We start from the raw sequence: 57671 nt of genomic DNA, 5'->3' as shown, positions 1-57671 counted from the left end.
GAGAGCCACACCAAAAACAGGTAGTTCAATTCTGCAGCAATGTATATCCCAAATACCGGGATTTCGAGGATGCTGAAGAAAACCATCAGCAACAATGATACGGCCATATTGACAAGTATCATGAAAAACAGCAATTCGGAAGAGTATACCTTTGTAAGGCCTGCGGATTCCCAAAAATCCTCAGCAGAAAACACGGATCGCGAACGCAGCAGCACGGCGAAGACCGATGGATATACGGTCCGTAATAAGGCCACTAAAAAAAGAATCAGCAATATCGCCAGAAAAAAAAATTCCTTCATCATATCCTTTTCCCTTCTGCTCTGGTCTTCCATTTCCGTGGTTGCATTTTCTCTTCCGGCCTCAGCAAATATACCCTTGCTTATAGAAACCTCATTTTTCCGGATTCTTTTTTTGAAGATAGATAACTCAAGTTGGTTGTTGCCATGGGAAAAATGAGCAACCAAATCCTTCATATTTATATACAGCACGGTATCCCGGGGGCTCACCCCCCATAATTCCCCGCCAAAAAATAGTGCTGCGTCGGCGGGCATCGATATCCTGAGGTCCGCTTGGGGGAATTTGACCAGGTCAATTGTCACATCTAACCTATCGGCTCTTTCAAAAAATTTCGCGTTTTGAGAAACCGCAATGTGGGGATCATAATTTTCCAGGACTTGCCCATATAAAAGGCAGTCAAAACCAGAAGCCCCAAAGCAAATAAACAGGGCAAATATCAACCTGATAAACTTTATCATCAAAAACGGCCAGTATAGCCAAAATGAATCCTTGAATAATTAATACCAATCGGCTGGGTATTGGATTGCCCCACAGCGTAAATAAAGTTGAACAGACCGCTGCCGGTTTCCAGACTAAAACCTCCGCCGAAAGCGACCGGCATGTCCCTGCCGGCATTGATTACATGATTTTCCAATAGACCGCCATCGGCAAAAATCAAAAAATAAGAATTGTTATCAAAATAATACCTGGGTTCAATATTCAAATAAAAATACCTTTGCGCATAAAAGTAGTTCTCGTTAAATCCCCGGATGGTTCTGAGCCCGCCCAACCGGAACAGGTCATTCAACAATAGGTTGGGATTATCCATCTCTCCCGCCCGTAGCCTAAACAACGTGCCCAACGATTTTCTCCAGTCCGCATAATAAGAAAGCTCGGTTTGAAAATAATATTGAAAGGTATTCATTTTAAGGTCCTGATAGAGGCGTTGGGGCAACCCTGTATTCTCAAGCAGTCTTTTGTTGCCCAACCCTATCATCGTTTCAGAAAACCAACCCTTCCGCGGTGAGAACACATCATCGAGCTTGCTGAAAGTGAAACTTAAACCGTAATTGTTATATCTGAAATCCGCCACATCGGGCAAATGCTCCGCCTCCGAATACCTTGAAACCGCCAGCAGGTCTCCAGCCTGCCTTCTGTTAAAAAAACTCAAATAAGTCTGAGGACCAATGCGATACCCAACATCCATTCTAAAGTCTCTGTTCAAAAAGGTGGTGTCTTCTTTAAGCAAATAAAAGGAAGCTTTTAAATCTATCTTGGAACCCAGTACAAAAGGTTCAACAGCGTTTAAACGCAGGTTTTGCGTATATTGGGTCAGCCGCTGCCAGTGAATGCCGTAATCACGGCCTTTGCCCGAAACATTGTATAATTCCAATTCGAACTGGCCCGTGACAAGCCATTTGTTTTCTTCTATTTCATTGGGCAAAACACCGATGATCCCATCCAGCGTATTCATTCTTCTATCTTCCACAGGTAGATACAAGGTGGCTTCCTCATTTTGAAAGCTCAGTTGTGGCTCGCCTGAAAGTTTGATGTAAGGGATGTTGTTGATCGCTCTGATAGACCGGTCAATTTTTTTTTGTGAAAACGGATCACCAGGCACCACCTGCAGTCGCCTTGCCAAAAAAACAGGGTTGGTTTTCGATCCACCGGTTATTTCCAGTGTATCAAATGAAATAAACGGTCCCTTGTTCAGATTGATGGCGGCTTCAAATTGTCCCTCCTGCTCCCGGATACTGTCCAGCCTGACACTGGCAAACGGAAATCCATTATTTTGGCTTACCTCCAGTAATCCCGTGAAAATATCCTGCACCTCATGGTATTTGAAAGGACGTTTTTGAAAATCGCTCAGATTAACTCTCCCTTCAAGAAAAATCCAGTCTTCCAAATTACCCCTGTTCAATGACAGCCAGGTAAACCTTTTGCCTGACTGTATCCTGGCCTGCATCCGGTGGCCCTCATGGAAAGTGTCCTCCACCCAGGCGCTGAGGTACCCCTCGGCATGTAATTCCCCCAACAATTCCTGGACATACTGAAATCTGGAAAGCGAATCCTCGAATGATAGACTACCCTGCCTGTCGACTTCCCCGAGAATGCCATATTCCAAAGTGAACCCCTCCTGGGCAAAAGCTTTACCCCCACTAGCCAGGACAAACAAAAAAAACAGGCCAAATTTGAATCTTACCAAACTCCCCTAACCTTCATTTGCAGTGTATACACAGCATCCATGGCTGTAATAAAGAGCGTCTTGCGGTCTCCCCCCCCGAAACAAACATTGGCTGTCCATTTGGCATCAATGGGAATATGACCGATTTTGTCTCCTTTGCTGTTAAAAATGGTAACGCCATCCCCGGTAAGATAAACATTGCCACGATTATCGATGGTCATGCCATCAGAACCCATTTCCACAAACAATTGCCGGTTCGAAAGATAACCATCTTCCTCAATATCATAAACATACGTCTTGTTGTCACCAATATCGGCCACATAGAGTTTTTTGCCGTCAGGGGTACCTACCAGCCCATTAGGTTTTACCAGGTTTTCGTCCACCCTAAAAAACTGCAGGCCATCTGCGCTCAAGTAATAAAGATGCTCTCCATCCTGCTGCATTTCCGGATCCCGCTCCCAATAATTTCTTTTATATAGCGGATCCGTCAGGTATATCCCTCCTCTTGGATTTATCCACAGGTCATTGGGACCATTGAGCTTTTTCCCTTTAAAATTTTCTATCAGCACCGTATGGTTTCCGTCTGCATCAAAAGACCAAAGCTGGTTTTCCATATCGGCGCAGGCAATAAGATCCCCTTCCCTGTTGAAGTACAATCCGTTAGAGCGTCCTGAATCGTCGGAAAATACACTCAGTTCGCCTGTAGAAAAAGTCCATTTTATGATTTGATTGTTAGGCTGGTCGGTAAAATACACGTTGCCAGGCCGGTCCACAGCGGGCCCCTCCGTAAAAGAGTAGCCATCTCCCGCTTTCACCACTTCGGCATTTTTTGCCACCAGGCTTTTCTTCACATCCATCTGTGCCTTCGCCGAAAATGGAATAATCGCAATAATTAAAAGTACGAACAGGTAATGATTAAGTGATTTCATGTTGATATGAATATTTTTAGCTATCCTGATTTTATCCCCAAACCGGGGCTGGTAGTCTGATTTTACAGACAAATGCTGCTGATTGCCGATGGTAAGGAGGCTATTTCCCTATACAATATTATTTTTGAAAATGTCACCCCGAAATTTATTTTTCCAAAATTAATCCAATAAACCATAAAAACTAAATCATGGAACCAATAAAATCCGCCAGCCAGTCATAGGTGTGATCTACAGATGACTTTTGCCAAACACCATATTCTTTAGGCCGGAAGGTAGTTTGCTCCAGTCTTTCTGTGTTTATTTGCATAAAATTTCCTCGAAATGGCCGGTATATACATCCATATCCCATTCTGTAAAAAAGCCTGTCACTATTGCGATTTCCATTTTAGCACCAACCGAAAAAATTTACCTGAGATGGTGGAAATGATAAAAAAAGAAATCGTGCTGAGGAAAAACTACCTGAACTCGGACCAAAGCATCGAAACCATCTATTTCGGAGGCGGCACCCCGTCCATTCTTCCCATACCTGCACTTGAGGGAATCCTGGAAACCGTCCATAAATATTATAGCTTAGATTTAAAAGAGTTGACCGTCGAAGCCAACCCGGATGACCTGGATGGGGGCACCGTAAAAAAATATGTGGATATCGGGATCGACAGACTCAGCATAGGTGTGCAAAGCTTCCACAATGACATTCTGAAATTTTATAACAGAAGCCACAACGCCGAGCAGTCCCTGAATGTCATTGACCTGGTCAAAGACGGGGGTATCAAAAAACTTTCCATCGATTTGATATTTGGTTTTCCCTATAAAGACCACAGCCTGTGGGAAAGGGACCTGGAATTGGCCATTGAAAAGGATCCCGGGCACATCAGCAGCTATGGCCTTACCATAGAATCTAAAACAGCTTTGGGCAACTGGACAGAAAAGGGCTCTTTCAGTCCCGCCTCAGAGGATTTTATGGCAGAGGAATTTGAAATGCTGCAGAAATCCATGAAGAATTCGGGATATATACAATATGAAATCTCAAATTTTGGCAAGGAAGGGATGTTCGGTTTGCACAACCGCAATTATTGGAGGGGCATTCCTTATCTTGGAATAGGCCCCGGGGCGCATTCTTTTGATGGTAAAAACCGGGGGCATAACGTGGCCCATAACCCTAAATATATCCATGCCCTGTCGAAAAACGAACTGGCTTTTCATAAAGACTTCCTCTCGCCCACCGACCGGATCAATGAATACCTGCTGACTGCCTTAAGAACCATCTGGGGTATAGATATAGACCATTTAAGAGCACTTTATCAGCTGGATATCATGACGTTGAAACAAAAGGAAATCGCCCAATTGGCAGAGGGGGGAATGATTTCCTGTAGTTCAAAAGCGATTGTGCTTACTGAAAAAGGAAAGCTTCTGGCAGATTATATTGCCTCCAGAATTTTTGTCTGAAAATTTGGTGTTATCTTTAAATCATGAAGAACCTGCCAAAAGACGCTTACAGGAAAAACCAAGCTTCTCCCCTCAAGGAGGTTTTTGAGGAATTGCTGCAGACCTACCGGCTTAAGGAAAGGTTTTCAGAAAAAACCCTTATTCACCACTGGGGAGACCTTATGGGCAAAACAGTGTTAGACAGAACCACTCATTTGTACATAAAGGAAAAGGTGCTGTATGCCAGGATCAGTTCCGGTCCTTTAAAAAAGGAACTTATGCTACACAAATCCAAGGTATTGTGCCTCATTGACGAGAGGTTTGGCGAAGGGATTATCCATGACATTGTATTTTTGTAACCCGCTTTCAGTCCTGTGCTGCAAATACCCTTCTCATTATCGCTGTGGTCCGCTCTGCCGGATTTTCTCTGATTTTCAGCTCCTCAAGCGCTATCAGTTTAAAAAGGCCATCTATTGCCATTTCTGTCACATAGCTATTCAGGTCCGGATCGATCTTCCTGGTGGTAGGGATGGCATTGTAAGCATTCACCAAATCAGAATAGTGTTTGGTAGCACCCACCTGGTTAAGGGATTGTTGGATTCTGGGCTGAAACAATTCCGTGAGCTGATGGGATGTGGTTCTTTTCAAGAACTGTGTAGCGGCGTCACTTTCACCCCTGAGAATGGAAAAGGCATCCTGTATCGTTAATTGCCTAATGGCATTGATAAAAATGGGCTTGGCCTCTTGTGCGGCATGCTCTGCGCCCCGGTTGATGGTCAGCAATACCCTGTCCACCTCCGCTCCGAGCCCGAACTGTCTCATTGTCGCTTCCAACTTTCTGATGTCTTCGGGAAGGGCGATTCTGATTAAGTCATTCCTGAAAAAGCCATCTTCTTTTGAGGCCAGATCAGCGCCGACCGAAATCCCCTGCGCCAAGGCATCCTTCAACCCATTTCCTACATCTTCGTTGGTAAGGGTAGCCTGCGAGGCCCCCTTGATAAATCTATTGACGTCGGTGCTGGTACAGGATTGTAGGCATATTATTAAAAAAGCGATCCAAATTCTCCGAAGATTTTTCATTTTCTTAAATTTTACAACAGTTTTATTAACGGTTCAATGTATTTTGATTTACAATTTTTAATATTGTATAGTTTTCTATGGTGAAAATCCCAAACATACGGATTAGTAAAATCAACCTGCTGTTGGCCACCCTTACCTGGCTTGCCCTGCTGTTTGTGAATCTTATCCATATTTTCGGAGAGATCAACCAAATGAGTACAGGTATCGCGCCGGAAGTAACATGGATTCTCGAAATTATATTTTTTATCTTGGTTTATCTTTATTTTAACGATGCAATTAATAAAAGTGAGAACAACAATTTTCTGGATCTGATCTGGAGAGCCGCCTCCACAGGTTTGATAGCCTCCGGCGTGTCCCTACTGATCATGGTATTTTATAATATTCTGGAAGGCGGCCGCCTTTATGCCGATCCGCTATTGAGGAATTTTTTCTACCATGTAAACTTCGCGCTGACCACCGTGTTCCTGATTTCTTCGACCCTGTTGTGGAAGCATCTAATTTTGTACCAAAAAAGCAAATCTGTTGTACAACAATGGCAGGCATATGAAATCATCCTGTTAATCAGCATGTTTTTTGTGCTGATCAATCAAAACAGTTTTAACTATGGTTTTATTTTCGGTCTTCTTTTTTTAATCATATACAGTGTTATACTCGCAGCAAACCTAAAATGGATCCCCTATTTGACTTTCAAGGAAAAGTGGAAATCCATACTTTTCCTGGCGATTATTATTGTCTGTACCGGATATTTGCTGCTGCAGCTATTATCCTATAGCGAGAACCACACCAGTTATATCAACCTTACGGAAAACTTGTTTTTACTGGGACTCTTTGCCTTTGTGCTGATTTACTCGGTCTTCAGTTTATTGGTGACTTTATTTAATCTCCCCACCTCTTCGGTATTTGAGCAAAAACTCACCGAAGCTGTCAATTTCCAGAGATTAAGCCAGTCTATCAAACCCGGCGAAAACGAAGAACAGGTGCTGGATATTCTTATGGACAGCTGTATGAGCGCCGCCTATGTGGATGCAGCCTGGCTGGAAATCCAACCTACAGAAGGTGAGACCAAAAAAATCGTCCATCAAAAATTCATCAGCAACCAGGAAAGGCAGCAGGTCATGGATGTGCTGGCCACGACCAAACATTTTGCTGATTATCTTAAAAAGGACAGTGATGTTAACATGGAATACCTGTATGGAAAAATCACCCATGAAGCCTACCTTTCCATCCTTATTGTTCCCATCAGGGTCAACAAAAAACTGCTGGGCAACATCTTTCTGCTCAAGGAGGTAAAGGACGGGTTTAACAAAGAAATGATCAACATCATTTGCACCTTTGTGGGACAGGCCTCTATTTCGGTAGAAAATTACCGTCTTTTGAATGAGGCCATCAAAAATGAACGGTATAAAGAGGAGTTGGAAATCGCGCAAAGGGTACAACGGAGCCTGCTTCCTTCCTCCCTTCATCACAACAGCTGTTTTGAAATTGAGGGATTTTCCGCTGCCGCAGACGAGGTGGGAGGCGATTATTATGAGTCCTACCGTTTTGATCAGGACAATTTCGCATTGATCATAGGGGACGTATCAGGGAAGGGCACCTCGGCGGCATTTAATATGTCACAGATGAAAGGGGTGTTTCACAGCCTGGTGCAGTTGAACCTTCCCCCGGTTGAGTTTATGGTGAAGGCCAACAATGCCCTAAGTGACTGCCTGGAAAAGAACCATTTTATCACCACCACCTATTATAGCGTAAATACCGCTGAAAAGGATATCCGTTTTGCCAGGGCAGGACATTGTCCCACGTTGTATTATGATGCCATAAAAGACAAAAGCAGCTATTTGGATGTCAATGGGATGGGTTTAGGAATTGTTAGAAACGAACGGTTTGTACAATATCTGGAAGAGGGGCACCTCCGTTACCATCCGGGAGACATCATGGTGATGTATACCGACGGCATTATTGAAGCCAAAAACGAAAAGGGTGAAGAATTCGGCTTTGAGGCATTAAGATCAGTTTTGCATGAAACCAAAGACCTGTGTGCCAGCCAGATAAAAGAAGAGATCATTCAACGCGTTCATCATTTTATAGGAAAAAACGCACTGCCTGACGATGATTATTCATTGATGGTGGTAAAATTCACTGCGTGAACATAAACCATTTTATAGCGTATAACTCAGTATGTTGGAAATAAATAAGACAACCGATCAGGATCATATTGTGATCAGACTGAAAGGAGAGGTAGATGCCAGCAATTCAGTAGAATTGGACGTGACGATACAGAATGCCATACATGACAATGCCAAAAAGATTCTTGTAGACGGTTCCTCTCTTGAATACATTTCTTCCGCGGGTCTGGGTGTGTTCATGTCTTATATTGAAGATTTTCAGGAGGGCGGGATAAGGTTTGTGATCTACGGCCTTAATGACAAAGTGCACAATGTGTTCCATATCCTGGGACTGGATCAGTTAATTGAGATTAAGGAAAACCAAAATGAAGCTTTAAAAGCATTATATGAAGCATGAGCTGAAACTATATTGTGAAAAAGGCAGGTTATCCGAACTCCGGTCGTTTCTTACCAAAATCCTGAATAAAACCAATCTGTCAGAAGTTGTTCAGAACCAGCTTATCCTGGCGGTGGAGGAGGTATGCGCCAACCTTATCATCCACTCCCATGCCTGCAATCCCCAGGATTCGATTATTTTAAAGGTAAGGTTTGAATCCAATAAGATCATCTTTGAAATCAAGGATTCGGGAGAGGCCTTCAATATCCTTGAATACAAATCGCCTGAACTCTCAGATGTCATTAAGGAGAAAAGAAAGGGGGGACTCGGCATATTGTTGGTCAGAAAGATCATGGATAAAATAGAATTCGAATCATCCAACAGTTACAACACCTGTAGACTTGTCAAAAAGCTGAATTCCAAATAAATGTTAAATCACAGGATATATCCCATGATTTGCGGTTTTTTATTCCCTAAAATTTGTAACATTGCAGTGAAATTTCCGGAAACTGTCCTATGAATTCTAAGCACTTATTTTTCCTTATCTGGGGAATTTTATCTGCCTGTGCTACAAAAATGCCTGTCGGAACACCTGAAGTGTCCGACGCAGCCCCGCCTTCTGAGACATTCTTGATCAAAATTGACCAAGATCCTGTCTTCCCGGATGAATTCTTGTACGTTATTTCCAAAAACAGGGATTTAAGGAAGGTGCCGGATAAAATTGACGAAAAAGAATTTGAAGAAAGCTTCAATCTGTTTGTTAACTACCGGCTGAAAGTAAAACACGCTGAAGAATTGGGCCTGGACCGCTCTGAAGAATTTGTCACCGAGTTTGAGACATTCAAAAAAGACATCAAAAAACCTTATCTTCTTGAAAACAGTCTGGAAGAAGGCGAAATAAAAAAGGCATATTCGAGAATGCAGGAAGTCATTAAAGCCAGTCATATATTGATTCAGTTTCCTGAAAACGCCAATAAAGAAGACTCTATAGCCGTTTCCTCCATGATAGAAAAAATCAGATCCGATGTGGAAAAGGGGGAGGATTTTAATGAATTGGCCTATAAATATTCAGACGACCCTTCCGCGGAATCCAACAAAGGGGATTTAGGTTATTTTACTGCCCTTCAAATGGTATCCCCCTTTGAGGATGCGGCTTATGGGTTGGAAATAGGGGAAATCTCTGATCCCGTTTTGACAGATTTTGGTTACCATCTCATCAAATTGGAAAGCAGAAAACCCAATCCGGGGGAAGTCAGGGTGTCCCATATCCTGGTAAGGACGGATCCCGAAGACCCTTCGTCAGAGGACCGCGCCAAGCGAAAAATCGCCGGTATATATGATGAACTGCAAAAAGAAGAAAGTCGCTGGGAAGATGTAGTCTCCATGTTTTCGGAAGACCAGGGTAGCAAATCGAATGGGGGGCTGATTCCATGGTTTGGAGTCGGGGCAATTGTTCCGGAGTTTGAAAATGCAGCTTTTTCTTTAACAGAAATAGGTGAAATCTCCAATCCGGTAAAAACACCTTTTGGCTTCCATATCATCCGGCTTGAAGACCGCAGACCCATTCCTCCCTATGAGGAAATGGAAGCAATGATCAAATCCAAAATCCTCAGAGACAGCCGGTCTTCACTGATCAGATCACAGGTGATGGCCATGCAAAGAGCCAAATACCAGCTTTGGGAAAACGACATCCTATACCAGAAGATAAAAACCATAGCCAGAGAAAACGGCGGGGCAGCGCCCTCTCCGGATAACTTTAAACAAAAGGTAAAAGAGGCGGGGCTTTTGGATGTTCTTCTGATAAAGACCAGTGAAGAAAGCTTCGCGGTTAAGGATTTGCTTGACTTTATCGATACTCAGAAAAAAAACATCAAACCGGATCCCGGCAATTTTTTTCAAGCCTGGTATGACAAATTCCTGGAAACCGTACTCGATGAAGCGGAAGAAAAAGATCTCTACCAAAACAACGATGAATTCAGACAATTGATCCGGGAATACAGAAACGGCATCCTGCTGTTCAACCTGATGAATGATTTGGTTTGGCAGAAAGCCCTTGAAGATAGCCTTGGGCAAATAGAATACTATGAACGTCACCGTGACCGTTATCAGTGGACAGAAAGGGTACCTGCCCTGGTGGTTAAAATGAACCAGGAAAAACAGCTTGATAAAATCAGACGGTTTCTTTCCAAAACCCGGTTCAGTGACGGGATTAAAGAAAAAATAGAAGAAGAGTTTTTACAGGACAGTCCTTTACTCTTTAGTGCAGAAAGTAATGTATATGAAATCAGCAAACACGACATTTTGAAACGACTGGATTTATCCAATAGTTTCCACGAGATTCAGCTGGAGGGACAGACCGTCTTTATCCTTTCCGGCGGGCTGATTGCTGCCGGCCCCAAAAGTTTGGAAGAAACCAAGGGAAAATTAATCCAGGACTACCAGCAGTTCCTGGAGAATGAATTAATTGCTTCACTAAAAGAAAGATACCCCGTTGAAATCAATGAGGAGGAAAAAAACAGGATCTATCAAATTGTGGTGGAATAGGATATTGGTGGGAAGCATTTGCATAGCAATCCTTTCTTCATGCGATCTGTTCAAAATAAAAACGGAAGAGGACCCGGAGGATGCCATCGTGGCATCTGTGGGTAAAATCAACCTGCATGCATCTGATATCGATTTTATCAAAAAAGACAATCAATCGGAGTTGGACAGCGCTGAACTGGTAAACCGGTATATACAAAGCTGGATCAAAAAGCAGTTGATGATCAAGGAGGCCAGCAAAAACATGACTTTGGATGAGGCCGAAATCAACCGGAAGCTTCTCGATTATAGATATGCTTTAATCGTCTACGAGTTTGAAAAAGCCCATGTGGAAAAAGTCCTCGACCGGAACGTCTCATTGGACGAGATTGAGGGTTATTATAACAAACACAAAGAAAATTTTGCCTTAAAGGAGATTATAGTCAGGACGAATTTTCTGAAACTGGAAAAAGCACTGCCGCAAAAAAGGCAAATCGAGCGGCTTCTGAACAGTAACAGGGAAAATGATCAAATGGAATTAAAAGATCTTGCCATACGTTATGCCAATAACTACTTTATCGAGGATTCTACCTGGATCAAATTTGATGACATCATATTGAATACGCCGCTGGTCCAAAACACCAATCATGTCCAATTACTCAAAAATAACAGGATAATCAATGTAGATGATGACACCTACTCCTATTATTTCAAAATACTGGAATACCGCTTACAGGACCAGGTTCCTCCCCTTGAATTCGTAAGAGATGAAATCTCAAAAATCATCGTTAATAAAAGAAGGGTGGAACATGCAGAAAAATTACAACGAGAAGTTTACAACAAAGCACTGGAAAACAATGAGTTCAGAATATATGACTAATACTTTCAGGATTTTTGCCGTCACGGCTGTCATGCTGCTTATCAGCCAGGCGGTTTTCGCGCAGGATTCAGATACCGTGGCCACGGTCGAAGCCAACCCAAAAACTCCCGATGTCAAACCCAGCGGGCAGATATTGGACAAGATCATTGCCAAAGTGGATAACCACATCATACTGGAATCTGATTTACAAAAGGCTTACTTGGAGGCAGTGTCCCAGTCCCAACAAGGGTTTGAGACACCCAGCAGATGCGAAATATTTGAATCCCTACTCATCAATAAAATGATGGTGGCCAAATCAGAAATCGACTCCGTACTGGTTTCAGATGCAGAGGTAATCATTCAAACTGACCAGCGGTTCAACATGGTGCTGCAACAGTTTGGAGGTGATGAGGAGACCCTTATCGAAGCTTATGGTAAAACCGGTGATCAGCTCAAAAGCGAAATCCAGGATGCGATAAAAGAACAGATGATCGTGAACAAAATGCAGCGGACCATCACAGAGGACCTGGCAGTCTCCCCCAACGACGTCCGAAAATTCTTCAACAATATCCCTAAAGACTCACTCCCCTTTTTCTCTGCAGAAGTGACCGTTGGGCAGATCGTGAAGAAACCCGAAGTCAACCAGGCAGAGAAAAATAAAATTGTGGAAAAACTGAAAGCCATCAAACAGCGTATTTTGGATGGTGATGCTGATTTTGCCACCATGGCCAGAGAACATTCAGAAGACCCCGGCTCAGCGGCTCAGGGAGGGGATCTGGGCTTTTTCCGAAGGGGGGAACTGGCCCCGCAATATGAAGCCACTGTCTTTTCCCTAAAACCCGGGGAAATCAGCGATCCCGTGGAGACGATGTTCGGGTTCCACATGATCCAACTGCTGGAAAGAAGGGGGAATACTTTTAATTCAAGGCACATTCTTATAAGGCCTGTGCCCTCCGAAGATGACATCAAAAAAGCAGAAAAATACCTGGACAGTCTCCGTACGTTAATCGTGGAAGAAAAAATCACCTTTGCCAAAGCAGCTAAAGATTATTCGGATGACAGGGAAACTTCGGATAATGGTGGCTTTTTCACCGATCCCGTAAATGGTTCTAACCGACTCACCCTGCGGACCCTTGAAGACCCTGTTTTATACTTCACTTTGGACAGCATGAAAGTGGGCACAATCACCCAGTCCATGCGGTACGATGATGTGGACCCGCGATCCGGTAGATCCGAACCTGCAGTAAGACTGCTCTATTATAAAGAAAGATTCCCGGCACATCGGGCCAATCTCACGGATGACTATGAAAAGCTCAAAGCCGCTACCCGCAGAAAAAAAGAGGAAGAAATACTCTCAAAATGGTTCATCGTAGCCAAAGAAGAAGTATTTATAGATATTGATCCGGACTATGACCGGTGTGAGGCCTTAAAAGACCGCTGACGCCCTTAGAGAGATATAAGAAAAACAGAAAAGGCCCGTGATGGGCCTTTTCTGTTTTTCTAATGGAGAGTTTTAATAATTGTTCCGGCTAATCTGCAGTCCCTGTTATCAAAGAAGAATGCAGCCACCTTCTGGTACGGGTATCATAGGCATTCACCGCATCCGGAAATTCTATGTATTCCTCCGTTCCGGAGTGCTGGGGGTAATAGGGCCGTAGATCCTGTCCTTGTACCATTCTGTCAAATAGCATCATGGATTTTATCTGCAGCTCCGGCTCCCGCATCTTCCAAGTTCTGAATACCTCCTTATAGTATACGATGTTCTCAGCCTCGTCCCGTTCCATAACAATACCCGTGGCCACATATTTTTCGAAGAGGCTGGGAGCTTCCCTGGAGATCAAAAAATACTCCCTTTCATTGCAGTCCTTATGATAAGCCAGAAGATTATGTTCGAGGGCATGCTTGCGATAGTGGGCGTCGAAACGGCCTTCAAACTTGTTTTCATGGCTGGCGAATTTTTTTGGGAGCCGCCCATAGTACCTTACCATAGCATACATCACCTCTTCCTTTTCCTTATCGTCCAATTGATCGGGACTGTAATTTTTTTCCTGGCAGGCGAAGCCTACCGCAAGGAAAGTCAAAAACATCAACAACTTATTCATAACTTCCTCCGCATTATTGTTGAAAAAGCAGGCCGGAGGTCATCCCGGCCCGCGTTATTTTATCTTTTGTATGCTTTAATACTCCCTGTCAACAGGGTTAAATTCTGCCCATCCGTCCGTCCAGTCAGTTCCGCCGAACGCACCGATGAATTCAACACTGGTATCAAAAAAAGCCGCTCTATTGGCCTCTTCAAATTTTGGAAGGTCAAAGCTGGCACCCGAGGCAATCATCCCTTCGCCAACCGTATAGTTGGGGTTGGCAGGGTATTGGTTTGTCAATTTGGTTCCAAAAAACCAATCCTGTTTTAATCCCAAAGCTTCATGACCGTCTTGAGAGGCGGGTTCATTGATAACCGTGTTATGTGCTTCTATGTATGCAGCGATGTTATCTACCTCCACGCCGGTTCCCGCTCTGAATTTTTCATTTGGGGCATGGAAAATATTATTAGCAATGTAACCATTTTCATTCACCGCGTATTGCTGGTAAACCGAGGGCTGGTTCATTCTCAAAGCCCTGGGGAAGCCGGTAAACACCGAGTTGGTAATGGTCACCGCCGTCCTTCTCCGCAAATCCACCGCATAGGCGAAGTTGTTGTTGCCGGGACTGGTTCCTTCATGTATGGGGCCGATAACGGTAAAATTTGAGAATGTACCTGTGGTGTACGGCTGCACATCATTGTCATTGGGGCCATTGTCACATTCGAAGGCATTGGATTCAGATTGGTCTGCATACCCTCTGTATCTCACTGCCAAACCAAACTGCACATTTCCCGAATAACCAAAATCCACGTCATAATCGTCATCCCACATCGCGAAGGAAATCAGGTTTTTTCCATCGACGGTTCCGCCAAACCATTCAAAACCATCATCGCCGCCAAAAGAAACCATGCAGTTTTCCATTTTGGTTCCTCTGCCCACGCCTCCCATGGTAATGGAGTTGGTCTCGTTGTTGGGAGAAAGCTCTATTCCTGCAAATTCCACCCTTAAATATTCGTAGATACCGGAATCATCATCATTATGGCTGTCATCATTGCTGCCAAAGGTGACCGGAGGATCTATTCCTTCAATATTGGGATTTGTCTGGTTGGTCTGGGCATTGCCGATGATTACCAAACCTCCCCAATCCCCCCTATCCCTTTCGCCAGGAAGTTGGTTGGAAGTCATCACAATAGGCTCTTCCCGTGTGCCCTGGGCAATCATTTTACCCCCTCTGTCAACAATAAGGGTTCCCCGGGTTCTTTTGTCACCAAACACCACCGTTCCGGGTTCAATGGTGAGCACTTCGCCCGATCTGATGAAGGTCTGGCCCACAATGAGATATCTTTTATCTTTGGTAAGTGTCTGCGTTTCAATATCTCCGCTCAATTCAACATATTCAGAATTGGGGCCGGGGTTAACAGGACCATCATCATCTGAACAGGAAGCCAAAAAGACCGTGGTGGCCATCCCGATGGCTATCGGAACAAGTTGGAATAATCGTTTCATGTAATTAGACATTTAAGTTTAGTTAGAATATATAGCTTATTGACGTGGTAAACAGTGTTCCTCTCCTGAACTGGAATATCGGGTTGTCCTGTTCGACGTTGATTTTGGTAGAACCGTTCAAAAAGGTGGAGTTCTCAAAAAACCGGTACTGCGCGTTGAAAACATCTTGTACACCCGCTTTCCAGGTGAATTTATCAGTGATGCTTTTACTGACTGTCAGGTCCAGGGCATGTCTGGGCAGTTCAAATATGGTGGGGAACAGATAGTTGCCTACCGCATAGATTCTCTGGCCGAAAATGTTGTATGCAGCGCCTATCTGGAAGCCCTTAGCCGCGTCATCGTAGACTAAACCTGCGTTGATGATATAGGGAGACTGCCCCTGAAGCGGTCTTTTTTGATCCTGTGAAAGATCCTCTCCCGGTCCGAAATCAACCTCGGAACGAATGACGGAGGCATTGAGATTTACCTGAAAACGGTTTAGAAATGAGGAAGCAAAAACATCCTGAAACGATTTTCTGATTTCTATTTCAGCACCATAATTAAATGCGCTCTCGGCATTGCCGTACTCAAATCCGGGCGATTCCGTCTGTACCGCAATTTTCGCTTCTATAGGATTGAGGAAATATTTATAAAAAACCCCAAAACTTATGGTTTCTCCCGGCCTGGGGTAGGTCTCTATTCTCAGGTCTACGTTATGAATATCAGCCACCTGCAACTCCGGATTACCGGTCACTGTGGCCTCCAACCTGAAATCATAATATTGAAACGGGGCTATTTCCCTGAATTCCGGGCGGTTCACCGTCTTTCCATAACCCAACCGGAACAACGTGTTTTCCGTAACGCTATAATCAAGGTTCAGAAAGCCCAGGGGTGAAAATACGGGATTCCTGATGTCCAGAGGCCCCAGGTCGTTGGCCGCATCTACCTGCTGCAGGTTATACTCCATCCTGGCTCCCCCTGAGACATTGAAAGGCCCTACCGGGTAGACCAGGGATAAATATCCCGCGGTCAAAAGATTAAAAGCGGTGTAGCTGTCGACGGGCCGGGTGCCTTCTTCTATTACCAGACCGTTCGTTCTCCTGATGTTTTCCGGGGAAAATATCCGGTCCAACGGTTGTTTTCTGATTTGTTCCCCGATTGCCGGATCGTTTCCGCCCCCCGGGTACAAATAATTGATATAACGGGCGTCAAAAGTCCTGTTCCTGTATTCCGCCAGGTACCCGGCTTTTATCTGACGTGGTTTTTCCTCCGTGCCGCCAATATCTTTGACAAAATTGATGCCGTTGGACAGGCCATATTCCCGAAGGTCTCCCCAATACCTCCCTGTTTCAAAAAGGTTGGAACTGGGCGGCAATATCATGGAAAAACCACCCTCTGATGATGCCTCATCTTCAAAACGTACCGTCCTGAACCTGCGCAAATCGGGTTCCTTTTCCGCAAGGTAGTTTACACCGGTGACCCAATTCAGTGAAGAACCGGAAGCAGGAAACTGGTGGGTGCCCTCCAACTGGCCGGAATATATCGTCCTGCTTCTGTACTGAAGCATATAATTTCTCCGCAAATTGCCTGCAAATTGCTGGTTATCATAACCTTCCCTCACCATAGTGGTGTTTTCACCGATCTGGTTAAAAAGATTTTTGAACTCTATCCGGTTGAATGCATTGATGCGGTAATTCCAATTGGTAATGATACCCACGCGGTTATCTTTTTCGTACGTGTCATCGATAAATTCAAACCGCTTCAAAATCGGGGCAGATTGATCCTCCCATGTGAAATACCTGTAAAAATCCCGGTTATATTGCTGAAAACTCTGTGATATATTGAAAGAGGTGACGGTACTCAGGCTGGCAGGGCCTCCCAAATCAAAATTTTTACCGAAACTGAATCCGGCACTCAAATCCGGGATGGCCATGCTTTCTGCCGGTAGAAAATCATTCCTAAGCAGTTTACCAGCGTCCTCCCTGCTTTGCGAAAAACGGCTGCTGTTCTGTAACACCTCTCTGTCGGGAAAACCCGATGGAATGCGGCGAAGACCATCGTCAAAACCAAGTACATCTGTTCGGGAACCCGTGGCTTGCATGTAGTTATTGAAAGTGGTCCCCATTCTGAACCCCATCCCAAAGTTCACTGAGGTAAAATCTTCTGTAAATGCATTTTTTGTATAGAGCTTGATCAGGCCTCCGGAGAAATCCCCGGGATTTTCTGGAGAACCTGACTTATAGACAAGCATCCTGTCCAAGGTGTTGGAAGGCACCAGATCAAAGGAGAAAGTCCTCCGGTCAACCTCCGTGCTGGGTGCAATGGCATTGTTGATCATCACCTGGTTGTACCTTTCAGGAACACCCCTGACCATCACAAACCGGTTATTGGTGATCGTGACTCCGGGCACCCTGCTCATCGCCTGAGCAGCGTCTTTATCCTGGGAAAGCCTCATTTGTTCGGATGAGATCCCGCTGACTACGTTCAGCGATTTCTTGATTTCGGAAATTACAGCCATTTGGGTGCTGGTTTCCCTGGCGGCTGTTACCACTACCTCTCCCAGCTCGTCTGCATCCTCCTCCAGAGAAAGATTTATGGCAGTAACCATGTCTTCCTGGACATGAACGTCTTCCAACTTTACGGTCTTATAGGATATAAAAGAAACCAGTAAGGTATATTTACCCGGTTGCACCTGACGTATTTCAAAAGAACCGTCAAGATCGGTGGCATCCCCCTGCGTGGTGCCTTCTATCAGCACATTGGCACCGATGATGGTTTCATGGGTATGTGCATCCGTAATTACTCCTTTAATCGCTCCGGTTTGTGCAATGGCTTGAGAAGAAAAAAGTAGTAAAACAATGAATAAATTAAGGTTTTTGATCATGACATTTAGTAGATTACAACAACACCACAAATGTCAACATCCAATATGAATTGGGCGGGTAGTAAAAATTAACAAATCATTAACAAAAACCGGTCGTCGGTTTCCAGGGTTACAATAACTTAATATGCTTTCCGGCCAGAAAAAAGCTGTCATCCATCTATTGTCGTGGTAGATGCCCAAGAATTTTGGAATAAAACCTGTAAATTTGTGTCTTGCTATTATTTTCAACAATATCCCCTCTCATACGGACTTACAAAGCCATGAGCATCGCTGTAAGCACTTTATATATGCCGCGTTATTTAATAGGTTGTCTGGTCTTATGTTGCTTCCTGTTAAACAGTGCCGCCTCCTTGGCGCAGGATTACCGGATCAGTTTGATTACCTGTGATCCCGGTGATGAGCTTTATTCCACCTTTGGCCACAGTGCTGTGAGGGTAGTGGAAAACGCTACAGGGAGGGATCTGGTTTTCAATTATGGCACATTTGATTTTAACACCCCCTATTTTTATCTGAAATTTGCCAGGAGAACGCTGGATTACCAACTGTCTGTCACCACCTTTGAGAATTTTCTGTTTGAATATGAATACTTCCAAAGAAATGTAAGGGAACAGGTATTGGACCTGTCACCGGGGCAACAGCAGCAAATAGTTTCCTTTTTGCACACCAACTATTTGCCGGAGAACAGAAAATACAGGTACGATTTTTTTTATGACAACTGTGCCACCCGGATAAGGGATATGATGGAAACGGTGCTGGGAAGCAACCTTGCCTGGAACCCAGACCCAGATCCGGATGAGAAGACTTTCCGCAATCTCATTGACGAATATGTGTACCCATTGCCCTGGTCGGACTTAGGCATAGATTTGGCTCTGGGGGCGGTCATTGACCAAAATGCCACAGAATGGGAAAAACAGTTTCTGCCCGATTATATGGAAGCTGCTTTTAGCAGGGCCACGATTATCGGTGATGGGCCTGAACGGCCATTGGTGAAAGAAAATCATATAATCTATGACTTTCCCGATCGGACGAGAGGGTCCGGTTCCCTTCTGAACCCTTATTTAGTCTTTTGGCTTTTGGCGATCATTGTGGGGGGATTTACTTATTTGGGCTTCAAAAGGCGAAAACTGTATATTGGGATGGATATCGGTTTGTTTGGCGCTTTCGGGATATTGGGCTTGGTAATTGTTTTCCTTTGGTTTTTCACAGAACATTCCCAGACCAAATACAATTGGAATATGTTATGGGCCTTTCCCTTTCATTTGGTTTTGGCCTATCATCTTGCATTTCATAAATCCCGCAACTGGATAAGACACTACTTGTTGGCCGCCATGATTTTGGCGGATCTGGCCTTGGTTATATGGATTTTAGGATTCCAGTCCTTTTATCCGGCTATACTTCCTTTGCTTTTGGTCATCATATTACGCACCAATTTCCTTTATTATAACCTGTACACTTTCAGTAATTTACCAAAAAGGCAGGTTAAAGGCAAAACTATTTCCGGATAGGCTGACGTTGTTTAAAGTAACAGAAAAAATTATGGGATTTGAAATCATTTCGGATTATGAGCCTACCGGCGACCAGCCAGAAGCCATTAGACAACTGTCAGAAGGGATTTTGGATAATGAACCAGCCCAGGTGCTGTTGGGGGTTACGGGTTCAGGGAAGACTTTTACCATTGCCAATGTTATCCAAAAAGTACAGAAACCAACCTTGGTATTGAGTCACAATAAAACCCTCGCCGCCCAGCTTTATGGGGAGTTCAAGCAGTTTTTTCCGGATAATGCCGTGGAATATTTTATTTCCTATTACGATTATTACCAGCCTGAGGCCTTCATACCTACCAGCGGCACTTATATAGAAAAAGACCTTTCCATTAACGAAGAAATCGAAAAACTGAGACTTTCCGCCACTTCCGCCTTGCTTTCCGGAAGAAGGGATGTTATCGTGGTGGCGTCGGTGTCATGCATTTATGGTATAGGCAACCCTGAAGAATTTGGCAAAAATGTGATCAAACTACAGGAAGGGGATAGAATTCCCAGAAACCAGCTTTTGTTCAAGCTCGTGGAAGTACTTTACAGCCGTTCTAACGGTGAACTCACCCGAGGGACTTTTAGGGTAAAGGGTGACACCGTGGACATTTTTGTGGCATATGCTGATTTTGCGTACAGAATTTACTTTTGGGGCGATGAGGTTGAAGCTATCCAAAGGGTGGATCCTGCTACGGGAAAGAAAATTTCGGACGAAAGGATCATTACCATTTTTCCCGCCAACCTGTTCGTGACCGGCCGGGATGTCATTGATATAGCCATCAGAGAAATTCAGGATGATCTTATGGCCCAGGTGGGCTTCTTCGAGAGGGACATGAAGTTGATGGAAGCCAAACGGCTGAAGGAAAGAACGGAGTTTGATTTGGAAATGATCCGGGAATTGGGTTATTGCTCCGGTGTGGAAAATTATTCCCGTTATTTTGACAGACGGCAGCCCGGGATGAGGCCTTTCTGTTTGTTGGATTATTTTCCGGAGGACTATCTGATGGTCATCGATGAGAGCCATGTCACGGTACCCCAGATCAGAGCGATGTGGGGAGGGGACCGCTCCAGAAAAGTCAACTTGGTGGAATATGGCTTCCGGCTTCCATCCGCGCTTGACAACCGCCCCTTAAAATTTGATGAATTTGAAGATCTTGCCAGCCAGGTGATCTATGTAAGCGCCACGCCGGGGGACTATGAGCTGACCAAATCCGAAGGAGTGGTTATCGAGCAGATTATAAGGCCAACAGGCCTTTTGGACCCGCTTATTGAAGTACGGCCCAGCGCCAATCAGATCGACGATCTTTTGGAGGAAACAGACCAGACGATCAAAAACGGATTCAGGGTACTGGTCACAACACTCACCAAAAGAATGGCCGAGGAGCTGGACAAATTCCTTACCAAAGCCGGGGTGAAATCCCGTTACATCCATTCAGAGGTAAAGCCTTTGGACAGGGTTGAAATTTTACGTGAACTCAGACTTGGGGTTTTTGATGTGCTTGTAGGGGTAAATCTTCTCCGGGAAGGTCTGGATCTGCCTGAGGTGGCCCTTGTGGCCATATTGGATGCTGACAAAGAGGGTTTTTTACGGAATGAAAGAAGTCTGGTCCAAACCATCGGCAGGGCTGCCAGGAACGAATTCGGCCGGGTAATCATGTATGCGGACAGGGTGACGGAGAGCATGAGGGTAGCCATAGAAGAAACCAACAGAAGGAGATCCAAGCAGCAGGCTTACAATGAGGAACACGGGATTGTCCCCAAATCTGTGGTGAAATCCCGGGACAGGATCCTGGGCCAAACCAAAGTGGCAGACAGCAAGAAAAACGCAAAAGTATATATTGAAAGGGAGGTCGGTGAAGCCGATGTGGCTGCGGATCCGGTAATCCAATACCTTAGCCGGGAAAAACTGGAAAAATTGGTCCAGCAGACCCAAAGAAGGATGGAAAGTGCCGCCAAGGAACTTAACTTCATGGAAGCTGCGAGGCTAAGGGATGAATGGCTGGGACTCAAAAAAAGATTGGAAGAACTAAACCGGGGACTAGGATGAAAAAGACGGTAGGTATAATTTTTTTAATGATGGGAATCTCTGCAATGGCCAAGGCCCAACAGGCAGAAGGCAGTTATTTGTTGTCCGGTGCCGGCGACTTGGTACGGACGGATTTTCCGGGGGTAATCACGAGGTACCAGCTGGCAGGAGAGCTCAACTATTTCCACCTCTATAACCTCTCTTTCTCGGCGGGTTATGAATACAATCACCACAGACCCAACCAGGTTTCAGTAGGTTTGCGGTTTTATCCGTTAGAACCTGTTTTTCTTAGAGCAAGAGGACTGATAGGTTCGGATTCAGATCTTGCCTTCGGGGTAGGCTATACCCATAATCTCACGTATAGGCTTCGACTTGAGGGCATGGTGGATTATTATGCCATTACCCATGTGGCAGGTCTTAGGGCTGGTATAGGAATATTGATAAACTGAGAAAAATGACACTTCAGGAAGTTGGCAAAATGGCCCGGGAAGGTGAAGGCCTGCACGTAGAATTCAAAAAAAAAGCCACCTATCCGGAAAAAATAGTAAAGGAGATTGTGGCTTTAGCTAATACAGATGGTGGTTATCTCCTGATCGGCGTAGATGATGATGGCACGGTAAGTGGTCAAAGATTTATCGATGAGGAAGTTTATGTCATGGACAAGGCCATTGAAGAACTTATTTTCCCGCCGCTAAAATTAGACAAGGAAATTTTTACCCTGAATCCTAAAAAAGGAGTGGCTGTTTATAAAATCCATAAAAGTGACAGGCGTCCCCATTTCATATATGAGGACAAAAAGAAAAAGGCTTTCATACGGGTTAGGGACAGAAGCATTCAAGCCAGCAAAGAAATGTGGGAAATCCTAAAAAGGCAAAAACGGGAGGAAAACATCATTTTTAAATATGGAAGAAAAGAAGAGATACTGATGAAAGCGTTGGAGTCCAGGACCTACATTACCCTGAAGGAATTTATGCAATTGGCCAAACTGCCTGTCTACATCGCTTCCAGGACATTGGTCCGTTTGGTACTCGCCAATGTTTTGGATGTAATACCCCAGGAATCAGAAGACAAATTTGTAGCTAAGACCCACCAGAAACTGCATCCACCGCTTCTTTGATCAGATCCACTTCAAAACCTCTGAACATCAAGAAACGGTTTACTTTCGCCTTCTTTTTCAGCAGATTGGGCTCCTTGGTCAAGGACCATTTCCGCTTGGCCAGATAATTTAAAGTATCGAGGTATTCATCATCCCCGATCAGGTCCAATGCCGTCGCGATATAATGATTCGGAATATCCCTCATTTTCAATTCCTGCCTGATGCGGAGCTTGCCCCATTTCTTGATGGTGAAACGTCCCCTCACAAAAGATTCGGCAAATCGCTGCTCATTGATAAAATCCTCATCCGCCAGTTGGGTGATGATCTTGTCGGCCTGTAGAGAGGTTATTCCATAATCCTCCAATTTATTTCTGACTTCAGACAAACAACGTTCCTGGTACGCACAGTAAGAAGCGATACGCTGTTTGGCCCGTATGACGGACATTTTCTTTTTTGACACTTGTCCGGGGTTTTCTTTTTCTGGAATGGACATTTTCTTAATTTTAGCCTTCCGTAAAACAACGGTTATCCAAACCAAATATATAAATCTTAAAGCGAATATCATGCGAAAAAAAATTGTTGCAGGTAATTGGAAAATGAACTGTGATCTTGATGAGGGCCAGAAGTTGACCTCTGAGATTGTAAATATGCTAAAAGATGAAAAAATAAACGATGTGAATGTGGTGTTAAACCCACCGTTTCCACATCTCCACCTTGTCAATAAATTAATTCAGGGGGTTTCAAGGGTCTTTTTGGGAGCACAGAATTGTTCGGATAAAAACTCGGGGGCATATACAGGAGAAATCTCTGCTTCCATGCTCAAATCCTTTGCAGCTTCCTATGTGATTTTGGGCCATAGTGAAAGAAGGGAATATTTTGGAGAAACCAACGCGTTGCTGACCGAAAAAGTGAAACGGGCGCTTGAAAACGGTCTGAAACCCATTTTCTGCTGTGGAGAGCCGTTAGAAATAAGAGAATCGGGGGATCACGAATCTTACGTCACCCAACAGCTTACAGAGAGTCTTTTTGGTTTTTCAGAAGAAGAAATCAAGAACATTGTCATTGCCTACGAACCCATTTGGGCTATAGGAACAGGAAAAACCGCTTCTTCGGACCAGGCTCAGGAGATGCATGCATCGATACGAAAACACATCGCCTCCAAATTCGGCCGGGAAGTGGCCGAAGGGATTTCCATCCTCTATGGAGGAAGCTGCAAACCCGATAATGCCAAAGAGATATTCTCTAAGCAGGATGTAGACGGAGGACTGATAGGGGGAGCTTCCCTAAAGTCACGGGATTTCGTAGAGATTATAAAATCATTTTAAACATTATTAAGAAAGATCACCGTGTCTTCCCATCAATGCCTGGCCGGACCCTTTCTTGCCAGGCATTTTAAATTTCAAATCCCATGGAGTACCTCGAATTTAAAATACGTTGCTTGGAGCCTTACAGGGAGATCCTCATGGCAGAAATGTCGGAGATAGGGTTTGATGCATTTTTGGAAACCGAAACCGGGTTTGATGCATACATAGAGACCGCTTCGCTGAATCGGACCGAATTGGAAATCATTTTCCAAAAATACAGCCGTGAGGCTTCTTTGAGTGTTCGGGAGGGGCTTTTGCCTAAAGTCAACTGGAACGAGGAGTGGGAGAAACATTATGAACCCATCATAGTGGAAAACAAGGTGTATGTGAGGGCGGCTTTCCATCCCCCCCAACCGGGATTTGAGTATGAAATCATCATCAATCCCAAGATGTCTTTTGGGACAGGCCATCATGCCACTACCTATTTGATGTTACAGGTACAGCTGGAATTGGATCATAAAGGAAAAAAAGTCATGGACGCCGGTTCCGGCACAGGTATCCTTGCCATCATGGCAGGTAAATTGGGAGCCACCGAAATACTGGCTTTTGATATTGATGCCTGGAGTGTGGAAAACGGCAATGAAAATTTCCAGATCAACGGATTTGAAGATATAACCATGCATACGGGCACCATCCGGCAAATTAAGCCCCATGCATGCTTTGATATTATCCTTGCCAATATCAACAAGAATGTTTTATTGGATGAAATGGAGGTATATGGCTCCTCTCTGGCCGATAACGGGCATTTATTGTTAAGCGGCTTCTATGAAACAGACATCCCGGACTTAAGCAAAAAAGCCACTGAACATGGACTGGTCCCCATCAAACATTGTACAAGGGACAACTGGGCTGCACTTGTATTCAAAAAAGGCATGAAGGACTTTCATCAAGATTGGTAGCCACCCAAAACGATGGGATGGCAGTCTTACCTCAAAGGGATATTGCTAAGCAAATATCAACGTACCTTGGTATAATAAATTTTTAACTTGAAACCGTCCTTTGGAGCGACGTATTCACGCATGGACCTCTTAAAAGCATCGGATCCCACCGGTGCGCTTTGCGTACTTGGGGTATTGGGATATAACAACAGATCTGTTTTAACCAAACCGGAACGGTACAGGGCATTGACGTAGGAGGTTATCTGATTCTGAAAGATCCTGCTTTCACCATTAAAAACGAGCGAAGTCTGATTACCCGCAGAAGGCACTGTATTTCCCTGTTGATCAATACCCGTCTGGCTTTGTCTCTCCCCTTGTACGGCTACAGCCGCACCGTCTGACCGGGTATAGATGCGGTTGTTTTCATCCGAAAAATACATCACGATGTTTTGTATAGGTCTTTTATATTCAGGGAATGTCTGCACTGGTCCTGCTTCCATCGTGATCTGGTTAAAAGTTATGTTACTCAGGGTATCCAGAAAATCATGTAAGGGCTCCATATCCAGTTTTATCATCAGCCCCAGGTTCGCCTTACTTCCCACCCGGTCGCCCGGTATGTCAAATGCCCTGCCTCTCTCCGTAATCACTTCTGTCGGGGTACCACTGCGGTCACTCCTTACATGGTTAAAGTGACGGGATTGGATCGTGTTGATAGGATAAGTCCGGGAAACAGTATCTTCATCATAGTGATAATACAAGGTTATCCCCGTGCCTCCGCCCGTAGCCGCTGCCACGGTCACATCCTCTTCGGGGTTTCCGGTGATGGCAATTCCGGGAAAGTATTCTCTAAATGAAAAAATATTGGCAAAAACCCCGTCATTGGAGGTTAACCGATCAAACAGATCCATGGCAAGATCGGGATTCAGGTCCATGACCAGTGTGTTGACAGTATCCGGTTGCAGGATAAAAGAACCGGAAGCAATCGTTGCTTCTTCAAAGGGAAGAAAACTGTTATTGTAGTAGGAAGTGTCCTGAATTTGTTCAAGCAACTTATGTACTTTAAAGGACTTCACTTGGTCAAACTCCGTGCCTGCAAGGTCCACCACATTGATACTGAATTTTGCAGAATCAAAAATAGCTTCCTGGTTTGGCTTGGTGCCGCCGGGATTAAAAGAAAGCCTGCTGATTCCTATGGATTCCGTGGTTCCGAAAAACGGGCTGATGTCACCACCGACCACCAATCTGCCCTGGTTGGTGGTATTAAAGGAATCATAAAGCACCATAGAAGCAGAAAGGGGTATTTCTGTATAGAAAACCCCTATCTGGTTGGAATCCGGGTCCAGCACCAACCCTATTTCTGAAGGGTCGGTACAAGAGCCTACAAATGCTAAGATCAGAAATAAAGCACCTGCCAGCTTAGCCGGCAAGGTCTGTATAAATATTGTAATAACTTTCAAATAGCTGTTCTTCTTCTTCACTGTTGATTTCAAGCTGTTTTTCTTTAGAGGTTTCTTTGATCAGATTGTTTAGATTTTCGGAAATATCCTCCCCTTTTATTACTACATCGGAGTATTCCATCCCAATTTTAAGAAAACCCTCATAATCCTTGGATTTCAATGGCGCCAACAACTGATCGTCAATATCCACCATTTTGATTTTCTCAAACAAATCGTCCCCAAATTTATGACTAAATCCGTTATTATATATAGCGAACACGGATTTTGTTTCCTTAAACAGGGGCTCGTTTTTATAAGTGGTTTTCAAATATAATGGGATCAGGCTGGTCATCCAATCATTACAGTGCACCACATCAGGAGCCCACCCCAATTTTTTTACGGTTTCGATAACGCCTTTGCAGAAGAAAATGGCCCTTTCGTCATTGTCTTCATAAAATTTATCCTGTTTGTCAAAGAAAACACTTTTTCTTTGGAAATAGTCTTCATTGTCTATAAAATAGACCTGTAGCTTCGCGTTGGGAATGGAGGCCACCTTGATGATCAAAGGTTTTTCCTCTTCACCCACTGAAATGTTTATTCCAGAAAGCCTCACCACCTCATGCAACCTGTTCTTTCTTTCATTGATCAAACCAAATCTTGGAACAAGAATACGGATTTCCATCCCCTTTTCCTGCATGGCCTGGGGCAATGCCCTTACAAAATTGGCGACTTCAGAAGTTTGAAGGAATGGATTGATTTCACTTGCAACGTAAAGGATACGAAGTTTAGACATATCTTGTGTGTTTTGTTAAGGGATATAACGGGACTACAAATTTACAAAAAAAACCAGAAAATCCCATTGTTTTTCTCCAGAATGATATACTTTTGCACCTATTTTGCTGTACCAACGCCTTAGTAGTCTTGGAAATTCTGCATACCATATCAGCTGTTAGATCTGCTTTAAAGCCCCTTAAGGCTACCCATAAAACAATAGGTTTAGTACCCACAATGGGCGCATTGCACGAAGGTCATTTGGAACTGGTTAAAAAATCAAAACTTTATTCCGAATTTACCGTGGTGACTATTTTTGTGAATCCCATACAGTTCAACAATTCCGAGGACCTGGAAAAGTACCCCCGGCAGCTTGAAAAAGATTTAGAAAAACTGCGTGCGATAAGTGTGGATTTTGTTTTTATACCTGAAATAAGTGAGATTTATCCTCATCCCGTAGGACTGACTTTCCAGTTCGGTGATCTTGAGAATCTACTTGAGGGCTCCTTTAGACCTGGCCATTTCAATGGCGTAGCCATCATCGTATCCAAACTGTTCCATATTATACAACCCGATAGCGCTTTTTTTGGACAGAAAGACCTTCAACAGGTGGCTGTTATTAAAAGGCTGGTGAGGGACCTTTCCTTTGACCTGGAGATCAAAGTCGTTCCTACCATGAGGGAGCCTGATGGTCTTGCCTTATCTTCAAGAAATCTCAGGCTCAGCAGCGAAGGAAGAAAAAACGCCAAAGTACTCTTTGAGGTGATCACTGAGTGCAGGGATGAACTTTTGAAGGGTGAAAATTGGTTTCAAATCAGGGAAAAGGCAAAACTAAAACTGGATGCCACCCCCTCTGTAAAACTGGAATACCTGGAAATGGTGCTGACGGATGAATTTAAGCCTGTGGATGTTTTAGTTCCCGGAGAAAGCCATTCTATATGTATAGCCGCTTTTGTGGAAAATATCAGACTGATAGACAACATTAATTTCAGTCCGGAAAATAATATAAATTAAACCATGCATATCCAGCTCTTAAAATCAAAGATCCATAGGGTCAGAATCACCCAGGCTGAACTACATTATGTGGGAAGTATTACCATAGATGAAGATTTGATGGATGCTGCCAATATCATTGAAAATGAAAAGGTACAGATAGTCAATATCAATAATGGAGAACGTCTGGAGACTTATGTGATCAAAGGAGAAAGAGGCAGCGGCGAAGTCTGTCTCAATGGACCCGCAGCCAGGAAGGCTCAGGTCGGGGATATTGTAATCATCATTTCTTACGCCTCCATGGATTTTGAAGAGGCGAAAAAATACAAGCCCACAGTGATATTTCCGGATGATCAAAATCGTTTGATTTGAGAAACAGGGCAAAAAAAACCCTCCAAGTGGCTTTGTCTCTGGCAATTGCCCTGACCATTTTTTACTATTTATATAAGGACATCCACTTTGAACAGGTCAACACAGTTCTCAAAGAGACCGTCTTCCTCTGGATCATTGTTTCAGTCCTGATTTCAATAGCAGGTTATTTTCTCCGCGCCTGGAGATGGAAATTGCTGATCGAAGCAAGCGAGACCAAAACCATCAGTACATTAAAGGCTTTTTGGGCGCTTATGTTTGGGTACCTCGTCAACCTCCTGGTCCCTAGGGCGGGAGAGCTGGCAAGATGTGCCGCATTAAAAAAAACAGACCGGATGGATATGGGAAGGCTCCTTGGCACCGTCATTTTAGAAAGGTCTGTGGATCTGATCTTTATGATGGTGGTGGTTCTTTTGGCTTTTATGTTGGAAAGCGAACACTTTATAAAACTTTTTGCCGAGCTGGTCTCTTCCGAAACCCTCTTGCGGTTTACACAGGATTATGGCTTGTTCCTGGTCATTTCCGTATTGCTTGTGGCGGCTTGTCTTTTTGTCCTTGTCAGGATTTTCCACCAAAGCAGATGGATCAGGAAAATTAGGCAGTTTATAAGACAGTTTGTCAGTGGGCTGACTGCCATTGCCAAAGTTAAAACCCAGGGAGGATTTTGGTTGTCTTCAGGGATTATCTGGGTAATCTATTACCTGATGATGTATTTTCTCGCCCAAGCAATGCCCTCCACGGCATCACTGGAGGCCTCTTCTGTGCTGATGGTGATGGTAATGGGCAGCATAGGCATGATCGCACCCGTTCAGGGGGGCATTGGGACCTTTCATGCCTTGGTAGCCTTTATACTCCTTTTTTACGGCATTGCGGAGGAGCAGGGCAAGATTTTTGCAATGGTCGTCCATGCCTCCCAGATGCTCACCATACTCTTACTGGGTGCAGCAGCTATGGGGGTTTTGTTAAAATATCAAACCAAAGTAACCTTATAAGAATTAGTATCGTTTAGAAATCAAAAAAATACATAACGAATATGGGAATTATATTAATTGTAGTGGTATTTGGCGTCTTGGGATATGTGGTAAGCAGCAAGCTGAAGAGCAAGTTCAGGCAATACTCCCAAACAGCTTTGGCAGCAAATCTTTCAGGAAAGGAAATTGCCGAGCTGATGCTTGCCGACCATAATATCCATGATGTAAGGGTAAATTGCGTTGAAGGACAGTTGACGGACCATTATAATCCTTTGGACAGAACCGTCAACCTGAGCCCTGACGTGTACTATGGAAGAAATGCCGCCGCTACAGCTGTAGCCTCTCACGAATGCGGACATGCGGTGCAGCATGCCACAGCCTACAGTTGGTTAAAGCTGAGGTCAGCCCTGGTCCCCATCCAAAACGCCAGCGGCAAAATTCTGAACATCGTTTTGATTGCTTCCCTTTTTGGGGGAATTGCCTTATTTAATCTGCCCTATGAGGCAATAGGAGCCATTATCGTAGGTTCTTATGGCGTATTGACTTTATTTACCTTGGTTACTCTCCCCGTGGAGTTTGATGCCAGCAATCGGGCCCTCGCTTGGGTACAAAACAGGGGTATTGTGACTTCCCAGGAATATGGAATGTCCAAAGATGCCTTAAAATGGGCCGCTATGACTTATGTGGTAGCTGCATTGGCTTCTCTGGCGACATTGGCCTATTATTTCTTTATTTTCTTTGGGAACAGGGATTAAGCCGTCGGTTAATCTTATCGATTTAAAGAGGGGCTATCATTGCCCCTTTTTCTTTTTTGGCGTATATTAAAAAAAACAATAACAAAATCAGATATGAACTTCCAATTATCTGAAGAACAAACAGCAGCAAGAGATGCCGCCAGGGATTTTGCCAGAAACCATCTGCTCCCCGGCGTGATAGAAAGGGATGATAAAGCCTCCTTCCCGAAAGAGCAGGTAAAGCTCATGGGGGAAATGGGCTTTATGGGCATGATGGTGGACCCTTACTACAACGGAGGAGGTATGGATACCGTTTCTTATGTGCTGGCAATGGAGGAGATTTCCAAGATTGACGCCTCCTGTTCGGTGATCATGTCTGTGAACAATTCGCTGGTGTGCTGGGGTCTGGAAAAATACGGAAGTGAGGCCCAAAAAGAAAAATATTTGCGGCGTTTGGCCACCGGTGAACTCTTAGGTGCTTTTTGTCTCTCAGAACCCGAAGCCGGGTCAGATGCCACATCCCAAAAAACCACTGCAGAAGACGGGGGAGACCACTATCTTTTGAACGGGACAAAAAATTGGATTACCAATGGCGGTTCCGCGGATATTTACTTGGTAATGGCCCAGACCGATGCTGCCAAAGGCCACAAAGGGATCTCTGCCTTCATTGTTGAAAAGGCCTCAGATGGATTTGTGGTGGGAAAAAAAGAGGACAAAATGGGCATCAGAGCTTCTGACACACATTCACTGATGTTTACAGATGTTCAGATCCCCAAAGAAAACAGGATAGGGGAAGAAGGCTTCGGTTTCCGTTTTGCCATGGAGACGCTGAACGGAGGGAGAATCGGTATCGCGGCTCAGGCATTGGGCATTGCGGCCGGCGCCTATGAACTTGCGCTGGGTTACTCGAAAGAGCGAAAGACATTTGGAAAGCCGATCTGCGAGCACCAGGCCATACAGTTCAAACTGGCGGACATGGCAACCGAAATAGAGGCGGCCCGTTTATTGTGTTTAAAAGCGGCCTACCTGAAGGATTCGGGGTTGGATTATTCTCAGTTCAGCGCGATGGCCAAATTGTATTCTTCAAAGGTGGCTATGGAAACGGCAACCGAAGCTATTCAAATCCACGGTGGGTACGGCTATGTGAAAGAATATCACGTGGAAAGACTCTTCCGGGATGCAAAAATCACCCAAATCTATGAGGGCACATCGGAGATTCAAAAAATAGTTATATCAAGAGGCCTTTTGAAATAATTGGATATGGAGCGGATTTTTAAAAATATATAGTAATTTTCATATCGAAATTTAGTTTATTTTAATTTTTTCTTTAATATTGTCATAAGAAATTAGAAAAATAATATACTTTTACAAAAATAAATCTAAAGGCACTTATCATGGAATATTACAATAAGGTAATAGAGTCTGTTGGGGTCAGGTATATTAGGGGAAATAACTTTAAAATTGAGCGGCCTGTCACGATCACGGACTATACTGACGTGGAAAACACCGCGATCCTTCTTCACAGGGGCTCCCTAAACTTCGGTGATGATCAGGAATCAGTTAGTGAAGGGGAAATACTTTTTATACCGGCAAGTAGACCTACCCGTGTTTCATTCGGCACGGTGACGAAAAGAAATGAAACGACTAACGAGAACTTCTTGGAAAACAAGAAAAAATACCTTCAAACTGTGAGTTTCAAGGAAATCAAAAATCTGGAGGATGACTGCATTACTTCAGTGACCTTTGAAGCAAAGGTTTTTGATGTGGTCAACTTTTTCAATTCATTGGGGATTCCGGCATTTGTTATCCGGTTCAATGACAGGGTTGCCTCTATCATTGAGGATATTGTCAAGGAATCCGAACAAAATACCCCGGGTAAGGAGCGTGTAATGAAAATTTACACGGAACTCCTGGTTGTAGAGTTGGTACGGCATATTCTCAAAAACAGGCTCTTCGTGGAGGAGCTATCTACCAACAGTACTTATTTCAAAGACCCCAGACTTATCGATATGTTCAACTATATCAAGAAGAACATAGGCGGGGATCTTTCCAACAAAGTTTTGGCCAAAGTGGCGAATGTCTCTGAAGATTACGTAGGCCAGTATTTCAAAATGCTGACCGGAATCAATCCTCAGGATTACATCGAATATCAAAGAATGGAAGCTGCCGTGGAACTGCTCCGCACCACCAAGAAAAGCATCAGAGACATCGGTAAGGAAGTAGGATACAAGGACACCGCATACTTCTGCCGAAGATTCAAGATGATGTATGGCTTGCCGGCGGGAAAAATGAGGCGAAGAGAATCGCTAATTAACGTTCAGTGATGCATTAGACATTTTAGCATATTGTACAACCTCGGTAAGGATACCGGGGTTTTTTTCTGCCCCGTTGCCAATGACTACCACGTCCGCTCCCGCATCCCATGCATCTTTGGCCTTTTTCGGGCAATTGATCCCCCCTCCTACAATCAAAGGACTTGCCGTATCCCTGCTCACGGCTGCGATCAAATCCTTTGAAACAGGATTTAATGCACCACTGCCAGCATCCAAATAGAATAGCTTTAGCCCAAGATACTTCCCGGCAAGTGCTGTAGCTGAAGCCAGGTCCGGCTTGTCATTGGGAAGAGGAAGCGTCTGGCTCACGTATTGCACGCTGGTCATGCTTCCCCCATCGACCAATATATAACCTGTCGGGAGAATCTCCAACCCGCTTTTGGCCAGGGCAGGGGCGGCCATCACATGCTGGCCGATCAAAAGGTCAGCATTTCTGCCTGAAATCAGGGAGATAAACAAAACGGCATCTGCTTCGGGAGAAAAATGCGTGGCATTACCGGGGAAAATAATTATGGGGATATGCATGACATGCCTTCGGATGTATTGAACGGTTTTGCTTACATCCGCAGGGTCTGTCAAACTCCCCCCTACAAACAGGTAGTCCACATCCGCTTCAAGGGCTTTGTCTAAAATAGGGCGTAAAGAAAAGATTTTCCCCGGATCTATCAATAGCGCAGTCGCTTTTCTCCCTGTTCTTCTCAAGGCGAAAAAGCCCTCTAAAATGATATTATCTTTCTTTGCCACCTGTAGCTTGGCTTTTTGCGATCAACTTTTCCAATAATTTGTCCTTTCCGTAATCAAGTAAGGTCCAAAGTAGCCTTTTCCTCAGATTTCCGAAAAAAGAATATCTTTTTTTCCTTCTCTTTTTTCCCTTTTTCCCCCTGCACCCTCTCCTTTCCAAAAATTCATCGCGGGAGGCTTTGGGCTTCCGTGGAGATAAAAGCCTGAACATCCCTACCGATACCAATCCTGTCAGCAAGGCCACGCCGGCCACTTTTACATAAATTTCAGAATCCTTCTTAAGCTGACCCAATTGCATCTGGAGGGTTTGTTCCAGTTCTTCAGATTTCCTTTTCAGTTCCTCACTCATAGGTTACCTTCTTTTCTTGAACAAAAATACAAAACTGGCCAGGGAATTTTTAAGATTAACCTGAAGAACCGAGGAATTACGGATAATATAAAGAATCAACAAAATCAACAAATAAATGGCCGCAACCATCAGAAAACCTAAATAAGGGCTGGCATACAGCTCGCCAAGGTAGAAGGCGAGAGATATACTGCAAAAAAGCAAAATAAAAAGGGAAGCTAAAACCATGGATACCAGTACAACTACGCGGGCGACAATTATACCCAATTCATCCTGGATCTCATTTTTCAAAATTTCAAACCTGATTTCTATGAGCTTCTTGATAGTGGTCACGACTTCAGAGATACTGATCATCACAAAGTTTTTTTATGGTTGAGTATTAAATAATTCAAGATAATATTTTTTGCATCAAAAACCTTGCTGAAAACACCACTATTTTTCTACCCCGCTTCATCCTGACGATAATTTTCGTACATTAAAACCATTTCCAGTGCTTTTTTTAAGGCTGTATTGATGGGAAAAGTCTCATGCCCTAAGGACGGGTCAATGTTGTGGAGTCTTTGGTAATAATGAGAGGAAATGGGGACAGGAAGCGATTCATTTATGGCATTTTGTGCCTGCATATACTGATCTTTCTTGTCTTCCTTTATGCTTTTGCAGGTAAGGAGTTCTAAATTACCGTTTTTGTCCCTGCGTGCGGCTTGGCCAAAAAGCCTGCAAATCAGACCTCGGTTTCTGTAATCCGTACAAAAACCCCTGTCATTGGCTGAAATCATCTGTTTAAAGATGATACATACATCCGTATTCGACGCATTATTTATGGTTTCCAGCAGACTGTAAGCGCTCCCATTTTGGTATGCATGGAGGGCCATGGGGAGGAACTCCAGGACAGTGGCAAAAATGTCGGGTTTTGTGCAACACCTTCCGCATCCGGCAAGACACTGCAATTGGCTCTTTTCCAAAAACTGGCGGGCCTCGACTTCCAGTTCCTCAAAAATCCCTTGGACCTCGAGGGATTTATCATGGAGATTCATTAGTCACCTAATTACATGCGAAATTATCCAACAGAATATTAGCAAACAATAAGCCTTGTATTTTTTTATTTCGGACAGCAGCGGTACGCAAGCAAAAATGGGATGAACGACGATATAATTAAATTACTGGCTTTTAGTTTTTAAAATTAATATGCTATTTTGAAAAACTGAATCTCATGTTTTTTCAGCATCAAAGAGATACATTATGATAGGAAAAAGGAGGGCACAAAACAGCAATTTACAGCGGGCTTTCAATCATTGTTGGTAATAAATTGAGCCGTTGGGCCGGCTCAAAGGAAGGACAGGGTGGCATTGGCTAATAAAGCCATTGTTGGCAATGATGCTCTGAGGGTTTCGTTATGGAATAGGAAACAGCCGAAGAGATTATCATAAGTAGGTTTTACGGCAGACATTTAATATACATCAAATTATTAAAACTTGGTATCAAAGCACATTTCGGTCCTTTATAGCCTTATAGGGCTTCTGTTTTTAGTGATAGGTTTTCTGGTTTATGAGAGAAACAACAATGGGGCCGGTTCCTGGGTGGAGGAGCTGGAAGCAAGGCCTCAAGCCTATTTTCAGGAAGACAAATCCACGACATTCCCCAGGGTTCGGATATTTGAAATTCCTGAACGGCCTGTATTTGCCGAAGAACCTGTACCCATCCATCTGCCAGACATCCTTGAACGGTTCGAGCGCGAGCTATATGTCAATGCCTACTGGGAATCCAACACCCTTTTAATGATGAAACGCGCCGGCAAGTTTTTTCCGTACATTGAAAAGACATTGAAAGAAAATGGCATACCTGAGGATTTCAAATATGTCGCGCTTATCGAATCCGGACTCATGAATGTGGTCTCCCCTGCCGGAGCCAGGGGATTCTGGCAGCTTATGGAAGGCACGGCCAAAGAGCTTGGGCTGGAAGTAAACAAAGAAGTAGATGAAAGATATCATTTTGAAAAGGCTACCATCGCTGCCAGCAAATACCTGAGATCCGCTTATGGCAAATTCGGCAATTGGACAAGTGTCGCTGCCAGTTACAACATGGGAATCTCGGGATTGACGAGAAGAAAAAATGAACAATTGAGCCCGGATTACTATGATCTTTATCTCAATGAGGAAACCAGCCGGTACATTTTTAGGATTCTTGCCATGAAAGCGATTTTTGAACATCCTGGAAAATATGGGTTTGAATTACAGACGGATGACTTGTACAAACTCCCCCTGCTAAGAGAGATAAATGTTACGGAGTCCATCCCCGACCTGGCTAAATGGGCGGTACAAAACCGTAGTAACTATAAGGAGTTAAAGCTGCACAATCCATGGCTTAGAAGTGATAAACTTTCTGTAAGAAAAGGCCAATCCTATACAATAAAACTCCCAGTTTGACTTAATTCTTCTTAGAAAATGGCAGTTGGATAAAATAATATCTCTATCTTAAGCGAATGTATAATACCCATTTTAAGATGAGAGTTAAGAGACCATTGATCCTACTGCTGGTGTTTGCTTCGGCCATTTTTATTTTGTTTCAGGTCATCCCTATGATCATTAATTGGTATCTGAACCAAAATGCCGCCAAGATCGTAAGGGATATGATTACGCGGGGATATGATTTTGCCGGTCATGAGGTGCGGTTCGGAAAAATCAGGTTTGATTACGACTATAGGGGCACCTATCTTCAATTGAATGATGTAGAGATCATCCCCGGGGAAACACTCCAGGAAAAGGATAAAATCCGGTTTCATCTAAATTTTGAAGCGGCAAGTTTAACCGGTTTCAAATGGATTGATTTTTTACTTAACAACAGTATTAAACTGGATTCCGCCTATATAGAAAATGTATCATTGGAAAGCATCACCCCTCCGTTGGAGGCTTTGGATCTTGATAACAGTGATAAAAAACGGGGCGAAGGCGAGGATTATAACAAAATATCCATGAACCACATCCGTGTCAACAGGGTTTCTTTTGACAATAAAGACAGCTATACCGATTCAACCCGGCTTTCTATCAAAGACCTTTTTCTTTTTGCGGATGATTTTGAGTTGACCAAAGAAGATATCAACGATCCTGAAGCCCTTTTTTCAGTGGACAATGTAGAAGGATATATGGATCAAGCCGTTTTGCATTTTAATCAATATAGGAATGCGCTTTTGGCCAAAGACCTGTCGTTCAATACCGAAGACCAAAAGATGATCATTGAAAAGGTTACGTTGAACAACAAACTGGGAAAATATGAATACACCGGGCAGTTTGAAAAAGAAACCGATTGGATGGAACTACATCAGGGAAAGGTCCAACTCGGTGGCATGGATTTCCAAACTTTCTTTAGAAAGGGACATATCGTGGCTGAAAGCCTTACCTTGGAGGACCCTGAGCTGGAAATTTTCAGGGACAAACGCAAACCGGAAGACAGGGAGCGCAGACCCAAAATGATTCACGAAGTTGTAAAAGAATTGCCCAAAAAAGTCAGAGTAGATAATGTCATCATTGAAAATGCTTACGTTTCTTATGAAGAAAGACCGGACAATGACGCGCCCAGGGCCGGTAAAATTTTTTTTGATCAGATTAACGCGACCATCGGCAAGGTGACCAATTTTTCTGAGGATTTAGAAAAAGATGACCGCATGGAGGTGAAGGCCCGGGGAAGGTTAATAGGCAGGGCAAAAATAGATTTGAAGGTAACCTATTTCATCAATGACGAAAAAGGAAAGTTTTTGATGAACGGGAAAATCGGCAGCATGATGCTCAATCCATTGAATGAAATGATTGAGCCGGCTACCCAAGTGGCTATAAAAAGCGGCTGGGTAAATGATGTTTATTTCAATATCGAAGCCGATGACATTGACGGTCATGGAGATCTCATCGTAAAATATAAGGACTTGGAAATCGAAATTCTCGATAAGGAATTTGGAAAGAATCAAAATATATTGCGGAGAATAGGGTCTTTTCTCGCCAACAAGGTGGTCATAAAATCACAAAACCCGACAAAGCGAGGCACACTTAACGAAGGAGCGGTATACTTTAAGCGCAGACAACATAAATTTATCTTCAATTATTGGTGGCATCTTGTATTAAGCGGCCTGAAATCCACCATCACGGGAGAAACAGAGAAAGAAATGCGGGAAAATTCCGGCAAATGACTCGAAAAATTTGAACCATATTTTAGCAAGTGGGTTTATTTTACTTATAGATAAGGCCTTTTCCATATCTAATCCCTAATTTTGTGAAATCAAATTTGCTTCAGCGGTTTACCCTTTTATGTCAGCACATACGCAGCCAGAACGAGAATCTATAGAGATATACGGTGCCCGGGAACACAACCTTAAAAACCTGGACATCATCATTCCGAGAAACAGCCTCGTGGTAATCACAGGCTTAAGTGGAAGTGGGAAAAGCTCCCTGGCCTTTGACACCATTTATGCGGAGGGGCAGAGGAGATATATGGAAAGTTTCTCCGCCTACGCGAGATCTTTCTTGGGCGGAATGGAACGCCCTGATGTGGACAAGATCAATGGCCTGTCTCCGGTAATTTCCATAGAACAGAAAACCACCTCAAAGAATCCCAGGTCCACAGTAGGCACGGTCACTGAAATATATGATTTCATGCGCCTTTTGTACGCGAGAGCAGGGGAAGCTTACTCTTATCTTTCCGGGGAGAAAATGGTGCGGCAGACCGAGGATCAGATCATCGAACAAATATTTCAAAGCCTGAAGGGCAAAAAACTTTCTATCCTTGCTCCTGTAGTGAAAGGAAGAAAAGGCCATTACAGGGAGCTCTTTGAACAGGTGCGAAAAATGGGTTTTTCCAAAGTGAGGGTGGATGGTGAAATACTGGAGGTCATCCCCAAGATGCAGGTAGACCGGTATAAAATCCACGACATAGAAATCGTAGTGGACAGGGTTGTGGCAGATCAAAGCGACCGGTACCGGATTACCCAGTCCCTGAAGACAGCCCTGCAGCATGGAAAGGGCATCATGATGCTTTTGGAGGAAAACGGTAAAATCCATCATTTTTCGAAATACCTGATGGATCCGGTTACAGGCCTCAGCTATGATGAACCTGCCCCCAACACCTTTTCATTCAACAGTCCATACGGGGCATGCCCTACCTGTAACGGTCTTGGAGTCATAGAAGAAATCACCCAAGAAAGCATTATACCAGACCCCAATTTAAGCATAAGCAGAGGCGGTATCGCACCTCTGGGAGAATACAGAGACATTTGGATCTTTAAAAAAGTGGACGCCATCCTTAAAAGGCATAAAGCCAGCATAAGCACTCCCTTGGAAAAGCTGAGTGATGAGGTGATTCACATCTTGCTATACGGAGAAAAGGTGGAAGTGGCCGTGGATTCTGTCAAATACCCTGGCACCAAATGGAACACCACATTTGAAGGCATTGTGAACTTTCTTCAGAAACAGCAGGAAGGCGGCTCTGACAAAATCCGTAAGTGGATCAGCGATTTCACTACTACCACAATATGTCCTGATTGTCAGGGGTACAGGTTGAAAAAAGAGGCCTTGCACTTTAAAATCGCCTCCAAACATATTGGTGAACTGGCGGAAATGGATATCCACCACCTGAGCCAGTGGTTCGAAAACATCGAACCAAGAATGACAGACAAACAACGGCTCATTGGGGCTGAAGTACTCAAAGAAATCAGAAAGAGAATCGGGTTTTTGGTGGACATCGGTTTGGATTACCTGACCCTAAACCGGCCATTAAGAAGTTTATCCGGAGGAGAAGCCCAACGGATCAGACTGGCCACCCAGATCGGCACCCAGTTGGTCGGCGTTCTTTATATATTGGACGAGCCGAGTATCGGCCTTCACCAAAGGGACAATGTAAAGCTTACCAAAGCCCTGAAAAATTTAAGGGATCTGGGAAATTCAGTGATTGTGGTCGAGCATGACCGGGATATGATGCTTGAGGCTGATTATGTCGTGGACATTGGCCCAGGCGCTGGAAGACATGGGGGACAGATCGTGGCAAGCGGGACACCCCAGGAAATATTGAAATCCGGAAGCGTGACCGCACAATACTTGCAAGGAATCAGGAAAATCGAAATCCCCTTGGAAAGGCGGAAGGGGACCGGAAAGAAACTTCAACTAAAGGGGGCTTCGGGACACAATCTGAAGAATGTAAACCTGGAAATCCCTCTGGGCACCATGATCTGCGTCACCGGGGTTTCAGGGTCCGGCAAGAGTTCTTTGATCCATGAAACCTTGTACCCCTTATTGAACAGCCATATTTATAAATCAAAAAGGGAGCCTTTACCTTATAAAGAAATAAAAGGGCTTCAACATCTCGACAAGGTCATAGAAGTGGATCAATCTCCTATAGGAAGGACACCCAGATCCAACCCGGCTACTTACACCGGGGTGTTCACGGATATTCGTGCCTTGTTCACCGAACTTCCTGAAGCCAAAATAAGAGGATATAAGCCTGGGAGATTTTCATTCAACGTGAAAGGCGGCCGCTGTGAGGATTGTGAAGGTGCCGGAATGAAACTTATTGAAATGGATTTTTTGCCTGACGTGCATATCCCCTGTGAAACCTGTAAAGGCAAAAGATACAACAGGGAAACGCTGGAGGTAAGGTTTAAAGGCAAATCCATATCCGATGTCTTGGACATGACGGTGGAACAGGCTGTTGAATTCTTCGAAAACCAACCTAAGATTCTCAGGAAGATTCAAACACTGCACGATGTGGGCTTGGATTATATTACCTTGGGCCAGCATGCCACCACCCTCTCGGGAGGTGAGGCCCAAAGGGTAAAACTTGCTACAGAGCTTTCCAAAAAAGATACCGGGAAGACTTTTTACATTCTGGACGAGCCCACCACCGGGCTTCATTTCCAGGATATTGAAATGCTGCTTAAGGTACTCAACAAGCTGGTGGACAAAGGCAACACCGTATTGATCATAGAACATAACCTTGATGTGATCAAAATGGCTGATCACATCATAGATTTAGGACCTGAAGGAGGTGATAAAGGCGGACAGATTGTGGTGACAGGAACCCCGGAACAGATCGCCACCTGTGAAGACAGCCATACCGCCAGGTTTCTCAGGGAAGAGCTTGCTGCATTTGAAAAGATATAAGTTTTTAACCAAACGCACCTATCCGGCCTGGCAAAAAGGAGAATAAAAGGCGGTGAGATCTTTCCATAATCCCTTACCGTTTTTATCCAGATTTCATTTTACGAAAGTGGAAAATAGAAGGTTAAAAAATTTTGTTTTAAACTAAAAACAAAATATATTTAATCACTTTTCCACTTTTCGATGATGATTTTTTACATCATATGGCTTTTTAGAGACCCCAGGTCTGTATACCGGTTGGCGAGTGTATTTTTTGTATTCTTGACGGTATCCTTGTCTTCTTATGCCCAGATCAATCTTACTTCGCAAACTTATAAAAGCAACCTGCCCCAAAACGGGATTGGAGATTGGAATGATCTGGCCACCTGGTTGGTTTGGAACGGAAATGATTGGGAAGCGCCTCTTGCCGTCCCTGATAGAAACAGCGACGTGTTCGTACTCAAGGACAATGAAATCAGGTTGACCGGAACGGAAGAAGTCCACCATCTTTATCTGTACAGCGCTTCAGAGCCGGGCAAAAAACTTAACCTTCAAACCTACGGGTTGCATGTTTATGGTGCCCTGAGGTGTTTTGAAACAGATGAAGATGATTTTGTCATCCGCCAGACTACATCCGCATTGACCGACTGGATCTATCCTGAAACCGGATCCATTGTTTTCAAAGGCCCTTCCCGCACAGTAGTGGATCGCGATTCATGGAGCGGTAACAATGGCAATAGCAGATTTAATGTGGTTTTCGATCCGGATCCCGGGGCTGAATTAACCGTCAATTCGGTTTTCAAGTCCAATGGGTTTCTTATAAAAAGCGGAACCGTAATACAAACCGTTAATTTCGCAGGCATCCCGGCTACCTCTACCTTTTCCTTCAATACAAACAATATATTTGGGACAGAGGATTATGGATCTTTAAAGGTTGCGGCGGGAGCCACCCTCATTACAGAGGGAAACGGCGCTTTCGGCCCCATCATTTCCCGATCCAGCTCAAAACCAGCCTCCTCTTTGATCCTCGAAGAGGGGGCTAAGCTGGTTTTTTTGGGCGAACAACCCTTGATAGAAGCGGCGGACGTAAAACTGGAAGGGTCGGTTTACTATGCATCGGAAAGCTCCGTCCAGGAATTTGCCGGCAGTACCCTGCCCGGCTCCCAGATGGTCCGGCGATACCACCATGTCTTTTTCCAGGGTTCTGCAGAAAAAAATTTACCAGACACGCTTGTGATCACCGGCGACATGCAGAGGCTTTCCGGAGGAGCGATCGGAACGCAGACCTCTTCATTATTCGTCACCGGAAACGGCGATCAAATCATGAATATCCCGGAACTAACCTTGGAAAACCTCTTGCTTGACAAACCTTCAGGAACCTTTCATGCCATGCAGGACTTGGAAGTGAAGAAACATTTTGTGCAGACCGCAGGGGACATTGATTTCCACGGACGATCATTTACCATAAACGGAGATGGGGACGGAGGCTATCTCTATTCATCGGGAACCTGGTCCGCCTTGGCGTTCTTTCACTATCAAAATCTCCCGTTGAATTTACACGACGGCAATGCCAGCTTTCCATTTTTCGATAGGGAAATCATCGCACAGATGACCATGGTGCTACAGGGTACATTGACCCAGCCGGGACAACATTTGATGATTAGGTATCGGGAAATTCCGGGTGTAAACTGGAATGCGGGTTTTGAGGACAAGGATGGCACACCGGTATTATATCACCTTCACAGCTATTTTGATGTTTCCGGAACCACAACCGATACAGATTTGATTGAAGTCAGGGTGTTTTCCGATGACATGGTTATTGACCATGAATCCGATTTGAGGATGGTGGCCGATGGGCAGGCTGCAATTGGCACTCACCTTGACGCATCCTGGATAGGCGGCAATCTCTGGACAAGGAGATCTTTGGAATTTCATGAGCTAAGCAATACCACCCTAACCATAGGCAGCACAGGCGAATTAACGATTTTACCCCTTGAGTGGACAAAATTTAAAGCCACCGAAACAGCCGGCGGGACGCTGTTATCCTGGGCAACGAAAAAACATGAGGAGGCCACGTTTATCGTCTTTAGATCCATTGAACCGGAGTCCTTCTTTGTTGCTATAACCACCATCCCCGCCCACCCATCCTCGCCCGGTTTTCAGTTCCTGGACAACACGTATTCCGGTGAAGGGCCCGTCTATTATCAAATCAAAGTCTTGCAGCACGGAAAGGTGGTCAGCGAAAGTCCCGTCATCCGGTGGGTGCCTAAAACCGCCCTTACACCTTTATCTGTTCTGCCAAACCCCTATCAATCCGGAAATTTGAACATTCGGCTCGGGAACGCTTTTATCCCAGAGGAAGATGTTCTTTTTCAGATAATGGATTCCCAAGGCAAACTGACTTATACCTGGTGCGGAAAAGCAGAAGAACTTGAAAAAAGCACTTTAAAGCACATGACCGCATTGAGTCCCGGTCTATATATCTTATGGTTTAGGGGTGAAAGGCATACACAATCCACAAGATGGATCCGGGAGTAAATCTGAGAAAGAAGTTTTTTGGATATAAATAGGCATTTATAAGAATAAGCGGTATTTTTTGAACCTGATCTCATCCAACCATCATACTGTTACATGGCTTTTATCATTATTGGATTAAGCATACTTCTTTTGGTCATACTTATCGTTTGGGTCAAAGTTGAACCCTTCATCGCATTTCTCATCGCTTCCTTGCTGGCAGGCCTTTTTTTGGGTATACCCTTGGAAAACATAGCAGGGGCTGTACAAAAAGGGATTGGTGATTTACTAGGATCTCTGGTCATCGTTATCACCCTGGGAGCCATGCTGGGTAAAATCGTCGCCGACAGTGGGGCCGCCCAAAAGATCGCGGCTTTTTTGATGAAGGCTTTTGGAAAAAAACAACTGCATTGGGCCATAGCACTCACAAGTTTTGTAGTGGGTATTCCCCTGTTTTTCAATGTAGGATTTGTCTTGTTGGTGCCCTTGGTTTTTACGGTGACTTATCAATTCCGCATCCCCGCAATGACGGTGGGAATACCCATGCTTGCGGCATTGTCTGTGACCCATGGGTTGTTGCCGCCCCACCCGGCACCGGTGGCATTGGTAGCGCAATTTGATGCCAACATGGGCCTTACCCTCATCTATGGACTGGTATTGGCAGTACCCATGATCATCATTGCCGGCCCGCTTTTGGGCAAAGCACCTTTCCTGAAAAAAATGGAAGTAAAGCCCCTGGAAATCTTTATGGGGAGCCCAAAGGAAGATACAGCGCTCCCCGGCTTGGCAAACAGCCTTATATCCTCTCTTTTACCCGTGTTTCTGTTGATATCCCTTTCCTTGTTATCCCTGAAATTCGACCCTGAACATCCCGGTTTTGCCTTCCTGCAATTTATCGGCAATCCTTCAGTGGTCATGCTGGTCTCGTTAATCTGGGCCACTTTTAGTTTAGGGGTGACAAAAGGTAAAAGCATTAAATCCATTATGGACGGGTATACCCTTGCGGTCAAGGACATCGCCTTGATACTCCTGATCATCGCCGGCGCAGGTGCCTTTAAGGAAGTACTTGTTGAAAGCGGCATAAGCGAGGAAATCGGTACGATGCTCCAAAGCTGGGAAATGAATCCGCTGCTATTGGGATGGATCATTGCCGCGATCATCAGGATATCAGTCGGATCCGCGACGGTGGCCGCTCTGACGGCCGCGGGAATAGTAGCTCCCTTGATGGCGGCTGGAACCGTCAATCCGAATTTAATGGTACTCTCCATAGGCGCTGGCAGCCTGATTTTATCCCATGTAAATGATGGCGGTTTTTGGCTGGTAAAAGAATACTTCAATCTTTCCATCCAACAGACACTGCAATCGTGGACCCTGTTGGAAACGGTAGTTGCGGTTTTGGGGCTGTTGGGTGTGTTGGCTTTGGATTTTATTCTTTAACTTAGGTACTTTTAAAAAAATCAATAACCATGGAAAATTCATCAGCAGAAAGCAGGCTAAAATCATTGGGACTGACGCTCCCACCCGCCCCTCCTCCGGGCGGTGTATACAAACCCCTTTTGATTGTGGGAACCCAACTGTATCTTTCCGGACATGGTCCTGTACTCAACGACGGATCATTGATGTCTGGAAAGGTGGGCATAGACCTGGATAAAAAAGAAGGCAAGCAGGCTGCCCGGCAGGTTGGCCTGACCATGCTGTCCACCATTCGCACCCAGCTTGGAAGTCTTAATAAAATCAGGCGGGTGGTCAAAATATTGGGAATGGTCAACAGCTCCCTTGACTTTGGAGAGCATCCTTATGTCATTAATGGCTGCAGCGAGTTGTTTGCCGATATATGGGGGGAAGAAAACGGCATCGGGACCAGAAGTGCCGTCGGTTTCGGATCCTTACCGGGCAATATCCCTGTAGAAATAGAAGCTATGTTTGAGCTATATCCCTGAGGAGTATGTCAGCAAAATGGTACGAAACGGAACACGCAGCACAAATAGACAGCCCTGCCCTCCTGATATATCCAGACAGGGCGAAAGACAACATTGATAAAGCCCTAAAAATGGCCGGAGGGCCTGAACGTTTACGCCCTCACGTAAAGACCAACAAAGCGGTACAGGCCTGTCAGATGATGATGGAAGCAGGTATCACCCGGTTTAAATGCGCCACGATAGCGGAAGCAGAAATGCTGGTCATGGCTGGAGCCAAAGACATTCTCCTGGCTTATCAGCCCGTCGGCCCAAAGATCGAACGGCTTGCCAAACTTATTCAGTCTCAGCCTGCGGTAAAATTCCGATGCCTCATTGACCACATAGATGCCGCCAAGCAAATCAGCCGGAAAATGGCGGAAAATGACCTGATGATCCAGGTATACATAGATTTGAATGCGGGCACCAACCGCACCGGCATTTCTCCGGGCGCTCCGGCGGAACAGCTGTATCACCAAGCCGGAAAACTTCGGGGAATCTCCGTAGCCGGTTTTCATCTTTATGACGGTCACCTTCGGAATCCCGATATCAACCTGCGCAGGCAGGAATGTGATGAGGGTTTTCGGCCTATTGCTTCCATGTGGGCCAAACTGGAGGAGGAAGAGAACACCTCATTGGAAATGATTGCCGGAGGGACCACCACTTTTCCCATTCATGCCCAGAGAAACAGGGTGACCTGCAGTCCCGGCACTTTCATTTACTGGGACAAAGGCTATGGAGATGTATTGCCGGAGCAGCCGTTTCTGCCGGCCGCTCTTGTCATGTCGAGGGTTATTTCTTTGCCCACACCCGGACTTATCTGTTTGGATCTGGGTCATAAGTCCATCGCTTCAGAAAACCCCATTGAAAAAAGAGTCACTTTTCTCAATGCACCTGACCTGAAACCTGTCAGCCAAAGTGAAGAACACCTGGTAATGGATGCAGGTGAAGGGCATGATTTTAAAATCGGTGATGTGTTATACGGCGTGCCCTATCATGTTTGTCCCACGGTTGCCCTGCATGACAGGGCCACTGTCATAAAAGGGGGTAAAATAGCCGAAGAATGGCGGATCATCTCAAGAGACCGGAAAATCAACTTTTGACCATGTCAGTGCATAGAACATTCACATAAAACCTGTTAGAAAACAACGTATGTTTACCATAGATGCCCACCTGGATTTAAGCATGAACGCCCTGGAATGGAACAGGGATCTTCAAAAAACAGTGGAAGAAATCAACAATAGAGAGAAAGGCTTGACCGACAAGCCCGACAGGGGCAATGCTACCGTCTCTTTGCCCGCATTAAGGGAGGGCAATATCGGGCTGGTGGTGGCCACCCAGATTGCCCGCTATGTGGCACCGGACAATCCGCTGCCGGGCTGGCATTCCCCTGAGCAGGCCTGGGCACAGACTCAGGGGCAGCTGGCATGGTACCAAGCCATGGAAGCAAAGGGGCAAATGACGCAGATCAACAACCTTGAATCCTTGGAGAACCATCTGAAACTGTGGACCGGAAACGGCCCGGTAGCCGCCAAACCCATTGGCTACATCCTTTCTCTGGAAGGGGCTGATTCCATCATCGATCTCAGCTATCTGGAAAAATCCTATGAGAGCGGGCTAAGAGCGCTGGGCCCGGCCCATTATGGCCCCGGCCGCTATGCCCAAGGCACCGATGCCACTGGCGGGATGGGGACCAAGGGGAGAGAATTATTAAAAGAGATGGAGAAACTCAACATCATTCTGGACGCCACCCATCTCTGTGATGACAGTTTCTGGGAAGCCATGGATCATTTTTACGGTCACGTGTGGGCCAGTCATAACAATTGCAGGGCCTTGGTAAATCACAACCGGCAGTTCAGTGATGAGCAAATCAAAGTACTTATACAAAGGGACGCTGTGATTGGAGGAGTATTGGATGCGTGGATGATGGTTCCGGGCTGGGTCCGGGGTGTCTCCCAGCCGAAAGAAATGGATTGTGACCTGGAAAAAATGATCGATCACATGGACCATATCTGCCAATTGGCAGGCAATGCCAACCATATCGGTATCGGGTCTGACTTGGACGGCGCCTATGGAAGAGAACAAAGCCCCTATGACCTGGAAACCATCGCCGACTTAAAAAGAATACCGGACATGCTTTCCAAGAGAGGCTATACAGAAAATGACATCCAAAAGGTAATGCATGGGAATTGGCTGAAATTCCTCAGGAATGCCTGGACATAGCATCCAACCCAATCTCGTGTCGTATTTAAAGCCCCATAGACCTTGAGTCCATGGGGCTTTTTTTAACCCTCCAGTTGTCCTCCGTTCCTTATGGTATGTCTTCTAACACCCATACGCCCCTTCACTTTAAGCCAGGTTTTCCCGCTCCCGTGCGCGATAAAGTCAATATATTTTTAATATTTATTAAAAAAAGTTAAACAAATTATATATTTTAAAAGTGAAAAATTGGAATATAAAAAATATCAAAATGAATATATCAATTTAATAAAGATTATTAAAAACTGATATACCAATAAATATAACTCCGCTATCGTTTAATAAAGTCTAAATATTTCTTCAAAAAGAGTTGTATTTTTGTTTAATATAATTTAATTTTATTTAAACAAAACTAAAACAACTATGACCACGCTGGAATTCAGTTACTCTCTTTACAAACTTACCAAGTCGCTGAAACCCTTTGCCCTCAAGCTGACGAGGGATATGGATGATGCTGACGATCTACTTCAGGAGACGGTGTTGAAGGCGTTTACCAACAAGGATAAATTTACAGAGGGCACCAATCTCAAAGCCTGGCTCTACACCATCATGAAAAACACATTTATTACCAGTTATCAACGAATGGTTAGAAGAGGCACTTTTGTGGATACTTCCGACAATCTGCATTTCCTTAACTCAGGAGGTACTGTCGTTGAGAACCGTGCTTTAGGGGCGTTTGCCATGAAGGACATCCATACCGCCATTGACAAACTGGATGATGTTTATAAAACCCCGTTCATGATGCATGTCAGAGGGTATAAGTACCATGAGATCGCGGACAAATTAGACCTCCCCATAGGAACTGTTAAAAATCGTATTCATATTGCAAGAAAGCTGCTGAAGGAAGGGCTGAGTATCTATCAAGCCAAAAACTGAGACATGTCTGAAGAGAAAGTTGTGGTGATAGGGGCTGGTTTTGCCGGGTTGTCCGCAGCCACCCATCTCGCAGATGCGGGGGAAGATGTGGTGATATTCGAAAAAAACCAAAGCCCGGGCGGCAGAGCGAGGAATTTTGAAGCGGAAGGATTCCACTTTGACATGGGGCCAAGCTGGTATTGGATGCCCGATGTCTTTGAAAACTACTTCAAAAAATACGGGAAAAAACCCGGAGACTACTATCAACTTGTCAGACTGAACCCCTCTTATAAGGTTTTTTACGGTGTAGATGATGCGATGGAATTACCTTCAGCACTAGCGGAATATACAGCTGCCCTAGAAGTTCTGGAACCGGGGATATCCGAAAAACTTCACCGTTTTTTGGAACAGGCCGCCTATAAATACCAAGTGGGGATCCATGATCTGGTCCACAAACCCAGTCTATCCCTTACGGAATTTGCCAGACTGTCACTTGTTAGGGATCTTCTCCGGCTGGACCTTTTCCAACCCATGTCCAAGCATGTGAGGAAATTTTTTAAAAACGGGAAGATCATCCAATTAATGGAATTCCCGGTGCTCTTCTTAGGGGAAACGGCCCAAAATATCCCTGCGCTCTACAGTCTGATGAATTATGCTGATATCGTACTGGGGACCTGGTATCCCATGGGAGGAATGCATGAAGTTGTCAAAGGAATGGTACAGCTGGCTGAAGAAAAAGGAGTGGCGATCCGCTTGGGAGAAGAAGTCACCCAAATCAATGTCCATGGCGGAACCGCCCATTCCATTACCCTGTCCAATGGGGAAAACATCCGCTGCAAAGCCATCGTGGCGGGAGCCGATTACCATTATGTCGACCAGCAACTTTTGGACAAACCGTGGAGAAATTATTCTCCGCATTATTGGGAAAACCGCACCTTGGCGCCATCATCTCTGCTCTTCTTCTTAGGGATCGACATCAAATTAAAAAACCTTCAGCACCACAACCTATTTTTTGATGAACCATTGGAAGCTCATGCTGATGCCATTTACAAAAAGCCCCGATGGCCCGAAAGACCACTTTTCTATGTGTCTGCTCCTAGCGTCACAGACCCCAGCGTGGCACCTCCTGACAAAGAAAACCTTTTCATCCTGATTCCTCTTGCCCCGGATCTGGAAGATAACGAGGCGATCCGGGAGAAGTATTTTCATATCGTCATGGACAGACTTGAAAAGCTCACCAAACAAAATATCAGGCAACATATCACCTACAAACGGTCCTATGCGCACCGGGATTTCAAAAAGGATTACCATGCGTACAAAGGCAATGCTTACGGTCTCGCCAATACATTGTCCCAGACCGCCATCCTGAAACCCTCATTGAAAAACAAAAAAGTACCGAATCTGTTCTATGCAGGACAACTAACCGTTCCCGGCCCTGGTGTCCCTCCTTCACTTATCTCCGGGGAAGTGGTAGCCAAGGAGGTAATAAAGAAACTGAAAGCATAACCTTGACCCTGTCCACCCATGAAAGATCCAAAGATACTTTTTGAAAAAACTGCCTTTGAATGCAGCAAACTGATTACCCATCGCTACAGCACATCATTCACCATAGGCATACAAACACTGGATAAAACCTACCAGGCTCCGATTTATGCCATCTATGGTTTTGTAAGGTATGCAGATGAAATCGTGGACACCTTTCACGATCAGGACAAACAGCGGTTACTGAACGATTTCAGAACGGCCACCTTTTCCGCCATCAATCAGCAAATCAGCCTAAATCCAGTATTGCATGCTTTTCAGATTACCGTCAACAGGTATAAAATAGAAAATGAATTGATCGATGCGTTTCTGACCAGCATGGAAATGGATCTGAATTTCAAGAATTATAATGCTGCCAACTATGAAGAATACATACACGGTTCTGCAGAAGCCGTGGGATTGATGTGCCTTCGGGTTTTTTGTAACGGCAATCAGGAAGCGTATGACAGGCTGAAATATTCCGCCTGCAAACTCGGAGCTGCTTTTCAGAAGGTGAACTTTCTCAGGGACTTAAAAAGCGACTTTGAAGACCGGGGCAGGACGTATTTCCCGGGGATAGATTTCGACGGTTTCAATGACGTTGTGAAAAAGGAAATAGAAAAAGACATCGAGCGTGATTTCCAGGAGGCTTTAATAGGTATCAATCAGCTTCCTAAAGGCGCCTATTTAGGCGTGAAGATAGCGTATGTTTATTATCTAAAGCTTTTCCACAAAATCAGGAGCATGTCTTCCCAGTCCGTGATCGGAAAAAGGATCCGCATTCCCAACGCCAGAAAAATCGCTCTCTTGACGCAAACCTACTTTAGGACTAAAATGGGGCTAACCTGAGCAGGATGGAAAATTATTACTATCTGGGTTTGTTGGTTATCACATTGGCTTACCCCTTGCTTCAATCATTTGAACGCAGGATACAATATTACAAAAAGTGGTACGCTCTCGGTCCGGCTGTTTTTATTCCGGCGGCGCTTTATATTTATTGGGATCATTGGTTCACGGCGATAGGCGTTTGGGGATTCAATCCAAGATATGTTATCGGAATTTACCTGTTTGGGCTCCCCATGGAAGAAATCATGTTTTTTTTTATCGTCCCTTTCGCCTGCGTTTTTATTTATGAAGTCATGATTTATTTTGTCAAAAGAGATATTCTGCGGCCATTTGCCCACTTCTTTGTTTACTTAACTGCCCCCTTGTTCTTTATCCTGGGAACCATTCATATAGACAAGTTGTACACGGCTATAAATTTCCTGCTCACCGGCATTATCTTGTTGATTCATTTTATTATCTTTAAAAACAAGTACCTGGGAAGGTTCCTGTTGGGTTATTTCGTTACCTTAATCCCCTTTATGCTGGTAAACGGTATCCTTACCGGTAGCTTCCTTGATGAACCGATCGTCATCTATAACGATTCTGAAAACTTATCCCTGCGTGTCGGAACTGTCCCCATCGAAGACAGCGTTTATCTATTAGGACTGTTGCTCCTCAACATTACTATTTACGAAAAAATAAAGTCTCTTAAAACAATTCAAAGCAGCTGAGGTTAAGAATGTATGCTAAACCTGGATGTACATATAGATAAAAATTCCGGCTTCTGTTTTGGAGTGGTCTACGCCATTGAAATGGCAGAAGAAATATTGGACCATGAAGGCCATCTTTATTGTCTGGGAGACATCGTTCACAATGATGAAGAAGTAAAGAGGCTTTCCGAAAAGGGTCTCATTGTCATCAATCACAAGGATTTGGCGTCTTTAAAGGGAGAAAAAGTACTCATAAGAGCTCATGGAGAACCCCCAGCTACCTATGAACTTGCCATCCATAATAACCTGACACTGATTGACGCGTCCTGCCCTGTGGTATTAAAGCTCCAAAACCGTATAAAAAGGTCATTTGATAAAGAAGAAAACATCTACATCTATGGCAAACACGGTCATGCCGAAGTCATCGGTTTATTAGGGCAGACCAACAACAAGGCTGTTGTCTTTCACGACATCAGTGAACTGAATATTCCGTCCTTGCCGAAATCCATAACCCTTTACAGCCAGACCACCAAAAGCACGGATAAGTTTTATGAAATCAACGAGATACTGAAAGACAACGGTATTTCCGTAGCTACCAACGACACCATCTGCCGACAAGTCTCCAATCGGGACAAAGAACTGAGGGATTTTTCCTCTAAGTTTGATCATATTGTATTCGTGAGCGGCACCAAGTCCTCCAATGGCCGCGTATTGTTCAATGTATGCAGGGAAAAAAACCCAAATTCTTATTTTGTATCCCATCCTGATGAGGTGCAGAAAGAATGGTTTGGCAAAAACGACCGCGTCGGTATCTGCGGAGCCACCTCCACCCCGATGTGGCTTATGGAAAAAATAAAAAACCGAATCCTTCAATTTTGAATGATTCTCTCGCGGAATAGCTTCATTTAAAAATGGCCCATAAAAACTTTTTTTCAGCCTACCTTGCCGCCAGAGGAATCCTTATTGCCCTGGCGATCATCATAGCATGGGGCCTTTCCCTCCTGCTGCTCCTGTATCGGGAAATTGATTTCGGCCATCCATTGACCTATTTGGGTGTTTTGGTGCAAACCCACCTTTATACCGGACTCTTTATCACCGCACATGATGCCATGCATGGGGTGGTTTCCCGGGATACCCGCACCAATCATTTCCTCGGCTGGCTGGCGGCCATCCTGTTCTCGTTTAATTTTTACTGGAGGTTATTTCGAAAACACCATGAGCACCACAGGTTTGTGGCCACGGACAAAGATCCTGATCACCACGATTCCGGCAATTTCTTCCTCTGGTATTTCAGTTTTATGAAGGCATATGTCAACATATGGCAGCTCTTGCTGATGGCGGTAGCCTTTAATTTATTGAAGCTTATTTTTCCTCTAAACAACCTCCTCCTGTTTTGGATACTCCCAGCGGTATTATCCACCTTTCAGCTTTTCTATTTTGGCACGTACCTTCCTCACCGCGGAGAAAACCCAAACAAGCACCGGTCCCGATCCCTTTCACGCAATCATCTTTGGGCATTCATCTCCTGTTATTTCTTCGGTTACCATTACGAACACCATGACTCTCCCACTACCCCCTGGTGGAAGTTATGGAGGGTTAAGGAAAAGTCTTCCTTTTAGAAAAAAATAAACGTTCATTTACAAACATTTTTCGCTGGTTTGGATTATTGAAATGTACATCTCATAAAACAATGAAAAACATACTCCTCCCTCTTTTATTTTTTTGTGCATCGGTCTCCTCCGCCCAAGAAGGTACGGTCACCGGCAGGATTACCAATGCCATCAATAACCAGCCGGTGCCATTCGCCAATGTAGCCATCCAAGGCTTGGAAAAAGGAGCTGTCACGGATGAAAACGGGAGGTATGCCATAACCGGCTTGGATCCGGGACTTTATAACATACAAGCTTCATTTGTGGGATTCAAACCCAAGACGGTTTATGAAATACAGGTGACCAGGGCGAGGCCAGTCCAAGTAGATTTTGAGCTGGAGGAAGATGCCGCCGATCTGGAAGAGATAGTCGTGGCTTCGGAATTCACCCGCTCAGAGGAAACCCCCTTGTCAGCAAGAAAACTCAATGCCAACGAAATAGAAAGATACCCGGGGGGCAACAGGGATATCAGCCGGGTAATCCAATCCTTACCCGGCGTGGCGAGCACGGCGAGTTTTCGAAACGATATTATCATCAGAGGCGGAGCCCCCAATGAAAACAAGTTCTTTATAGACGAAATCGAGGTGCCCGTCATCAATCACTTTGCCACACAGGGTTCCAGTGGTGGACCGGTGGGTATCCTTAATGTCAATCTCATCAAAAGTGTGGATGTGATCAGCGGCGCTTTTCCCTCTCACCGGATGAACGCACTCAGCTCTTTTTTTGAATTCCAGCTCAAAGATGGGAGAAGGGACAAAATGTTTACCCAGGTCACGGTAGGTGCCAGTGAACTCACTTTGTCCAATGAAGGCCCCTTGGGAGAGAAAACCACTTATATCTTTTCGGTCAGAAGATCGTATCTTCAGGGACTTTTCCGCCTTTTAGGGCTCCCCTTCCTTCCCACCTTCCATGATTTTACCTTTAAAACAAAAACCAACATCAACGATAAAACCGAATTGACTGTTTTGGGTGTAGGGGCCATCGATGACTTTGTCCTGAACTTTGATATTCCCGACAATGAAAATCAGGAGGAAAGGGAAAACAGACTTTACCTTTTGGATAACCTTCCTATTTCCTCTCAATGGAACTATGCCACGGGCGCGAAATTGAGGCGTTTCCGGGAAAATGGCTATTGGACATTCATATTGAGCCGGAACATGCTGAATAACCGGGCCTTTAAATATGCACAAAATGACGATTCTGATCCGCAAAACCTTCTGTTTGATTATCTGAGCCAGGAAAGCGAAAATAAATTCAGAGCAGAAAACAACATTTTCAAAAAAAACACTACCCTACAATATGGTGTGAATTACGAGTTTAGCCGATACCATATTCAGAATTTTGACCGACAGGTGTTGACCCAGGATGGGCAAGAACTGAATATTTCCTCTGTCTCACTGTTCAATTCCTACGGAGGATTTGTTCAGATAAGCAAAAAATGGTTGAATGAGAAGTTATTGGTGTCAGGGGGAGTCAGGATGGACGGCAGCGATTTTGCCAACACCGCAGCCAATCCGCTGAATCAAATCAGCCCCCGGATCTCCACCAGCTATCAGGTCTCCGACAACCTTTTCTGGACAGCCAATGCGGGTATTTACTATCAGAAACCACCTTACACGGTGTTGGGTTTTCAAAACAATGAGGGCAACTACATCAATCAGGAAAACGATGTGCGTTTCATCCGGTCCACCCATTTTATTTCCGGAATGGAATTTCAGGTTCCGGAAAGAAACAGGAAATTCTCAGCGGAATTATTTTATAAACGTTACCAAAACTACCCAACTTCTGTCAGGAACGGGATTGCATTGGCCAACCTCGGCGCAGACTTCGGGGTCATAGGCAATGAACCCGTAAGATCAGATGCGGAAGGCAGGGCATTCGGGCTCGAACTGCTTGCCCAACAAAAATTATATAATAATTTTTACGGCATTGCCGCAATGACCCTGGTACGCAGCGAATTCACCAACCCGAATACCGATGGCTTCATTCCTTCCTCTTGGGACAACCGCTTTATTGTCAGTCTTACAGCAGGAAAGAGGCTTAAAAAAGACTGGGAAATAGGTGCCCGGTGGCGCTTTTTGGGCGGAACCCCTTATACGCCTTTTGATTTGGAACTGTCCTCACTGAGATCAAACTGGGATGTGTTCAACCAAGGCATATTCAATTTCAACCGCATCAATGCCCTCCGGCTCAACAGTTTTCACCAATTGGATTTCAGGATAGACAAAAAATATTTCTTTAACCGCTGGAACCTTAACTGGTATTTTGATATACAAAATGCTTATAATTTTCGAGCGGAGCAACCGGATATCCTGGTTCCACAGCGCGCGGATAATGGGAGCATCCAACCGGACCCCAATGATCCCAGCCGGTATTTGCTCCGGCAAGTAGCCAACCCTGCCGGCACCATATTGCCTACGGTTGGTTTGATTGTGGAGTTTTAATGCTGAATAAGCAACAGTTCTGATGAAGAAAAATAATTGACAAAAGGTTCTTTAACCAACCAACCGGAGAGATCCAACAGTTCGATATATTCGGTTAAAATTTCCTTTTCCAGCGCTATAGCCATTTGTTGCTTTAATAGAATATTTTCCTTTACCTTAAGCAGGATCAAAGGGGAAAGTCCTTCAATGGATCGGTATTTTTCCAAAGATCTTTGCTGTGTATTGCCCTCAATCATCCCAGATAAGGTATTATATTTTTTCAGAAGCGTTTCCAGTACATGGATTTTCTGACTTATCTCCTCCTCCAGGATCAGTGAAGTTTCTTTGAGCATGCTTTCTTCCTTCATGATCCTGAACTGCCGGTCTATCAGGCTGCCCTTTCCCGCTGAGCCCACCGGTATCCTGAAACCTATCCCCACTGCCAAGGCTCTCTCGATCCCCGCCCCCAAAACATCCCGGTAACTTGCTTCGAAAAATTTTACCGGGTTGCGCTGGGAGGCCCTTTTCTCCAAAAAATCCAACTCTGCCAACTCTTTATCTATCCGCTTTCTGTCGTAATAAAAATTTTCCTGCTCGACGTCAAACTGGACATTTTTTAAAAAATTCTCAATATCCGGGGCACTCACCAGACCATCGTCAGAAACCGCCAATGGTCCCTGTAGCCCAAGCAAGTCGCCAAGCTCCTGGTCATGATGTTTTGTACTCCTTTCCAGTTCAATCAACTCCAACACAAAGCGGTCATATTCCTCCTCTGCTTTAAGCAGGTCCTGAAAGTCAAAATCCAGATTGGATATGCTTCTTTCAAATACGGTCTTCCTTTCTTTGAACAAGGTCTCCAGCTCCATCATGACTGCCAGTTGCCTCTGGTCACTGATTTTCCGGGCTATTAAATGGTACCTTTGTTTTATCAGCTTGTTCAGCCTGTCCTTTTTCTCAAGCTCTTGTTCCAAAAAGGAGGTGTTTAGATATTCCCGGCTGTATTTTCTTTCAGAGGGCGAATTGGTGTAAGTCCTGAACCTGTACATTTGCTCTCTGGGATTGAAGTTACGGGTTCGCGTCCGCAGCTCCATATGATCCAGGTAACTGACATGATGGCTGTTCCGTTGGTAATAATCAATGCGCTCTCCAAGTGAAACATATGACTCATCTTCAAAAGCGGTGGCTAAAACGGCACCAGAAGTGACAATAAGGCTGTCCTGCATGACTCCGGTCCAGAATGCCAACACATACAATATTCCCATTATCAATTCATTTTTCTCAACGTGACCTTCTCCCCCTGCAAAAAAAGGTTGTCTTCCGGTATCTTGATCTGAACCTCTCTTCCCCACAATCTTACTTCCATGTTTTTCCTCAATCTCTCCGGATATTCAGTGATCTTTGATCCAATTCCCACGACTTCACCCACGGCTTTCTTGCTCCTGTTCCAGTCACTGGCTACCTCTATTCTATCACTGACAGCGATCTCCTGGTAACTGTTCTCGTGGATGAATCCGTTGACATAAGAAGGGGCATGGGAGTCTACTGACAAAATGGGCATATGGGGAGCAATAATATCTCCAGGTTTGATAGTAACCGACCCGATCACTCCGTCATAGGCCGCATATACGTTGAACTTTTTCTGTTCGAGCCGGAGTTTCTCCAGTTCCCCCATGATGTTTTTTATCTGTACTTTATAGGGACTTTCCTCCGATTCCAGTTGGGCCTCTAATTGGTCTATCCTGACTTTCATGGGATCGGTCAGCAGTTTCAGGTCCTCACGCAATGCTTCCATACGGATGGCTGTGGGGTTGACGGTCTGAAAATCAGTTTGGATAGATGCCAAACTCCTCAGATCGCTTGTCAGATCCTTATTGATCCCATATTGCGTTTCCAATTGGCGGATTTCGTAGGTCAGTTCTGCTTCCTTAGCGAGTATCTCGGCTTCCAATTGGGAAATCTGGGACTTAATTTCCAGTGTCGAATGCATTTCCAAAGCCTGTATTTCCATTAACCTATCCGTATAATCCCTGATCCTCAA

51 protein-coding genes (2 of these 51 only partly in view) are annotated in these 57671 nt (G+C 44.6%); 35 read left to right on the top strand and 16 right to left on the bottom strand.

The window, feature by feature from the left end:
* The 3 genes in view from ACFPFU_RS11355 to ACFPFU_RS11345 are tightly spaced (each overlapping or abutting the next) and all read right to left on the bottom strand, a layout consistent with a single transcriptional unit that may run on beyond the window.
* Nucleotides 1–755 carry the 5' portion of a DUF4271 domain-containing protein gene (locus ACFPFU_RS11355; protein ID WP_377064553.1) on the bottom strand. The gene continues 364 nt to the left of window position 1, outside the view, so the window shows 755 of its 1119 coding nt (coding positions 1–755); its start codon is at nucleotides 753–755; its stop codon lies beyond the left edge, outside the window.
* Nucleotides 755–2482 carry a BamA/TamA family outer membrane protein gene (locus ACFPFU_RS11350; protein WP_377064551.1) on the bottom strand — a complete coding sequence of 576 codons (1728 nt, stop codon included), beginning with the start codon at nucleotides 2480–2482 and terminating at the stop codon, nucleotides 755–757. Before ACFPFU_RS11350 ends, ACFPFU_RS11355 begins: the two co-directional genes overlap by 1 nt.
* Complete coding sequence (locus ACFPFU_RS11345; protein ID WP_377064549.1) at nucleotides 2476–3390, bottom strand: SMP-30/gluconolactonase/LRE family protein; 915 nt, start codon at nucleotides 3388–3390, stop codon at nucleotides 2476–2478. Before ACFPFU_RS11345 ends, ACFPFU_RS11350 begins: the two co-directional genes overlap by 7 nt.
* Nucleotides 3391–3711: 321 nt before the next feature.
* Between ACFPFU_RS11345 and hemW the strand changes: the two genes are divergently transcribed.
* Together hemW and ACFPFU_RS11335 are read left to right on the top strand one after the other, a co-directional pair.
* A complete protein-coding gene (hemW, locus tag ACFPFU_RS11340; protein WP_377064547.1) occupies nucleotides 3712–4836 on the top strand; it encodes a radical SAM family heme chaperone HemW in 1125 nt (374 codons plus the stop codon).
* 23 nt (nucleotides 4837–4859) lie between these two features.
* Nucleotides 4860–5174, top strand: a complete 315-nt coding sequence (locus tag ACFPFU_RS11335) for a DciA family protein (RefSeq protein ID WP_377064546.1) — start codon at nucleotides 4860–4862, stop codon at nucleotides 5172–5174.
* Nucleotides 5175–5181: 7 nt separating this feature from the next.
* On the opposite strand, the gene ACFPFU_RS11330 is transcribed toward ACFPFU_RS11335, so the two are convergent.
* A complete protein-coding gene (locus tag ACFPFU_RS11330) occupies nucleotides 5182–5895 on the bottom strand; it encodes a DUF4197 domain-containing protein (protein WP_377064544.1) in 714 nt (237 codons plus the stop codon).
* Between the two features lie 77 nt (nucleotides 5896–5972).
* Here ACFPFU_RS11330 and ACFPFU_RS11325 point away from each other — a divergent pair, with 77 nt between their 5' ends.
* From ACFPFU_RS11325 to ACFPFU_RS11300, 6 genes are all read left to right on the top strand, one after another.
* A complete protein-coding gene (locus ACFPFU_RS11325; protein ID WP_377064542.1) occupies nucleotides 5973–8039 on the top strand; it encodes a GAF domain-containing SpoIIE family protein phosphatase in 2067 nt (688 codons plus the stop codon).
* Between the two features lie 31 nt (nucleotides 8040–8070).
* The gene (locus tag ACFPFU_RS11320) at nucleotides 8071–8415 is read left to right on the top strand and encodes an STAS domain-containing protein (RefSeq protein WP_377064540.1); all 345 of its coding nucleotides are present in this window, start codon (nucleotides 8071–8073) and stop codon (nucleotides 8413–8415) included.
* The gene (locus ACFPFU_RS11315) at nucleotides 8405–8821 is read left to right on the top strand and encodes an ATP-binding protein (protein ID WP_377064538.1); all 417 of its coding nucleotides are present in this window, start codon (nucleotides 8405–8407) and stop codon (nucleotides 8819–8821) included. The genes ACFPFU_RS11320 and ACFPFU_RS11315 overlap by 11 nt, the downstream gene beginning before the upstream one ends.
* Nucleotides 8822–8970: 149 nt before the next feature.
* Nucleotides 8971–10938 (top strand): peptidylprolyl isomerase, encoded by a 1968-nt coding sequence (locus ACFPFU_RS11310; RefSeq protein ID WP_377064536.1) that lies wholly within the window; start codon nucleotides 8971–8973, stop codon nucleotides 10936–10938.
* Nucleotides 10925–11794: a peptidylprolyl isomerase gene (locus ACFPFU_RS11305; RefSeq protein WP_377064534.1), complete on the top strand. Its 870-nt coding sequence runs from the start codon at nucleotides 10925–10927 to the stop codon at nucleotides 11792–11794. The genes ACFPFU_RS11310 and ACFPFU_RS11305 overlap by 14 nt, the downstream gene beginning before the upstream one ends.
* A complete protein-coding gene (locus tag ACFPFU_RS11300) occupies nucleotides 11772–13214 on the top strand; it encodes a peptidylprolyl isomerase (protein WP_377064532.1) in 1443 nt (480 codons plus the stop codon). Before ACFPFU_RS11305 ends, ACFPFU_RS11300 begins: the two co-directional genes overlap by 23 nt.
* A gap of 88 nt (nucleotides 13215–13302) precedes the next feature.
* On the opposite strand, the gene ACFPFU_RS11295 is transcribed toward ACFPFU_RS11300, so the two are convergent.
* From ACFPFU_RS11295 to ACFPFU_RS11285, 3 genes are all read right to left on the bottom strand, one after another.
* Nucleotides 13303–13875: a hypothetical protein gene (locus ACFPFU_RS11295; protein WP_377064530.1), complete on the bottom strand. Its 573-nt coding sequence runs from the start codon at nucleotides 13873–13875 to the stop codon at nucleotides 13303–13305.
* Nucleotides 13876–13950: 75 nt separating this feature from the next.
* The gene (locus ACFPFU_RS11290) at nucleotides 13951–15360 is read right to left on the bottom strand and encodes a hypothetical protein (protein ID WP_377064528.1); all 1410 of its coding nucleotides are present in this window, start codon (nucleotides 15358–15360) and stop codon (nucleotides 13951–13953) included.
* Nucleotides 15361–15382: 22 nt separating this feature from the next.
* Nucleotides 15383–18223, bottom strand: a complete 2841-nt coding sequence (locus tag ACFPFU_RS11285; protein ID WP_377064526.1) for a TonB-dependent receptor — start codon at nucleotides 18221–18223, stop codon at nucleotides 15383–15385.
* Between the two features lie 287 nt (nucleotides 18224–18510).
* On the opposite strand from ACFPFU_RS11285, the gene ACFPFU_RS11280 reads away from it, so the two are divergent.
* The 4 genes from ACFPFU_RS11280 to ACFPFU_RS11265 are packed head-to-tail and all read left to right on the top strand — an operon-like array spanning nucleotide 18511 to nucleotide 22895.
* Complete coding sequence (locus ACFPFU_RS11280; protein ID WP_377064524.1) at nucleotides 18511–19728, top strand: Lnb N-terminal periplasmic domain-containing protein; 1218 nt, start codon at nucleotides 18511–18513, stop codon at nucleotides 19726–19728.
* Between the two features lie 31 nt (nucleotides 19729–19759).
* Nucleotides 19760–21799, top strand: a complete 2040-nt coding sequence (gene uvrB / locus ACFPFU_RS11275) for an excinuclease ABC subunit UvrB (RefSeq protein WP_377064522.1) — start codon at nucleotides 19760–19762, stop codon at nucleotides 21797–21799.
* Nucleotides 21796–22227, top strand: a complete 432-nt coding sequence (locus ACFPFU_RS11270) for a hypothetical protein (RefSeq protein ID WP_377064520.1) — start codon at nucleotides 21796–21798, stop codon at nucleotides 22225–22227. Before uvrB ends, ACFPFU_RS11270 begins: the two co-directional genes overlap by 4 nt.
* Nucleotides 22228–22232: 5 nt before the next feature.
* A complete protein-coding gene (locus ACFPFU_RS11265) occupies nucleotides 22233–22895 on the top strand; it encodes an AlbA family DNA-binding domain-containing protein (RefSeq protein ID WP_377064518.1) in 663 nt (220 codons plus the stop codon).
* Here the strand turns inward: ACFPFU_RS11265 and ACFPFU_RS11260 are convergent.
* Nucleotides 22858–23367, bottom strand: coding sequence for a regulatory protein RecX (locus ACFPFU_RS11260; protein ID WP_377064516.1), 510 nt, complete (start codon nucleotides 23365–23367; stop codon nucleotides 22858–22860). The genes ACFPFU_RS11265 and ACFPFU_RS11260 overlap by 38 nt on opposite strands.
* Nucleotides 23368–23437: 70 nt before the next feature.
* Between ACFPFU_RS11260 and tpiA the strand changes: the two genes are divergently transcribed.
* Entirely contained in the window at nucleotides 23438–24199 is a 762-nt protein-coding gene (tpiA, locus tag ACFPFU_RS11255) for a triose-phosphate isomerase (protein WP_377064514.1), read from the top strand.
* 83 nt (nucleotides 24200–24282) lie between these two features.
* Nucleotides 24283–25137 carry a 50S ribosomal protein L11 methyltransferase gene (gene prmA, locus ACFPFU_RS11250; RefSeq protein WP_377064512.1) on the top strand — a complete coding sequence of 285 codons (855 nt, stop codon included), beginning with the start codon at nucleotides 24283–24285 and terminating at the stop codon, nucleotides 25135–25137.
* A 56-nt stretch (nucleotides 25138–25193) separates the two neighbouring features.
* On the opposite strand, the gene ACFPFU_RS11245 is transcribed toward prmA, so the two are convergent.
* Both ACFPFU_RS11245 and ACFPFU_RS11240 read right to left on the bottom strand, forming a co-directional pair.
* Nucleotides 25194–26573: a DUF4270 family protein gene (locus ACFPFU_RS11245; protein WP_377064510.1), complete on the bottom strand. Its 1380-nt coding sequence runs from the start codon at nucleotides 26571–26573 to the stop codon at nucleotides 25194–25196.
* On the bottom strand, nucleotides 26533–27345 hold the full coding sequence (locus ACFPFU_RS11240) for a glycogen/starch synthase (RefSeq protein WP_377064508.1): 813 nt from the start codon (nucleotides 27343–27345) through the stop codon (nucleotides 26533–26535). The genes ACFPFU_RS11245 and ACFPFU_RS11240 overlap by 41 nt, the downstream gene beginning before the upstream one ends.
* A 92-nt stretch (nucleotides 27346–27437) precedes the next feature.
* Here ACFPFU_RS11240 and panC point away from each other — a divergent pair, with 92 nt between their 5' ends.
* From panC to ACFPFU_RS11210, 6 genes are all read left to right on the top strand, one after another.
* The gene (gene panC, locus ACFPFU_RS11235; RefSeq protein WP_377064506.1) at nucleotides 27438–28337 is read left to right on the top strand and encodes a pantoate--beta-alanine ligase; all 900 of its coding nucleotides are present in this window, start codon (nucleotides 27438–27440) and stop codon (nucleotides 28335–28337) included.
* 3 nt (nucleotides 28338–28340) lie between these two features.
* Nucleotides 28341–28688, top strand: coding sequence for an aspartate 1-decarboxylase (gene panD / locus ACFPFU_RS11230; protein ID WP_377064504.1), 348 nt, complete (start codon nucleotides 28341–28343; stop codon nucleotides 28686–28688).
* Entirely contained in the window at nucleotides 28685–29677 is a 993-nt protein-coding gene (locus ACFPFU_RS11225) for a lysylphosphatidylglycerol synthase transmembrane domain-containing protein (protein WP_377064502.1), read from the top strand. Before panD ends, ACFPFU_RS11225 begins: the two co-directional genes overlap by 4 nt.
* 41 nt (nucleotides 29678–29718) lie before the next feature.
* Complete coding sequence (locus ACFPFU_RS11220; RefSeq protein WP_377064500.1) at nucleotides 29719–30411, top strand: zinc metallopeptidase; 693 nt, start codon at nucleotides 29719–29721, stop codon at nucleotides 30409–30411.
* A gap of 93 nt (nucleotides 30412–30504) precedes the next feature.
* Nucleotides 30505–31644, top strand: a complete 1140-nt coding sequence (locus ACFPFU_RS11215) for an acyl-CoA dehydrogenase family protein (RefSeq protein ID WP_377064498.1) — start codon at nucleotides 30505–30507, stop codon at nucleotides 31642–31644.
* A gap of 140 nt (nucleotides 31645–31784) precedes the next feature.
* A complete protein-coding gene (locus tag ACFPFU_RS11210; protein ID WP_377064496.1) occupies nucleotides 31785–32714 on the top strand; it encodes an AraC family transcriptional regulator in 930 nt (309 codons plus the stop codon).
* Here the strand turns inward: ACFPFU_RS11210 and ACFPFU_RS11205 are convergent.
* From ACFPFU_RS11205 to ACFPFU_RS11190, 4 genes are all read right to left on the bottom strand, one after another.
* Nucleotides 32697–33467 (bottom strand): phosphoglycerol geranylgeranyltransferase, encoded by a 771-nt coding sequence (locus ACFPFU_RS11205; protein WP_377064494.1) that lies wholly within the window; start codon nucleotides 33465–33467, stop codon nucleotides 32697–32699. The genes ACFPFU_RS11210 and ACFPFU_RS11205 overlap by 18 nt on opposite strands.
* On the bottom strand, nucleotides 33451–33813 hold the full coding sequence (locus tag ACFPFU_RS11200; RefSeq protein ID WP_377064493.1) for a hypothetical protein: 363 nt from the start codon (nucleotides 33811–33813) through the stop codon (nucleotides 33451–33453). Before ACFPFU_RS11200 ends, ACFPFU_RS11205 begins: the two co-directional genes overlap by 17 nt.
* A gap of 3 nt (nucleotides 33814–33816) precedes the next feature.
* Nucleotides 33817–34164, bottom strand: a complete 348-nt coding sequence (locus ACFPFU_RS11195; protein WP_377064491.1) for a phage holin family protein — start codon at nucleotides 34162–34164, stop codon at nucleotides 33817–33819.
* 86 nt (nucleotides 34165–34250) lie between these two features.
* Complete coding sequence (locus ACFPFU_RS11190) at nucleotides 34251–34844, bottom strand: YkgJ family cysteine cluster protein (RefSeq protein WP_377064489.1); 594 nt, start codon at nucleotides 34842–34844, stop codon at nucleotides 34251–34253.
* Nucleotides 34845–35282: 438 nt separating this feature from the next.
* Here ACFPFU_RS11190 and ACFPFU_RS11185 point away from each other — a divergent pair, with 438 nt between their 5' ends.
* The 15 genes from ACFPFU_RS11185 (at nucleotide 35283) to ACFPFU_RS11115 (ending at nucleotide 55654) form a co-directional block, all read left to right on the top strand.
* A complete protein-coding gene (locus ACFPFU_RS11185; protein WP_377064487.1) occupies nucleotides 35283–36233 on the top strand; it encodes a lytic transglycosylase domain-containing protein in 951 nt (316 codons plus the stop codon).
* Nucleotides 36234–36310: 77 nt separating this feature from the next.
* Entirely contained in the window at nucleotides 36311–37984 is a 1674-nt protein-coding gene (locus ACFPFU_RS11180; RefSeq protein WP_377064485.1) for an AsmA family protein, read from the top strand.
* 118 nt (nucleotides 37985–38102) lie between these two features.
* Complete coding sequence (gene uvrA, locus ACFPFU_RS11175; protein ID WP_377064483.1) at nucleotides 38103–40946, top strand: excinuclease ABC subunit UvrA; 2844 nt, start codon at nucleotides 38103–38105, stop codon at nucleotides 40944–40946.
* Nucleotides 40947–41126: 180 nt separating this feature from the next.
* Entirely contained in the window at nucleotides 41127–43460 is a 2334-nt protein-coding gene (locus tag ACFPFU_RS11170) for a hypothetical protein (protein ID WP_377064481.1), read from the top strand.
* 93 nt (nucleotides 43461–43553) lie between these two features.
* Complete coding sequence (locus tag ACFPFU_RS11165) at nucleotides 43554–44873, top strand: GntT/GntP/DsdX family permease (protein WP_377064480.1); 1320 nt, start codon at nucleotides 43554–43556, stop codon at nucleotides 44871–44873.
* Between the two features lie 29 nt (nucleotides 44874–44902).
* Nucleotides 44903–45376 (top strand): RidA family protein, encoded by a 474-nt coding sequence (locus ACFPFU_RS11160; RefSeq protein ID WP_377064478.1) that lies wholly within the window; start codon nucleotides 44903–44905, stop codon nucleotides 45374–45376.
* 5 nt (nucleotides 45377–45381) lie between these two features.
* On the top strand, nucleotides 45382–46494 hold the full coding sequence (locus tag ACFPFU_RS11155; RefSeq protein WP_377064477.1) for a D-TA family PLP-dependent enzyme: 1113 nt from the start codon (nucleotides 45382–45384) through the stop codon (nucleotides 46492–46494).
* Between the two features lie 49 nt (nucleotides 46495–46543).
* Nucleotides 46544–47614, top strand: a complete 1071-nt coding sequence (locus ACFPFU_RS11150) for a dipeptidase (protein ID WP_377064476.1) — start codon at nucleotides 46544–46546, stop codon at nucleotides 47612–47614.
* 399 nt (nucleotides 47615–48013) lie between these two features.
* Nucleotides 48014–48526, top strand: coding sequence for an RNA polymerase sigma factor (locus ACFPFU_RS11145; RefSeq protein WP_377064474.1), 513 nt, complete (start codon nucleotides 48014–48016; stop codon nucleotides 48524–48526).
* A 3-nt stretch (nucleotides 48527–48529) separates the two neighbouring features.
* On the top strand, nucleotides 48530–50011 hold the full coding sequence (locus tag ACFPFU_RS11140; protein WP_377064472.1) for a phytoene desaturase family protein: 1482 nt from the start codon (nucleotides 48530–48532) through the stop codon (nucleotides 50009–50011).
* 18 nt (nucleotides 50012–50029) lie between these two features.
* Entirely contained in the window at nucleotides 50030–50875 is an 846-nt protein-coding gene (locus ACFPFU_RS11135; protein ID WP_377064471.1) for a phytoene/squalene synthase family protein, read from the top strand.
* A 5-nt stretch (nucleotides 50876–50880) separates the two neighbouring features.
* A complete protein-coding gene (locus ACFPFU_RS11130; RefSeq protein WP_377064470.1) occupies nucleotides 50881–51582 on the top strand; it encodes a lycopene cyclase domain-containing protein in 702 nt (233 codons plus the stop codon).
* A gap of 12 nt (nucleotides 51583–51594) precedes the next feature.
* Complete coding sequence (locus ACFPFU_RS11125; protein WP_377064469.1) at nucleotides 51595–52440, top strand: 4-hydroxy-3-methylbut-2-enyl diphosphate reductase; 846 nt, start codon at nucleotides 51595–51597, stop codon at nucleotides 52438–52440.
* Nucleotides 52441–52472: 32 nt separating this feature from the next.
* Nucleotides 52473–53180 (top strand): fatty acid desaturase, encoded by a 708-nt coding sequence (locus ACFPFU_RS11120; protein ID WP_377064467.1) that lies wholly within the window; start codon nucleotides 52473–52475, stop codon nucleotides 53178–53180.
* A gap of 71 nt (nucleotides 53181–53251) precedes the next feature.
* Nucleotides 53252–55654, top strand: a complete 2403-nt coding sequence (locus ACFPFU_RS11115) for a TonB-dependent receptor (protein WP_377064466.1) — start codon at nucleotides 53252–53254, stop codon at nucleotides 55652–55654.
* Here ACFPFU_RS11115 and ACFPFU_RS11110 read toward each other — a convergent pair.
* A complete protein-coding gene (locus ACFPFU_RS11110) occupies nucleotides 55651–56895 on the bottom strand; it encodes a hypothetical protein (RefSeq protein WP_377064464.1) in 1245 nt (414 codons plus the stop codon). The genes ACFPFU_RS11115 and ACFPFU_RS11110 overlap by 4 nt on opposite strands.
* Nucleotides 56896–56897: 2 nt before the next feature.
* Nucleotides 56898–57671: the 3' portion of an HlyD family secretion protein gene (locus ACFPFU_RS11105; RefSeq protein ID WP_377064462.1), read on the bottom strand. Its footprint extends 231 nt past the window's final position; only the last 774 of its 1005 coding nucleotides appear in the window; the start codon falls outside the window, past its right edge; its stop codon occupies nucleotides 56898–56900.

The organism is Negadavirga shengliensis, from assembly GCF_042652345.1.
Classification (GTDB): domain Bacteria; phylum Bacteroidota; class Bacteroidia; order Cytophagales; family Cyclobacteriaceae; genus Negadavirga; species Negadavirga shengliensis.
Note: the sequence above shows the minus strand (reverse complement) of the source record. Positions and strands in the feature narration are given on the sequence as shown.

Bases quoted from the DNA above. Each gene is read 5' to 3' on its own strand.
- ACFPFU_RS11345 (WP_377064549.1), bottom strand. From the start codon at position 3,390: ATGAAATCACTTAATCATTACCTGTTCGTACTTTTAATTATTGCGATT.
- hemW (WP_377064547.1), top strand. From the start codon at position 3,712: ATGGCCGGTATATACATCCATATCCCATTCTGTAAAAAAGCCTGTCAC.
- ACFPFU_RS11335 (WP_377064546.1), top strand. From the start codon at position 4,860: ATGAAGAACCTGCCAAAAGACGCTTACAGGAAAAACCAAGCTTCTCCC.
- ACFPFU_RS11330 (WP_377064544.1), bottom strand. From the start codon at position 5,895: ATGAAAAATCTTCGGAGAATTTGGATCGCTTTTTTAATAATATGCCTA.
- ACFPFU_RS11325 (WP_377064542.1), top strand. From the start codon at position 5,973: ATGGTGAAAATCCCAAACATACGGATTAGTAAAATCAACCTGCTGTTG.
- ACFPFU_RS11320 (WP_377064540.1), top strand. From the start codon at position 8,071: ATGTTGGAAATAAATAAGACAACCGATCAGGATCATATTGTGATCAGA.
- ACFPFU_RS11315 (WP_377064538.1), top strand. From the start codon at position 8,405: ATGAAGCATGAGCTGAAACTATATTGTGAAAAAGGCAGGTTATCCGAA.
- ACFPFU_RS11310 (WP_377064536.1), top strand. From the start codon at position 8,971: ATGCCTGTCGGAACACCTGAAGTGTCCGACGCAGCCCCGCCTTCTGAG.
- ACFPFU_RS11300 (WP_377064532.1), top strand. From the start codon at position 11,772: ATGAGTTCAGAATATATGACTAATACTTTCAGGATTTTTGCCGTCACG.
- ACFPFU_RS11295 (WP_377064530.1), bottom strand. From the start codon at position 13,875: ATGAATAAGTTGTTGATGTTTTTGACTTTCCTTGCGGTAGGCTTCGCC.
- ACFPFU_RS11290 (WP_377064528.1), bottom strand. From the start codon at position 15,360: ATGAAACGATTATTCCAACTTGTTCCGATAGCCATCGGGATGGCCACC.
- ACFPFU_RS11285 (WP_377064526.1), bottom strand. From the start codon at position 18,223: ATGATCAAAAACCTTAATTTATTCATTGTTTTACTACTTTTTTCTTCT.
- ACFPFU_RS11280 (WP_377064524.1), top strand. From the start codon at position 18,511: ATGCCGCGTTATTTAATAGGTTGTCTGGTCTTATGTTGCTTCCTGTTA.
- uvrB (WP_377064522.1), top strand. From the start codon at position 19,760: ATGGGATTTGAAATCATTTCGGATTATGAGCCTACCGGCGACCAGCCA.
- ACFPFU_RS11270 (WP_377064520.1), top strand. From the start codon at position 21,796: ATGAAAAAGACGGTAGGTATAATTTTTTTAATGATGGGAATCTCTGCA.
- ACFPFU_RS11265 (WP_377064518.1), top strand. From the start codon at position 22,233: ATGACACTTCAGGAAGTTGGCAAAATGGCCCGGGAAGGTGAAGGCCTG.
- ACFPFU_RS11260 (WP_377064516.1), bottom strand. From the start codon at position 23,367: ATGTCCATTCCAGAAAAAGAAAACCCCGGACAAGTGTCAAAAAAGAAA.
- tpiA (WP_377064514.1), top strand. From the start codon at position 23,438: ATGCGAAAAAAAATTGTTGCAGGTAATTGGAAAATGAACTGTGATCTT.
- prmA (WP_377064512.1), top strand. From the start codon at position 24,283: ATGGAGTACCTCGAATTTAAAATACGTTGCTTGGAGCCTTACAGGGAG.
- ACFPFU_RS11240 (WP_377064508.1), bottom strand. From the start codon at position 27,345: ATGTCTAAACTTCGTATCCTTTACGTTGCAAGTGAAATCAATCCATTC.
- panD (WP_377064504.1), top strand. From the start codon at position 28,341: ATGCATATCCAGCTCTTAAAATCAAAGATCCATAGGGTCAGAATCACC.
- ACFPFU_RS11220 (WP_377064500.1), top strand. From the start codon at position 29,719: ATGGGAATTATATTAATTGTAGTGGTATTTGGCGTCTTGGGATATGTG.
- ACFPFU_RS11215 (WP_377064498.1), top strand. From the start codon at position 30,505: ATGAACTTCCAATTATCTGAAGAACAAACAGCAGCAAGAGATGCCGCC.
- ACFPFU_RS11210 (WP_377064496.1), top strand. From the start codon at position 31,785: ATGGAATATTACAATAAGGTAATAGAGTCTGTTGGGGTCAGGTATATT.
- ACFPFU_RS11200 (WP_377064493.1), bottom strand. From the start codon at position 33,813: ATGAGTGAGGAACTGAAAAGGAAATCTGAAGAACTGGAACAAACCCTC.
- ACFPFU_RS11195 (WP_377064491.1), bottom strand. From the start codon at position 34,164: ATGATCAGTATCTCTGAAGTCGTGACCACTATCAAGAAGCTCATAGAA.
- ACFPFU_RS11190 (WP_377064489.1), bottom strand. From the start codon at position 34,844: ATGAATCTCCATGATAAATCCCTCGAGGTCCAAGGGATTTTTGAGGAA.
- ACFPFU_RS11180 (WP_377064485.1), top strand. From the start codon at position 36,311: ATGAGAGTTAAGAGACCATTGATCCTACTGCTGGTGTTTGCTTCGGCC.
- uvrA (WP_377064483.1), top strand. From the start codon at position 38,103: ATGTCAGCACATACGCAGCCAGAACGAGAATCTATAGAGATATACGGT.
- ACFPFU_RS11170 (WP_377064481.1), top strand. From the start codon at position 41,127: ATGATGATTTTTTACATCATATGGCTTTTTAGAGACCCCAGGTCTGTA.
- ACFPFU_RS11165 (WP_377064480.1), top strand. From the start codon at position 43,554: ATGGCTTTTATCATTATTGGATTAAGCATACTTCTTTTGGTCATACTT.
- ACFPFU_RS11160 (WP_377064478.1), top strand. From the start codon at position 44,903: ATGGAAAATTCATCAGCAGAAAGCAGGCTAAAATCATTGGGACTGACG.
- ACFPFU_RS11155 (WP_377064477.1), top strand. From the start codon at position 45,382: ATGTCAGCAAAATGGTACGAAACGGAACACGCAGCACAAATAGACAGC.
- ACFPFU_RS11150 (WP_377064476.1), top strand. From the start codon at position 46,544: ATGTTTACCATAGATGCCCACCTGGATTTAAGCATGAACGCCCTGGAA.
- ACFPFU_RS11145 (WP_377064474.1), top strand. From the start codon at position 48,014: ATGACCACGCTGGAATTCAGTTACTCTCTTTACAAACTTACCAAGTCG.
- ACFPFU_RS11140 (WP_377064472.1), top strand. From the start codon at position 48,530: ATGTCTGAAGAGAAAGTTGTGGTGATAGGGGCTGGTTTTGCCGGGTTG.
- ACFPFU_RS11135 (WP_377064471.1), top strand. From the start codon at position 50,030: ATGAAAGATCCAAAGATACTTTTTGAAAAAACTGCCTTTGAATGCAGC.
- ACFPFU_RS11130 (WP_377064470.1), top strand. From the start codon at position 50,881: ATGGAAAATTATTACTATCTGGGTTTGTTGGTTATCACATTGGCTTAC.
- ACFPFU_RS11125 (WP_377064469.1), top strand. From the start codon at position 51,595: ATGCTAAACCTGGATGTACATATAGATAAAAATTCCGGCTTCTGTTTT.
- ACFPFU_RS11120 (WP_377064467.1), top strand. From the start codon at position 52,473: ATGGCCCATAAAAACTTTTTTTCAGCCTACCTTGCCGCCAGAGGAATC.
- ACFPFU_RS11115 (WP_377064466.1), top strand. From the start codon at position 53,252: ATGAAAAACATACTCCTCCCTCTTTTATTTTTTTGTGCATCGGTCTCC.
- ACFPFU_RS11110 (WP_377064464.1), bottom strand. From the start codon at position 56,895: ATGGGAATATTGTATGTGTTGGCATTCTGGACCGGAGTCATGCAGGAC.